Annotated in this window: 45 protein-coding genes (1 of these 45 cut by a window edge); 21 read left to right on the top strand and 24 right to left on the bottom strand. The window is 37.6% G+C overall.

The genetic code is table 11. From position 1 onward, the window contains the following. Window positions 1–593, bottom strand: partial view of a sensor histidine kinase gene (locus FRZ67_RS02040; RefSeq protein WP_147187943.1) — the 5' portion only. Its footprint begins 1,132 nt before the window's first position; only the first 593 of its 1,725 coding nucleotides appear in the window; it begins with the start codon at window positions 591–593; its stop codon lies beyond the left edge, outside the window. A gap of 380 nt (window positions 594–973) precedes the next feature. On the opposite strand from FRZ67_RS02040, the gene FRZ67_RS02035 reads away from it, so the two are divergent. From FRZ67_RS02035 to FRZ67_RS01990, 10 genes are all read left to right on the top strand, one after another. After that, on the top strand, window positions 974–3,007 hold the full coding sequence (locus tag FRZ67_RS02035; RefSeq protein WP_147187942.1) for a M13 family metallopeptidase: 2,034 nt from the start codon (window positions 974–976) through the stop codon (window positions 3,005–3,007). A 261-nt stretch (window positions 3,008–3,268) separates the two neighbouring features. Then, window positions 3,269–3,724 carry a hypothetical protein gene (locus tag FRZ67_RS02030; protein ID WP_147187941.1) on the top strand — a complete coding sequence of 152 codons (456 nt, stop codon included), beginning with the start codon at window positions 3,269–3,271 and terminating at the stop codon, window positions 3,722–3,724. Between the two features lie 185 nt (window positions 3,725–3,909). Next, a complete protein-coding gene (locus FRZ67_RS02025) occupies window positions 3,910–4,830 on the top strand; it encodes a GlxA family transcriptional regulator (protein WP_147187940.1) in 921 nt (306 codons plus the stop codon). 73 nt (window positions 4,831–4,903) lie between these two features. After that, window positions 4,904–5,809 carry a GlxA family transcriptional regulator gene (locus tag FRZ67_RS02020; protein WP_225975479.1) on the top strand — a complete coding sequence of 302 codons (906 nt, stop codon included), beginning with the start codon at window positions 4,904–4,906 and terminating at the stop codon, window positions 5,807–5,809. Window positions 5,810–6,099: 290 nt separating this feature from the next. Continuing rightward, window positions 6,100–7,287, top strand: a complete 1,188-nt coding sequence (locus FRZ67_RS02015; RefSeq protein ID WP_147187938.1) for a DJ-1/PfpI family protein — start codon at window positions 6,100–6,102, stop codon at window positions 7,285–7,287. 40 nt (window positions 7,288–7,327) lie between these two features. After that, the gene (locus FRZ67_RS02010) at window positions 7,328–7,684 is read left to right on the top strand and encodes a hypothetical protein (RefSeq protein WP_147187937.1); all 357 of its coding nucleotides are present in this window, start codon (window positions 7,328–7,330) and stop codon (window positions 7,682–7,684) included. A gap of 45 nt (window positions 7,685–7,729) precedes the next feature. Further along, window positions 7,730–8,140: a DUF6010 family protein gene (locus tag FRZ67_RS02005; RefSeq protein WP_147187936.1), complete on the top strand. Its 411-nt coding sequence runs from the start codon at window positions 7,730–7,732 to the stop codon at window positions 8,138–8,140. Window positions 8,141–8,353: 213 nt separating this feature from the next. After that, complete coding sequence (locus FRZ67_RS02000) at window positions 8,354–8,845, top strand: DUF3347 domain-containing protein (RefSeq protein WP_147187935.1); 492 nt, start codon at window positions 8,354–8,356, stop codon at window positions 8,843–8,845. A 154-nt stretch (window positions 8,846–8,999) separates the two neighbouring features. Further along, complete coding sequence (locus tag FRZ67_RS01995) at window positions 9,000–11,243, top strand: multicopper oxidase domain-containing protein (protein WP_225975478.1); 2,244 nt, start codon at window positions 9,000–9,002, stop codon at window positions 11,241–11,243. A 334-nt stretch (window positions 11,244–11,577) separates the two neighbouring features. Then, on the top strand, window positions 11,578–12,525 hold the full coding sequence (locus FRZ67_RS01990) for a sugar phosphate isomerase/epimerase family protein (RefSeq protein WP_147187934.1): 948 nt from the start codon (window positions 11,578–11,580) through the stop codon (window positions 12,523–12,525). 406 nt (window positions 12,526–12,931) lie between these two features. On the opposite strand, the gene FRZ67_RS01985 is transcribed toward FRZ67_RS01990, so the two are convergent. Beyond that, window positions 12,932–14,332 carry a Gfo/Idh/MocA family protein gene (locus FRZ67_RS01985; protein WP_147187933.1) on the bottom strand — a complete coding sequence of 467 codons (1,401 nt, stop codon included), beginning with the start codon at window positions 14,330–14,332 and terminating at the stop codon, window positions 12,932–12,934. 320 nt (window positions 14,333–14,652) lie between these two features. Between FRZ67_RS01985 and FRZ67_RS01980 the strand changes: the two genes are divergently transcribed. After that, entirely contained in the window at window positions 14,653–16,062 is a 1,410-nt protein-coding gene (locus FRZ67_RS01980; protein ID WP_147187932.1) for a hypothetical protein, read from the top strand. After that, window positions 16,046–16,714, top strand: a complete 669-nt coding sequence (locus FRZ67_RS01975; RefSeq protein WP_147187931.1) for a CPBP family glutamic-type intramembrane protease — start codon at window positions 16,046–16,048, stop codon at window positions 16,712–16,714. The genes FRZ67_RS01980 and FRZ67_RS01975 overlap by 17 nt, the downstream gene beginning before the upstream one ends. 334 nt (window positions 16,715–17,048) lie before the next feature. On the opposite strand, the gene FRZ67_RS23320 is transcribed toward FRZ67_RS01975, so the two are convergent. Beyond that, complete coding sequence (locus tag FRZ67_RS23320; RefSeq protein WP_158638283.1) at window positions 17,049–17,216, bottom strand: hypothetical protein; 168 nt, start codon at window positions 17,214–17,216, stop codon at window positions 17,049–17,051. A gap of 36 nt (window positions 17,217–17,252) precedes the next feature. Here FRZ67_RS23320 and FRZ67_RS01970 point away from each other — a divergent pair, with 36 nt between their 5' ends. The 5 genes from FRZ67_RS01970 to FRZ67_RS01950 all read left to right on the top strand — a co-directional run bounded on the left by FRZ67_RS01970 (window position 17,253) and on the right by FRZ67_RS01950 (window position 22,760). Then, window positions 17,253–18,287 (top strand): alpha/beta hydrolase, encoded by a 1,035-nt coding sequence (locus FRZ67_RS01970; protein WP_147187930.1) that lies wholly within the window; start codon window positions 17,253–17,255, stop codon window positions 18,285–18,287. Window positions 18,288–18,453: 166 nt separating this feature from the next. After that, complete coding sequence (locus FRZ67_RS01965) at window positions 18,454–19,749, top strand: CitMHS family transporter (protein WP_147187929.1); 1,296 nt, start codon at window positions 18,454–18,456, stop codon at window positions 19,747–19,749. 37 nt (window positions 19,750–19,786) lie between these two features. After that, window positions 19,787–20,791 (top strand): amidohydrolase family protein, encoded by a 1,005-nt coding sequence (locus FRZ67_RS01960; RefSeq protein ID WP_147187928.1) that lies wholly within the window; start codon window positions 19,787–19,789, stop codon window positions 20,789–20,791. 338 nt (window positions 20,792–21,129) lie between these two features. Then, on the top strand, window positions 21,130–22,464 hold the full coding sequence (locus FRZ67_RS01955) for an acyclic terpene utilization AtuA family protein (protein ID WP_147187927.1): 1,335 nt from the start codon (window positions 21,130–21,132) through the stop codon (window positions 22,462–22,464). Next, window positions 22,461–22,760 carry an AtuA-related protein gene (locus FRZ67_RS01950; RefSeq protein WP_147187926.1) on the top strand — a complete coding sequence of 100 codons (300 nt, stop codon included), beginning with the start codon at window positions 22,461–22,463 and terminating at the stop codon, window positions 22,758–22,760. Before FRZ67_RS01955 ends, FRZ67_RS01950 begins: the two co-directional genes overlap by 4 nt. 173 nt (window positions 22,761–22,933) lie before the next feature. Here FRZ67_RS01950 and FRZ67_RS23730 read toward each other — a convergent pair whose 3' ends face one another. The 4 genes from FRZ67_RS23730 to FRZ67_RS01935 form a co-directional block, all read right to left on the bottom strand. Then, complete coding sequence (locus FRZ67_RS23730; RefSeq protein WP_262713659.1) at window positions 22,934–23,059, bottom strand: hypothetical protein; 126 nt, start codon at window positions 23,057–23,059, stop codon at window positions 22,934–22,936. A gap of 20 nt (window positions 23,060–23,079) precedes the next feature. Beyond that, window positions 23,080–23,481 carry a GNAT family N-acetyltransferase gene (locus FRZ67_RS01945; protein ID WP_147187925.1) on the bottom strand — a complete coding sequence of 134 codons (402 nt, stop codon included), beginning with the start codon at window positions 23,479–23,481 and terminating at the stop codon, window positions 23,080–23,082. A 169-nt stretch (window positions 23,482–23,650) separates the two neighbouring features. Then, window positions 23,651–24,577 carry a tetratricopeptide repeat protein gene (locus tag FRZ67_RS01940; RefSeq protein WP_147187924.1) on the bottom strand — a complete coding sequence of 309 codons (927 nt, stop codon included), beginning with the start codon at window positions 24,575–24,577 and terminating at the stop codon, window positions 23,651–23,653. Window positions 24,578–24,732: 155 nt separating this feature from the next. Continuing rightward, window positions 24,733–25,671: a helix-turn-helix domain-containing protein gene (locus FRZ67_RS01935; protein ID WP_147187923.1), complete on the bottom strand. Its 939-nt coding sequence runs from the start codon at window positions 25,669–25,671 to the stop codon at window positions 24,733–24,735. Window positions 25,672–26,012: 341 nt separating this feature from the next. On the opposite strand from FRZ67_RS01935, the gene FRZ67_RS01930 reads away from it, so the two are divergent. Then, complete coding sequence (locus tag FRZ67_RS01930) at window positions 26,013–26,375, top strand: LytR/AlgR family response regulator transcription factor (protein WP_158638282.1); 363 nt, start codon at window positions 26,013–26,015, stop codon at window positions 26,373–26,375. Between the two features lie 244 nt (window positions 26,376–26,619). On the opposite strand, the gene FRZ67_RS01925 is transcribed toward FRZ67_RS01930, so the two are convergent. Continuing rightward, window positions 26,620–28,227: an OmpA family protein gene (locus FRZ67_RS01925; protein WP_147187921.1), complete on the bottom strand. Its 1,608-nt coding sequence runs from the start codon at window positions 28,225–28,227 to the stop codon at window positions 26,620–26,622. A 416-nt stretch (window positions 28,228–28,643) separates the two neighbouring features. Here FRZ67_RS01925 and FRZ67_RS01920 point away from each other — a divergent pair, with 416 nt between their 5' ends. After that, window positions 28,644–30,002: a Gfo/Idh/MocA family protein gene (locus tag FRZ67_RS01920; RefSeq protein ID WP_147187920.1), complete on the top strand. Its 1,359-nt coding sequence runs from the start codon at window positions 28,644–28,646 to the stop codon at window positions 30,000–30,002. A 252-nt stretch (window positions 30,003–30,254) separates the two neighbouring features. On the opposite strand, the gene FRZ67_RS01915 is transcribed toward FRZ67_RS01920, so the two are convergent. Both FRZ67_RS01915 and FRZ67_RS01910 read right to left on the bottom strand, forming a co-directional pair. After that, window positions 30,255–30,896 carry a Pr6Pr family membrane protein gene (locus FRZ67_RS01915; RefSeq protein WP_147187919.1) on the bottom strand — a complete coding sequence of 214 codons (642 nt, stop codon included), beginning with the start codon at window positions 30,894–30,896 and terminating at the stop codon, window positions 30,255–30,257. A 142-nt stretch (window positions 30,897–31,038) separates the two neighbouring features. Next, window positions 31,039–33,693 (bottom strand): glycoside hydrolase family 3 C-terminal domain-containing protein, encoded by a 2,655-nt coding sequence (locus tag FRZ67_RS01910; RefSeq protein WP_147187918.1) that lies wholly within the window; start codon window positions 33,691–33,693, stop codon window positions 31,039–31,041. A gap of 169 nt (window positions 33,694–33,862) precedes the next feature. Here FRZ67_RS01910 and FRZ67_RS01905 point away from each other — a divergent pair, with 169 nt between their 5' ends. Beyond that, a complete protein-coding gene (locus tag FRZ67_RS01905; protein ID WP_147187917.1) occupies window positions 33,863–35,014 on the top strand; it encodes an exo-alpha-sialidase in 1,152 nt (383 codons plus the stop codon). A 270-nt stretch (window positions 35,015–35,284) separates the two neighbouring features. After that, window positions 35,285–36,736 (top strand): alpha-L-fucosidase, encoded by a 1,452-nt coding sequence (locus tag FRZ67_RS01900; RefSeq protein WP_147187916.1) that lies wholly within the window; start codon window positions 35,285–35,287, stop codon window positions 36,734–36,736. Between the two features lie 198 nt (window positions 36,737–36,934). On the opposite strand, the gene FRZ67_RS01895 is transcribed toward FRZ67_RS01900, so the two are convergent. The 14 genes from FRZ67_RS01895 to FRZ67_RS01830 form a co-directional block, all read right to left on the bottom strand. Next, window positions 36,935–39,340 (bottom strand): hypothetical protein, encoded by a 2,406-nt coding sequence (locus FRZ67_RS01895; protein WP_147187915.1) that lies wholly within the window; start codon window positions 39,338–39,340, stop codon window positions 36,935–36,937. A 101-nt stretch (window positions 39,341–39,441) separates the two neighbouring features. Further along, on the bottom strand, window positions 39,442–40,608 hold the full coding sequence (locus FRZ67_RS01890) for a DUF4249 domain-containing protein (RefSeq protein WP_147187914.1): 1,167 nt from the start codon (window positions 40,606–40,608) through the stop codon (window positions 39,442–39,444). 51 nt (window positions 40,609–40,659) lie between these two features. After that, on the bottom strand, window positions 40,660–41,853 hold the full coding sequence (locus FRZ67_RS01885) for a DUF4249 domain-containing protein (protein ID WP_147187913.1): 1,194 nt from the start codon (window positions 41,851–41,853) through the stop codon (window positions 40,660–40,662). A 177-nt stretch (window positions 41,854–42,030) separates the two neighbouring features. Further along, on the bottom strand, window positions 42,031–44,805 hold the full coding sequence (locus FRZ67_RS01880; RefSeq protein ID WP_225975477.1) for a TonB-dependent receptor: 2,775 nt from the start codon (window positions 44,803–44,805) through the stop codon (window positions 42,031–42,033). An 11-nt stretch (window positions 44,806–44,816) separates the two neighbouring features. Then, complete coding sequence (locus FRZ67_RS01875; RefSeq protein WP_147187911.1) at window positions 44,817–45,572, bottom strand: hypothetical protein; 756 nt, start codon at window positions 45,570–45,572, stop codon at window positions 44,817–44,819. Between the two features lie 476 nt (window positions 45,573–46,048). Continuing rightward, window positions 46,049–47,629, bottom strand: coding sequence for an amidohydrolase (locus FRZ67_RS01870; protein ID WP_147187910.1), 1,581 nt, complete (start codon window positions 47,627–47,629; stop codon window positions 46,049–46,051). Beyond that, window positions 47,629–48,048 (bottom strand): GNAT family N-acetyltransferase, encoded by a 420-nt coding sequence (locus tag FRZ67_RS01865; protein WP_147187909.1) that lies wholly within the window; start codon window positions 48,046–48,048, stop codon window positions 47,629–47,631. Before FRZ67_RS01865 ends, FRZ67_RS01870 begins: the two co-directional genes overlap by 1 nt. 152 nt (window positions 48,049–48,200) lie before the next feature. Next, window positions 48,201–49,547 carry an aspartate aminotransferase family protein gene (locus FRZ67_RS01860; RefSeq protein WP_147187908.1) on the bottom strand — a complete coding sequence of 449 codons (1,347 nt, stop codon included), beginning with the start codon at window positions 49,545–49,547 and terminating at the stop codon, window positions 48,201–48,203. Window positions 49,548–49,679: 132 nt separating this feature from the next. Beyond that, the gene (locus FRZ67_RS01855) at window positions 49,680–50,282 is read right to left on the bottom strand and encodes a GNAT family N-acetyltransferase (protein ID WP_158638281.1); all 603 of its coding nucleotides are present in this window, start codon (window positions 50,280–50,282) and stop codon (window positions 49,680–49,682) included. A gap of 250 nt (window positions 50,283–50,532) precedes the next feature. Continuing rightward, complete coding sequence (locus tag FRZ67_RS01850) at window positions 50,533–51,900, bottom strand: Na+/H+ antiporter NhaC family protein (protein WP_147187906.1); 1,368 nt, start codon at window positions 51,898–51,900, stop codon at window positions 50,533–50,535. Window positions 51,901–51,985: 85 nt separating this feature from the next. After that, window positions 51,986–53,407, bottom strand: coding sequence for an NAD-dependent succinate-semialdehyde dehydrogenase (locus FRZ67_RS01845; protein ID WP_147187905.1), 1,422 nt, complete (start codon window positions 53,405–53,407; stop codon window positions 51,986–51,988). A gap of 151 nt (window positions 53,408–53,558) precedes the next feature. Beyond that, entirely contained in the window at window positions 53,559–54,878 is a 1,320-nt protein-coding gene (locus FRZ67_RS01840; protein WP_225975476.1) for an aspartate aminotransferase family protein, read from the bottom strand. A 14-nt stretch (window positions 54,879–54,892) separates the two neighbouring features. Continuing rightward, window positions 54,893–56,251 (bottom strand): NAD-dependent succinate-semialdehyde dehydrogenase, encoded by a 1,359-nt coding sequence (locus FRZ67_RS01835; RefSeq protein ID WP_147187904.1) that lies wholly within the window; start codon window positions 56,249–56,251, stop codon window positions 54,893–54,895. Window positions 56,252–56,272: 21 nt separating this feature from the next. Next, window positions 56,273–57,643 carry a RagB/SusD family nutrient uptake outer membrane protein gene (locus FRZ67_RS01830; RefSeq protein ID WP_147187903.1) on the bottom strand — a complete coding sequence of 457 codons (1,371 nt, stop codon included), beginning with the start codon at window positions 57,641–57,643 and terminating at the stop codon, window positions 56,273–56,275. Window positions 57,644–57,671 lie beyond the last annotated feature (28 nt).

Genomic DNA, 57,671 nt, shown 5'->3' with positions numbered 1-57,671 from the left:
TGCGACAGTGCTTCGATCTCAGCAGGTGTGGTAATCAGCATGCGCCATTTTACAAAGTAGCCCAAAATTTGTTTTCCATCAGTAACAGACACTATAATTGGGAAATACATCTCTGAACCTTCTTTGTATAATTTTCCTACTATAGCAAACCGCGGATCAGCAGTGCGTATTGGAAAAATGGAACTGGTTATTGTCGTGAACATTTTACTGCTGCCTGCTTCGAGTATCTTATGTCCCTGTACATCAAATAACTGTACTACGGGTATCAGAGTGTCTTGCTGTTCTTTAGCAAGCAGGGACTGCACACTTTTAAGAGAATCTTTTCCACCCGACGCCATATAAGCCTGAATGGGCGGCAGATTAGCTGTTTTTTGTGTTGAAGATAACAAGCGTTCTCCCATTTGTACAAACATCGAACTTATTTGATCTGTAAGCGTATGCAAACGTTCGCTGCCTGAGGAAAGAGATACCTTTTTTACTTCTTCGTAAGATGTATAAGTAAAAATAACAACGGTGCAAAGCAGCAGTATGCAGATGAGCAGCGGCAGCTTGTTTTGCAGGGATAATCCCGGGAAAACAAATGGTTTTGTCATGGCTGGCGATTTTATATAGTAGGTCTTAAAAGCGAATCAAAAAGAAATACCCATGAGTATTGGCTGTAGTTTTTCAACACCACTGTGCTAATGCAGACGTAAAAATTATAATAATCAGTTAGCTTTTTCAATCCCCGTAAAACCAATTTATAAACAGGTTTGTTTAAAAAAAGTTAAGTATGGGAGTAACTAAGTTAATCATTATAATGAAGTTTCAAATATATTTTGAATTAAAATCACTTTGATGATCTTCTGTACAGTGTATTAATAACTCTATAGAAACTGATGCTTTTGCATAAGCGGGTGTTTAAAAACGTACCACTAATCCAAAAGGAAATAGATGTTTTTTTTAAATCGCTATATTGCCAGAAAATTATTTTATGCGTTTAAAGATTGTTCCGGGTAGTATTCTTTTTTTGTTGCTTGCAGCGTGTAATTCAAATCCCGGGAAATCGACTAAGCCTGATGTGCTTGCATCAAATCTTGATACTACGATAAACCCTGCGGATGATTTTTTTGAATATGCTAATGGTGGGTGGATCAAAAGAAATCCAATTCCTTCTGATGAGAGTGGGTGGGGTTTATTCCAGGTCATTCCAAATGAAACATTAAACAGGCTGAAAACAATAAATGAAGAAGCTGCCAAAGCTAATGCTGCAAAGGGTTCTGCAGAACAAAAAATAAGCGACTTCTGGAAAGCAGCTATGGATTCTGCAAAGATCGAACAACAAGGCACACAGCCTTTGCAACCTTATCTTGATAAAATTGCCGGTATTAAAGATGCAGCTACACTGCAGAACACTATTGCAGAACTTGACAGGATGGGTGTAAGCACCGCATTTGGTTTATATGTTGGGCAAGATCCAAAGATCAGTTCACTTGAAGCATTGCAGATCTACCAGGCAGGAACTGGTTTGCCTGAGAGAGAGTTTTATTTTAAAACAGACAGTACATCTGTAAACATACGCAATGCTTATGTAAAGCATATGGCAACTATGCTAATGATGATCGGTGGTGATTCAACAAAAGCATTGGCATCAGCAAAAAATATTCTTGCTCTTGAAACACAATTTGCCAAAGCAAGCCGCAAACTTGAAGACCTGAGAGATCCTTACCTCAATTATCACAAGTATGCAACCAAAGATCTTGAGAAAGATTTTAGTGGTATTGACTGGACTAATTATATGACCGTCTTTGGTACATCAAATGTGGATTCTGTAATTATTGGTCAGCCCGATTATTACAAGGCATTGGGCACGTTACTTCACAGCACTTCAATTGATACATGGAAAGATTATTTGCGATACAGGCTTGTTGATGAGTTCTCTGAAACATTGCCCGATGCATTCAGTAAAGAAGCTTTTTCCTTTAATAAGCTTTTCTCAGGTGCGCAGGAAAGAAGAGCCAGATGGAAAAGAGCAATAAGAGCAGAACAAAATGTTATGGGCGAATTGCTTGGACAGATCTATGTAAAAAAATATTTTAATGATACTGCAAAACAACGTTACACAACTTTAGTAGAAAATATACGCACCGCTTTAAAGAACAGGATTGGCAGCCTGCCATGGATGAGTGATAGCACCAGGCAAAAGGCATTAACAAAACTTGCTGTGTTAAATAAAAAGATTGGCTATCCTGATAAATGGAAAGATTTTTCATCACTGGAAATAACAGGCGACAGTTACTTTCAGAACATGGTAAACGCAAATATTTTCTGGCATAATTATAACGTGCATAAATTAGGTAAGCCTGTTGACAAAACAGAGTGGACTATGTACCCGCAAACTTATAATGCATACTACGATCCATCTAATAACGAGATCGTTTTGCCTGCAGCTGCATTTATTGTTCCTGGTTATAATGATAATGAACTTGATGATGCTGTTGTGTATGGATACATGGCAGCATCTACTATTGGTCATGAAATAACACATGGCTTTGATGACGAAGGAAGACAATTTGATGCGCAGGGAAATCTTACACAGTGGTGGACGCCACAGGATTCTGCAAAATTTACACAGCGGGCAGATGTGTTGATTAAACAGTTCAGCAATTTTGTAGCAGTGGACACTTTTAAAATAAATGGCAGGGCTACATTAGGAGAAAACATTGCAGACCTAGGCGGTGTATTGCTTGGCCTGGATGCCTTTAAGCAAACAGAGCAATACAAAAAAGGAGAGAAGATTGCAGGGTTTACACCCGTGCAAAGATTTTTTCTTGGTTATGCATTAAGCTGGCAGGAAAATGAAAGGCCTGAAAATATTCGTACGCAGGTATTAACTGATGTACATTCACCTGAAAGGTTTCGTGTAAATGGCCCATTGCCAAATGTGGATGCATTTTATGAAGCATTCAATGTAAAGCCAGGAAACAAAATGTTTTTGCCGGATAGTGCAAGGGCAAGAATTTGGTAAAAATATAATTGCAGTAATGTTTATGAGCCCAACAGTATTAATGCTGTTGGGCTTTTCCTTCGTCGCACTCTTGTACGGTTTGTAATGCTATTCAACATTGAACAGCATAATACTACTTAATAATTATGCCATCCTTATGCTAATACCGGCGCATATTTATAATTTTAGCAACACCTCCGTGCAGACACAAGCAATATTCTTTGTCCTTTCTTGACATCTTCCTGTCTCTTGGCAGTTATATTACCGCCAGACATTTGTATCATGAATTTAAAACGATACAAATATAAAAAAGCAACCATCCTTATTGCAATAGCTGGTTTGATTTCAGTCTTATGTATACAGGCTAAAAGTTGGTCGGTAACTGAAAAGCCGGTTGTAAAAAAGTTCAACCTGGAAGTTTATAAATCCAATGATTATTTATCAGCCATATATAATGATGCTACTGCAAAGGTCAGTATCTCTATAACAAAAGTTAGCCGTCACTCCAGAACAACTATATGGAACAAAACATTTGATGCACTTCAGCTAAAACAATACCCATTGTCAGAAGACGCCTTATTTCAAAGGGTTGTCATCAATAATGTTTTTGATAGTAAGGAGCATCTTGAAATACACAGTACCGTTAGTTATTATGCAAATGGCGGAATTCTTGAAATAGAGGATGGTGTTTTAGTATCAAAGGGAGCAACAGATAGCACGCTCATTATTCCATTATAATAAGATGCCATACCACACACAACTAATTATTCAAAATAAACAAAAAAACAAAACATGAAACAATTCTTTTTAACAGCAAGTATTTTAAGGTATCTCGCTTATGTACAGCCCTCCATCTGCCTGATAGGGCATGTGTTCAAATGCTCCGCTTTATCAACAATATTTTAATATAAGATTCATTTGTGATGAAAAAAATTGCATTTATTATTCCACCAACTGTTGAGTTATTAGACCTTGCCGGCCCTGTACAGGTTTTTACTGAAGCTAAATTTTATGGCTTCGATATAGCAATTGAATTTTATGCTTATCAGCAGAAGCCTGTTAGTACTGCAGGTCTCGCATTTGGAGAACTTGCTAACTATAAAGATGCAAGATTGAACGAAGGTGATCTTTTATTTATACCTGGAATGGATTGTGAATATGTAAGAAGCAAGGAGTTTAAATATGAACATGCGTATTTTGCATGGATAAAAGAATGCTTCCAAAAGAATATAATTGTTTGTTCTGTTTGCAACGGTGCTTTTGCACTTGGCGAAGCAGGGTTATTAAACAATATTAAATGTACTACGCATTGGAGAAGGACAGAAGAATTACAGACGCGGTTTCCTGCAGCAAAAGTTTTAACTGATGCGCTTTTTGTAAAAGATGGGCGTATACGTACAAGTGCAGGTATCAGTGCAGGTATCGATCTTGCATTGTCTATCCTGGAAGATTTAAAAGGTCCAGTTTTTACGCATAAAGTTGCACGTGGATTAGTAGTGTACCACAGGCGAAGTAATAACTACCAGAAAGAAAGCATTTATATTAATTACAGGAAGCACATTAATCCTATGGTACATAAAATTCAGGACTACCTGATTGAAAACATTGCCAATAAAAACAACATTAAACTGCTTGCAAAACTCGTTGATACAAGCCCAAGAAATTTAAGCCGCGTTTTTAAAGAGAAAACAGGCGTTACCATACTTGAATATCTTACACAGTTACGATTAGAAAATGCAAATATTTTACTTACTAATACTGACTACACCCTGGATTACATAGCTGCTCAATGTGGCTTTAAAACTGCGAAACAATTAAAGAGAATTTTAAAAAATAAGTATTGAACCAAAAAACATAAGCACAACCAGATGTCTGCCCTAACTTTACTTCTACACTCATACCAGGCAGATGAAAAAAATGGCGTTTATAGTACCTCCTTCTGTAGAACTCTTAGATCTCGCCGGACCTGTACAGGTTTTTACAGAAGCCAGGTTTTATGGATATGATGTAAGTCTTGAGTTCTATTCTTACCACCAGGACATTATTTGCAGTTCGCATCTTCCTTTCGGTAAAATTGCAAACTACCGGGAAGCTGAATTAAATGAAGGTGACTTTATTTTTATACCGGGCACAGAACATGAATATTTAAACAGTTTTGATTTTAAGACCGAAAGAGCATTTTTTAAATGGCTAAATGAATGTGCCAACAAAAATGTAAGTGTCTGTTCGGTTTGCACCGGGGCTTTTGTTTTAGGGCAGGCTGGTTTACTTGATGGTATTGAATGTACCACGCACTGGAGAAGAATTCCGGAACTTAAACAACGTTTTCCAAAAGCTAAAGTGATAGAAGATGTTCTTTTTGTAAAAAGTAAAAATATTTATACAAGTGCAGGCATCAGCGCCGGTATTGACCTTGCATTATCCATTCTCGAAGATTTAAAAGGTCCGCTTTTTACACATAAGGTTGCACGCGGCTTGGTTGTGTATCACAGGCGAAGCCACAACCATAAACAGGAAAGTATTTATCTTGATTACCGCAATCATATCAACCCGCAGGTGCATGAAGTGCAGGATTATTTGATTGATCATCTTTCCGGCGAAAACAGCATTGAAATGCTGGCAGATCTGGTTGCTATGAGCCCAAGAAATCTAAGCCGCGTTTTCAAAGAAAAAACAGGACTTACCATACTCGAATACCTTACACAATTACGCATTGAAAATGCAAAAACATTACTTAATAACCCCAACTACACACTGGAATATATAGCTGCGCAATGTGGCTTTAAAACTGCAAGGCAACTACAGAGAATTCTGAAAAATTAAATCAGAAGAATTTTTTTTGTGCACGACAATTTATTTTCTATGAGACTTTTCTTGCGTCGCACTCTTGTGCCCTAAACCCCTGAAGGGGCTTTACCAGCTTTTGTTCTTTACCCCCTTTAGGGATGGGGGCTTCAACAGTACAAGTGTGCGACGCAACGATGCTAAATAGTAATGCTGCAGCCTGGCTCATAATTATTTTTTACTCCTTTCAAGTTGTCCGTTTCTGACATCTTGCTGTCTCTTAGCCACGCCTTCCTGCATTGCAACTTTGTGGTATCAAAAAAACAATCATGAAAAAATTTAAAAAAACATTTATTGTAATCTCTACCCTGTTGCTGCTCTGCATCATGCTTTTCAATGCCTGCCAGCCGGTAAGAGAGTTTAGAAGCGAAACAATTTACAAGGGAAGCAATAACTTTAACTGGCAACAGCCTGCAATAGATGCTGCTAAGAAAAATGTTTTCATCGTTGCAGATAATGATGGAACAGAACTGTTTGATATGATGGCGCCTTTTTATCTTTTCAACGAAACGGGCAAAGCAAACGTTTATATCGTTGCAAAAAATAAGTACCCGGTCAATGTAAAAAAAGGACTTTTCTTACTTCCGCAAATAACTTTTTCTGAAGCTGATTCATTAATGCTGAAGGCTGATGTGATCGTTATTCCTGCACAAATAGGAGCCATGCAAAAGAATCAACAGGATTCAATCGTGATTGACTGGATAAAAGATAATTACACAAGTACAACCAAAATTTTAGCTGTATGCGATGGGTCAATCACAGCCGCAGCCACCGGTATTTATGATGGAAAATTGCTTACCACGCATGCTTCCGATTATCCGATTGTAAAAGTTCCCTATACCAAACCTATATGGGTGCAAAATATTAGTGTAACACAAAGTGGAAATCTATTTAGCACAGCCGGTGTTTCCAACGCTACTGAAGGCAGCCTTGCTGTAATAAAAGAACTTTTTGGAAAAGAAACCATGCAACGCGTTGCAGCTAAAATTTATTATCCACATGCTGATATAAAAACAGCACACCAAAGCATAGCTGTAAGCGGAAGCACCAAAACCACGATACTTAAGAAAGTGATGTTTAGAAAAAATAAAAATGTTGGTGTATTGCTCCAGGATGGTATGAGTGAATTTGATCTGGCAGGTGTGCTCGATACTTATAATCGTAGTTTCCCATCATCATGTAATACATACAGTGCTTCAGGTAAAACTATTACAACAAAATTTGGGTTAACACTTATACCAACAGGCGATTCGCATAAAAATAATTTGGATGAACTGCATATATTAATGCCTGAAACATTTTCAAAAAATGATGAAGCCTCGTTTAAGAAAACGGAATACATCAAGTATGATCACCAGCAAAAGCAATACATCATTGATGTATGCCTGGAAAGAATTGCACAACAATACGGAAGCAGTTTTGCAAATGTTACGAAGCTGCTGCTGGACTATAATTAATCATTCGTAAAAAATAATCACAAACTTATAAATCAAGATTATGAAAAAAGTTATCATCCTTGCAATCGCTTTGCTTGTTTCCTTTCATTCGTTTTCTCAAACTGATACGACTAAGATTGAACAGTATTGCGAAGTAATAGCAACGCCCCGTTTACTTAGCAATAAGGTAACATTAGAAGTAAACTATGGCGAAGAGAAAAGTTACTGGAGAGACACCAGGCTAAAAAATGACGATGGTAAATTGAAAAAATTTAACACCATAATTGATGCATTGAATTATATGGGCAAACAAGGATGGGCATTTGTAAATGCATATCCTGTAAAGATTGGGGATATTCAAATTTATCATTACGGGTTTAGAAAATTGTTTTCAAGATCAGAAGTTAGCGACAATTAAATCACTTCAATATTACAGTTAATCATAAAACTAAAACAAACTACAATGACGCTTGCTTTAATAATAGGACTTTCTTTAGGATTCATATCCATACTGTTTTCCCGGTTGCTTAAACAGTTGGATGAAAAGGCCTTTTATGGCTTAATGCTTACAGCTATCGGGGCTTTATATGTCGGTTTTACCTGGACCGACACAACATCTTTTATTATCAATTGTATTCAATGTTTCTTCTTTGGCACATTAGCTTATTTAGGAATTAAAAAGAATGCATATCTTCTTGCAGCCGGTTTTATACTGCATGGAGCTTTTGACTTTGTATATGGTTTATTTCCTATCCCGGATTTAAGACCGCCGCACTACGACGTTTTTTGTTTGTCAATAGATTGGATTATTGGTGTTTACCTTTTTATCATAGTATACGGGCAGATGAATGTAAAAACAAAAAATTTCAATTAACTATAAACGCAACAGTAAAAAATATATACATCCATCCCATTATTGTATAACAAAACGGGGATGGTGATGTGATAGCTTTGTGTAAAATAAAAACAATGAATACATATTTACAATATCACTTTGCCGTCTCTTCAGCCAAAGGATGTATGTAATTTTTTACAACAAAAAAATTAATAACCAGGTACATGGCACTAACTTATAAAAATAAATAACATGAAATCTTTAATAACAACAGTAGTTATTACACTGACAACTGTATTTTCAGTTAATGCTCAGAAAGCGTCTTTAACATTGTCACCAATACTTAGTCTATATTATAATGTAAAAGATGCATTAATAAATTCAGATGCTAAAACAGCTTCTGTAAAAGCAGGTGACCTGGCGAAAACTATTAGCAGCATTAATTTTAATTCAATGCCTGCTTCCGGGCAAAGCATTTTTGGTTCTCTAAAGGATAAATTAGTTTCCGATGCAAATCGTATTTCAGAAAATAATGATATTGAAAAACAAAAGGCATACTTTTCTTCTTTGTCAACAAATATCTATTCGTTGGTAAAGATGGTAAAATTATCAGACCAGCCTGTTTACCAGGCATATTGTCCAATGAAAAAAGCTTATTGGCTAAGCAATGAAGCTGCTATTAGAAATCCCTATTATGGTAAACAGATGCTTACCTGTGGTAAGGTTAGCGATATAATTAAATAGCAAGTTAACATCTGCAGATAGTTACCCGCTTAACACAATTGATATTGTTGCGTAAGGTTATATAGTACAAGAGTGCGACGCAAGAATGTCTAATAGCAATGCTATGCCCGGTTCACAAAAAATCTCTTTTAATAGTATTCTAATAATTACCAAAATGAAACTTATATTTCTATCAACAATTTTACTTGCATGTTATTCATTGGGGTATTCGCAGCACAAGAATATGGAAATGCCAATGCCGATGCAGCAAGCTACCCAGATGGAAGAACATAACAAACTCAATACTGTTGTTTATCATTTATATATTGGTGATACAATAGTTAATTATACCGGTAAGCAAAGGCATGCACTTGCTATCAACGGCTCGATTCCCGCACCTACGCTATATTTTACAGAAGGAGATACTGCCCTGATATACGTGCATAATAATTTAAAAACTGAAACATCTTTACACTGGCACGGTCTTATTTTGCCTAATCAATATGATGGTGTGTCTTATTTAACTACAGCTCCTATTGGTGCAGGACAAACGCATGTATTTAAATTTCCGCTCAAACAAAGCGGCACTTATTGGTATCATTCTCACACAATGCTGCAGCAGCAAAGTGGTTTGTATGGTGCATTTATCATTCACAAAAAAAATGAAAAGCCTGTTAAAGAATTTACCATGCTGCTGAGTGACTGGACTGATGAACAGCCTTACCAGGTTGACAGAAGTTTACATAATGCTACGGATTGGTATGCGATCAAAAAAGGTAGCACACAGAATTATGCTGAAGCCATTAAAGAAGGATATTTTAAAACAAAATTTACCAATGAATGGAAGAGAATGATGGCAATGGATGTAAGTGATGTAGCTTATGACAAGTTCTTCATCAATGGTAAAGTAAATGCAGAAGCATCAGCATATAAAGCCGGAGATTCAATTCGGTTGCATATTATTAATGGTTCTTCTTCTACTTATTTCTGGTTGCAATATGCTGGCGGTAAAATGTCTGTGGTTGCAAATGATGGTATGGATGTAGAACCCGTTGAAGTGGACAGAATGATTATTGCTGTTGCTGAAACATATGATGTTGTTGTAGTGATCCCTGAAGATAAAAGTTTTGAATTAAGGGCTACTTCTGAAGACCGCACAAACGCTACCTCTTTATGGTTGGGTTCAGGAACAAAGGTCAATGCCGCTGTTTTGCCTAAGCTGAAATATTTTGAAGGTATGAAGATGATGAACTCAATGATGAAAATGGATGGCAGCATGGACGATATGGGAATGCAAATGAGCAATCAGGTAATGGATATGAATACAGTAATGTACCCGGAAATAACAGGCGATGCTAATGCAAATAGTGCTAACAAAGCAGCTGATACAACAGCTATGGATGTAAGTAACACTATTGTTACATTAAACTATTCAATGTTGCGCTCACCGGTTAAAACAACCTTACCGGATGCACCTATGAAAGTTCTTCACTTTAATTTAACGGGCAACATGAACCGTTATGTATGGAGCATAAACAATGAAACAGTTTCTGAATCTGATGAAATTAAGATCAAAAAAGGAGAGAATGTTCGTATCATTTTATATAATGGAACTATGATGCGCCACCCTATGCATTTTCATGGGCATTTCTTTAGGGTATTGAATGGGCAAGGTGATTACTCGCCATTTAAAAACACATTGGATATTATGCCCATGGAAACTGATACACTTGAGTTTGCACCTACTGAAACCGGTGATTGGTTTTTTCATTGCCATATTTTATATCATATGATGAGTGGAATGGGAAGAATTTTCACCTATGAAAACTCTTTTGTAAACCCGGAAGTGCCTGACCGTGAAATGGCGCTAAAAATGATTTATATGGATGACAGAAAATTACATCCTTTCGCAAAGATCGGTTTAGAAAGCAACGGAAGTGATGGTGAAATAGCAATATCAAACACAAGGTATCGCCTGCAAACTGAATGGCGCATAGGGTTAAATGATGAGTCTGGTTACGAAAGCGAAACCCATTTTGGAAAATATATCGGTAGTATGCAATTATGGATGCCATATGCCGGTTGGGATTTTCGTTATAGAAAAATTACAGAGCCTGAAAAAAATATCTTTGGACAATCAGACACAAAAGATACCCGGAAGGTATTTTGTGCAGGTGTTCAGTATACTTTGCCTATGCTGATAATTGCTGATACGAGAATTGATACGAAAGGTAAATTTCGTTTACAGTTAAGCAGAGAAGATATTCCTTTGACCAATCGCTTAAGGTTTAATTTTATGGTAAACACAGACAAAGAGTATATGGCGGGATTCAGATACATCGTTACAAAATATGTTTCCTTATCTACACATTATGATAGTGATATGGGTTATGGTGCAGGAATTACTTTCACGTACTAGAAATGTGTGTTCACTGCCATTTTAAGGCTTGTTATTTCTTTCGAACTGTTGTATTAAAGGATTTGTGAATCATCAGTAGGTTTCTTTATTTATGATTGATGAATGAAATTCAGAACGTACAAGTGAGTGACACAACAAATGATGAATAAAGTTTCAACAGTTTAGTTACAAAAAAATACAATTGATTTTACTGATTATCTGATAACAGTAATATCAGTATATTTAAGGCAACAACAGAAGGCAGTTGTATTACCGATCTTAATACGGTTACGATTGCTTCAAAATAAATAATTTTGAAGTCATTTCAATTAGTGTCATCATCAAAAACAACAGTATGAAAAGAAGGAAATTTCTACAGTCAGGAACGCTTGCTTTCTCAGGCCTGTTACTTGCACGCTCTGCCGGGTCAGCAATGTTTAACTATAAGAAAAATGTTCCGGTCGGTCTGCAGTTATACACGCTGGGGGACTTAATGACAAAAGACCCACAGGGTACTTTACAAAAACTTGCTGCAATTGGGTATAAAGAACTGGAAAGTGCAGGATCTCAAAAAGGAAATTTCTATGGATACAAACCGAAAGAATTAGCAGCTATGATAAAAGATGCGGGCATGACGTGGCGCTCAGCCCATGTAGGCGGTGCACCTTTTAATATGGCACAGATCATGAAGATGGCTAAAACGGCTGACGATTCTGCAAGGATTCAAAAATATATGGAACGTATGAAGGACATGCCAAAATCACTTAACCTTAAGGAGAATCACCAGGAGCTTGCAGATGCCGCAGCCGAAGGAGGTATAAGTTATCTGGTATGTTCAAGCATTCCTGTAAGTACATTAGATGAAATTAAAACAGCCGTAGAAGTATTCAACAAAGCCGGGGAAGCATGTAAAAAAGTGGGTGTGCAATTTGCTTATCATAACCATACCAGCGAGTTTGATGAGATAGAAGGGCATCGCCCGTTTGATTATATTCTTACCAACACTGACAAAGACATGGTGAAGATGGAATTAGATCTTGCATGGGCAACCAAAGCAAAGCAAGACCCTGTTGAGTTATTTAAATTGCATCCCGGTCGTTATCCTTTGTGGCATGTTAAAGATCTAGATAAGAACACGATGAGTCCTGCAGAAGTAGGCACCGGTGTTGTGGATTTTAAACACATTTTTGATAACGCAAAAGAATCTGGTATGAAGTATTTCTTTGTAGAGCAGGATGGGGCGCCGCAGCCATTACAGAATGTTACCCACAGTTATAACTACCTGCATAACATGCTTGGGTGATGTTTGCATCATAGCAAGTTCATGAGTAAGACACATCATTGAATAAATTATCTTAAAGTAAAGGCCGTTCTTTTTGAACAGCCTTTTTTTATTTGTGTAACCCAATTTCAATTATAACAAGACCTGCAGCAAATACTTACATTACGCTACATGTTATTGTACTTAGCCGTATTGCTGCTATATAGCTCCGGTTGCGTCGCACACTTGTACGTTCGGAAGAAAAGTCAACAAGACATTGGGCAAAGAGGCAATATCTTTTGATTTTTATTGTTTATTTTTTTCTGCTCATTAAATAACCAACTGTACAAGTGAGTGACACAACCAAAGCTTAATAACAGTACAATTGCCTGTACCCAAAAATAAAAAAAGCCTGCAGTACAGGCTTTAAATTTTATAGTGGTATAAATTAAACCAGTTTCATATTTACAGGATCCCACTTAATGATCTTCTTTTGAAAATAACTTTCATTACAGGATAGCGCAGGAGCAGCGGCCCTGAAGCCAAAGGTTGCGTCTTCCACAACAGGTTTACCTGTTCTTATGGCGTCAAAGAAATTGGTGAAGTGGTCTAAATGATCGCTGTAACCTTGTGGTGCTTTAAATGTTACGTCATCTTTTTTAGGTCTTTGCTTTTGCGCCGCAGTCCACCTGGCGTCGTAGTCTTTCTGCATTTCTTCCTGCATGCTTTTAGAGAAAGTGAACAGGGAATCATAACCGCCAAAACCCGGCGCTTCGGGCATAATGCTATGTTTTATGCTGAGATTATTTCCCTGCACTTCCATTACACCTTCAGAACCTACAAACCTTATCACTTCCTGCCCGCCGGTGCCACTGATAAAATTAACCTGCAGTGTTAACTGAAAAGCGGGATGCTCGGGTGTATCGCCATACTGCATTACGCCCGCCATAACATCAGGCATATTGCGTCCATCTTTCCAGTAACTGAACTGGCCGGTACCATAAATAGACTCAGGACCTTTGGAATTGGTGATGAAGTGTGTGCCGCTTAATAAATGTATGAAGAGATCACCTGCTACACCGGTGCCTACCTCTTTAAATGCACGCCACCAGAAAAACTTTTTAGAATCATACGCCATTTTTTCTGTTACTTCTATAAACTTATCCCAATCTGTTGTTTCAGCATTTGCATCTTTGGGTATGGTATATTCCCATGCGCCGATAGAGCTCTGCCTGTCGTACACAGCGTTTACCATATTCAGTTTTCCTATTTCACCTGCGGCTAATAATTCTTTTGCTTTTGCCAAACCAATACTGCTTACGCGCTGACTGCCTACCTGCAACACTTTGCCTGCCTTTTGTTGCGCTTCTATTACGCCCGGACCTTCGCTTATTTTATACACCATAGGTTTCTCGCAGTACACTGCTTTACCTTTGGCCAAAGCATCTTTTGTAATGCGGGAGTGCCAGCAATCTGTGGTGGCTATAATTACGGCATCTATATCACTTTTATCTAAAAGCTCTTTATAGTTTCTTGTTGTGAAAAGATCATTACCGAATTTCTCTTTTGCATTTACCAGCCTGCCTGTATAGAGGTCACAAATACCTGCAAGTTCTACACCTGGTACTTTTAATGCAGTGTCAAGGTCAAAGTGGCCCTGCACGCCATAACCGATAACGCCAAGCCTGATCTTATCGCCCGCTGATATTTTCTTTTCATAAAATAGTGTTCTTTCTTCTGCTTTTTCTTTTGCTGCAAGACTACTTAATGGCGCGGCTGCAGCCAACATACCTGTGGCGCCGATCTGTTGTAAGAATCTTCTGCGGGATGACTGACTTTGTTTTGACATATGGTGCATTTTATTTTATTTGACTGATATTGGTTTAAACAATATTCCGGTTGTAATATTTTCAAATATAGGTGATTGCTAAAAACATTATAACACGTATTTTATATGCCGGAGAAAAATAATTTAAACGGCTTTCCCCGGTAAAATAATCACCACATCTATTTAGCCGGATAACAAACCGATAATTCTTATCAGTTACAGCAATGATCTCCATCATGAATAATAATTTGTTGTTTCGATATTTTCATTAAGTGAAAAGTGCTTTACGGAAAAAGGCAGTTTTTTTGGATGGTTACTTAATGATTATCTAACAGCATCAAATGAAACATACTGTAAAAACACAACATAGGTCATTCAGCATTTTAAAATGGTTGCCTTTGTTTTTTGTTGTGGCAATGAGCATCGCTGTAGTTCTTTTTATCCTGGAGAACAGCGGTAATGAGAACAAGGCTACAGTTGTAAAGATTTCGGGAGATGTTTTGTCCTATAATATGTCTAAACTATATTTTTTAGGATCCGTTAAATCTGATAGCGTCAATACGGGGGCCCTGCTGGCAGAAAAAGGTGATCTTCTTTTACTTGGTGAAACGCCTTATTATTTTAATGATACGAAACAGGATTCATTGCATGTTGAAAGTAAGAATGGCGACTCCCTGATTTACATTAATGGCAATTTGAACACAATAGTAATCGATGAAGATAAAGATCTGTTACCATGGTTTAAACAAATGAAAGACACTGATATTGCAGCCTTACAAACACTTGTAATAAATTCAGCAATACCTGATGCGTATTTGCCTTATTTTGAAAAAATAGCAAGAGAGAAGCCACATATATCTCTTGCAGTAACTATGGATGATTCAACAGCTTTAAGTACCGCTTTTACAAAGCTTACAGTTCTTTTTTCTCCCAGGCTGCTGGTAACACAACTACACCAGGAGCAGCTTAAATGGCTTACTAAATGGAAAGAAATCGAGTGCATTTATTTCACCGTACAGGACTCTGCAGTTACCACAGCATTACCAGCAATACCTTCTTTGAGACAGGTAATCTTAATACCTGATGAAGAAACTATTATTAACGCGGATTTTTTTCAGAATAACCCGCAAATTGAAAAAATAACAACTTTTGGTTACCGGTTTCCTTATTTGCAAACGTTGCATCATTTGACCGGATTGAACCTGGGTAGTTTTGATTCCCTGGATGTTACAGCTATAACAAAGGAATATAAAGACCTTACCGTATTAAATCTCGGGGGAACTTTTTGTTTAAACATAGCTTCACTTGATTCTTTAAAACAGCTTACCTGGCTGGGATTACCACAGAAAATATCGCAGCAGGAATTTGATACCACGTTGCTACATCATCCCGGCCTTCAGGTGCTTCAAATGCATAGCACTAAAAACATAAAAAGCTTATACGCTTTAACACAGTTATCCAAATTAAATGGTCTTGTTATTGCAGATACTGTTATTGACAATAAAACATTGTATGCACTTAATCAACTCAGGTATCTTTCTTTGCCTGAAGAAAGTTTTAAAGACAGTGCTAATATTCTTTCTTTACAAAAAGCTTTACCAGGCTGTCTCATAGTCCCTAATTCCGGCGCCTGTCTTGGATCGGGGTGGTTGTTATTGGTAATTCCGCTTACATTATTTTTTGGAATTTTTTTGCGCGCAATTGCAAACAGGAGATTTTTATTTAATAAGCATAATGATAAAACTTCCTGATACGATGATCGTGGCACAACAAAGAAACACTACAGCTTTAGCCAGCAGTATATTATGCAGTGCAGCCTGTATCATATTTGCATGGTTCATTCATGCCCCTTTTCCTGTAAACATCATTGCCTACATATCATTAGGATTAGCCGCTTTTATTATGAGCCTGCAATTACTTCCGCTCACCACGATGTTGAGTCAGTTTTATCATCATCTTGTCTCTTCAAAAATGATCCTCTTTAATATGCTGGGCCTTCAAATGGGCATTGCTGCGGCATTATATTACAGGCACACTTATGGTATGTTTCTTTTTCCCGCCACCATCAACAGTTTTGCCATGGTAGCAATTTGTATTGCTGTTGTGGAGGAAGTAGTGTTTCGCGGTTTTATACAGGGAAAATTACAAAAAGTTAATGCAGGGTTTTCTGTTGTATTTGCATCCTTATCACACGCTGCTTATAAAGCCACTTTATTTCTTACTCCGTTTCTTGCGCAAAAAATCAATATCTCCTCGCTTTTTCTCACGTCATTACTTTTATTTCTTGTGCTCGGTTTATTAAAACAATATTCAAAAAGCATTGTCCCCTGCATTATTGCACATGTGGTTTTTGATGTTATAGTTTACGCAGAAATGACAACAGCCCCGTGGTGGGTATGGTAATACAAAATGCAGTAATTCTTCATCAATGTTAAATGCAGTGCAGTTTAGTGTATTTCCTGAGAAAGAAATTTATGTAACAGGCTTTTGTAGTACTATGCTTCCTGCGTTGTGTCACTCACTGCATCGTTCGGATCAGTATTGAACAAAGCGTATAAGTGTGCGACGCAACAAAAGAATTATAGCAGTAATAAAGCCCGGCTCAAAAAAATATATTACCTGCTTTCTTACTACTATTAAAATAGTTGTTTCTGTTGAGGATATTTAAAGATTTATGCGGGTGCTGCGGCGCTTTGGGCACTTCAACCCGATTTACTTTTATTGCGTTCTGCAAATACTAACCGATAAACAGCCATTGCCCTTCTTTTCCTTTTGGAATTGGCTGCGCCATCAATAAATGCGATTTGAAACGGTAATTAATTTGTGTTTTCCATATTACCTGAAATGTCCAGGTGCTCAACGAAAGTATTCCTGGCAAAAGATTCTGTTCTGTAAAATTCTTCAACTTTACTTATCTTACAAACCGTAATTAATACGCAATATGAAAAAAGTATTTGCCTTTTTGAATGCCATAATATTGGTAAACATTGCGATCTGTCAAAATATTTCAGGCACAGTTGTTACAAGAATCATTAATTCTGTTTACCTCCAAAACAAGGGCGGCGAAAATCCTGAGAGGAGAATTTCTGTGTACCTGCCACCGAATTATGATCAATCAAAACAACGCTATCCTGTTATTTATTACCTGCATGGCTTTATGGGCAACGATTCCATTTATCCGCTCATGAAAAATATTCTTGACCTGGGTATTGCAAAAAATAAGATCCGTCCATACATTCTTGTAATTGCAGATAACAACACATTATACTCCGGAAGTTTTTACAGTAACTCTTCGCTTACAGGCAACTGGAGTGACTTTGAAGCAAAAGAATTGGTGGAATACATGGATAAAAATTTCAGAACCATTGCAACCCGTAATGCACGTGGCATTGGCGGGCATTCAATGGGTGGTTATGGCGCGTTGAAAATTGCGATGCTGTATCCTGAAGTGTTTAGTTGCGTATACGCCATGAGCCCTGGCTTGCTTGCTTTTGTAAAGGAGTTTGGGCCAAACAGTGATTCATACAAACAACTTGCTGCTATAAAAACAAAAGATGAACTGGATAAGACATATTATCCAAGGGTTATCGCTGCTTGTGCAAGAGCTTGGTCACCTAACGCAAGCAAGCCGCCTTTCTATATCGATCTTCCATTTAATTACATAGGCGACAGTCTTGTTACAGATACTGCAGTATATGAAAAATGGCGAAGCAATATGCCTTTATACATGGTCGATAAATATGCATCCAATCTCAAAAAATTTAAAGCAATTAAACTTGATTGGGGAAGAAATGATGCACCACGTTTTGCTGTACAGTGTGGTATGTTTAGCCAGGAGTTGGAGAATCATGGAATACAACATTATGCGGAAGAATATATAGGCACACATACAAATAAAATATGGACAACTGATGGAAGGGTGCTCGATGAAATGCTTCCATTCTTTAATGACTATTTGCAGTTTGATGAGAAATAGTTTTTTGTTTGACGAGCTACAGTGCATGTGGCATCAACTGTTGCGTCGCATTACGTTCATCGTTCAGATCATCCATGAACAAAGCGTACAAGTGTGCGACGCAAGTAAAGATGTAGAATGTTATACAGCCGGGTTCATAAAATAAATTTTTAATTACATCATTTGTATGCTTGCATTTTATGGCTTCGCAACAATAATAGTTTTTTTGGTGCTTATCATGACAAAACGTTTGTCTGTGATAACTGCATTGGTATTGGTGCCCATTGTGTTTGCATTCATTGCAGGATTTGATTACAAAGAAGTAGGCGCAATGGCATTAACGGGAATAAAACAAGTTGCGCCAACCGGCATATTGTTGATGTTTGCCGTGTTGTATTTTTCTGTAATGCTCGATGCAGGTTTGTTCGATCCAGTGATTGCATTCATTGTGCGTTCCGTAAAAGGCGATCCGTTGAAAGTCATTGTAGGAACAGCTTTGCTTACAATGCTTGTGCATTTGGACGGTGACGGCACTGCAACATTTATGATCGTGCTTTCTACTTTTATTCCAATCTATAAAAAGCTTGGCATGAGCAGGGTGATACTTGCAGGCGTTGTTGCCTTGAGTGTTGGCCCAATGCATCTGGTGCCGTGGTCGGGAACATCTGTAAGAGCGATGTCAACCTTGAACACAGATGCAGTGCACATGTTTAATCCAAATATTCCTGCCATGCTTGGGGGTTTAATTTGGGTATTATTCGTTGCTTATATTTTTGGAAGAAGAGAAAGGAGGCGTATCGGCATTATTAAATTTGATTATGATTACAAAGAAAATTTTACCGATGAACAAAGATCATTACGAAGACCAAAATTAATTCTTGTAAATGCAATAATAACGATTGCATTGATCACAGCTTTGTTGATGGCCGTTATTCCTGCGCCGGCATTATTTGTAATTGCAGCTATCATTGCACTCATGATCAATTACAGCAAATTACCAGATCAGCAAAAAATATTGAAATCCCACGGTGCAAATATTTTTTTAGTATCGAGTATGATATTTGCAGCGGGTGTGTATTCCGGTATCCTTACAGAATCGAAAATGATAGAAGCAATGTCAACGGAACTGGTAAATCTCATTCCTAAAGAACATGCATCTTTTATTCCGGCAATAACTGCTGTAATTAGTATGCCTGCAAGTATTTTATTTACGCCGGATGCATATTATTATGGTGTTGTTCCTGTGCTTAGTCATACCTGTACACAATTAGGTGTTGACCCTCTTGAAATTGGCAGGGCATCTTTGTTAGGACAAATGACAGTTGGGTTTCCATTAAGCCCGCTTACTGCTTCTACATTTTTATTAATAGGTTTGGCGGAAGTGGAGTTAGGAGCGCATCAAAAATTTATTTTTAAGTGGGCCTGGGGTACAACCATTGTAATGACGATGATTGCACTCTTAACCGGCTCTATACATATCTGACAAAAATTCTATTATAACAATAATTAATAACCATCTCATGAGGAAAAAAAGTCTGTATTTAATCATCTGCAGTATTACCGCATTATTGGTAACCATACATATTTATGCACAGGATAGCGCAAAAAGGAGGCACCTGCCAATTATTGATGTACATGTGCACGCCATGAAAATGAATCCAGCTTTCGCAGCGGATATGTGTCCATGGTTCTTAAGCGATATGCCTGGTGGCGATCCCAATCAACCACCACCTGCATTTATCAACACAGATTGTGCAATGCCTCTCAAAGCAGCAAAATCAGATAAAGAATTCCAGGATTCTTTGATGGCAACAATGAAACGCCTGAACATGACCATAATCGCAAGTGGTGATGCATCAATTCTTCACAATTGGCAACAGGCAGCAGAACCGGGAAGAGTAATTCCCAGCATTGGCATCAGTTCTTCAAAAGATATGACAGTTGTTGCGTTTACAGATTCGCTTTCATCAGGCTTTTATAAAGTAATGGGCGAAACAGCGCCACAGTACCAGGGCATGTCGCCAAGTGATACTTCACTGGATGCTTACTTCGCAGCTGCTGAGAAACTAAATATACCGGTGGGCATTCACATGGGCACAGGCGGAAATGGTACAATTAATATCACCAATCCAAAATATCGCGCATCAATGGGTAATCCATTGTTGTTAGAAGACTTGCTTGCACGTCACCCTAAACTAAAAGTATGGGTAATGCATGCAGGTTACCCGATGGCTGATGAAATGATTGCATTAATGGGTGCCAATGCTTATGTATATGTAGATGTAGCAGGCATGATATGGAGCTATCCATTAGCTGAAGTAAATGATTATATTAAAAGGCTTGTGCAGGCTGGTTTTGAAAAAAGGATCATGTATGGCACTGACCTGATGATTTGGCCAAAGCTTTTGGAAACTTCTATCGGCGTAATTGAAAATGCAAACTATTTGTCTTTCGATCAAAAGCGGGATATATTATTTAATAATGCTGTTCGCTTTTTCAGGTTAGATGCATCTAAGTATCAATAGATTTTTTTTTTGGTGACCGGCTTTCGAATTATTACGAAGCTTCGTTGTGTCACTCACTTGTACGTTCTGTTCATTATTGAGCATGCAAATAAAAAAGGAAGTTGATTCAAGAGATGGCATCAGAGAAAAAGCGTTAAGAAATTTATTGAGTGTAGCGTTAAGCAGCGAAGATGTTGAGCTATGTTTATAGCAATTCAAAAGTCTTTGCTGAAAGAAAAGTATAGTCGCATAGTAAGCTTCTTCGCTGTAGCGAAACGAAATAAATTTTAGCTTTTTCTCTGTAGCCTTGGCTTTTTTTGTTACTTTTTTGTGTCAAGACAAAAAAGTAAATCGCCATTATGAAAAAACAAAACGTTCTAAGAATTGGCTGTGGTGCAGGCTTTTCCGGCGACAGAATTGAACCTGCTGTAATACTTGCAGAAAAAGGCGAGCTTGATTATTTAGTATTGGAATGCCTGGCAGAACGCACCATCGGTTTGGCTCAAAAAAGAAAAATGCTCGATGCAAGAAAAGGTTATGATCCTTTGCTGGAGAAGAGAATAATAACATTATTACCGCATCTTATAAAAAATAACACGAGGCTTATCACCAATATGGGGGCAGCCAATCCAATAGAAGCAGCCAAAAAAATTATTGAGATCGCTCAATCTCAAAATGTAAAAATAAAAGTAGCCGCAGTTACAGGTGATAATGTTTTAGAAACTGTTCTTAACAATGCCTCTTCTATTCATGATCTTGAAAACAATAAACCATTAAGTAATTACAATATTGTTTCTGCCAATGCATACATGGGTGCGGAGCCTGTTATAGAAGCATTGCAAACAGACGCACTCATAATAATTACCGGCAGGGTTGCGGATCCATCTTTGTTTCTTGCACCGATGATACATGAATTTGGCTGGAAGATCGATGATTATGATCTTATGGGGAAAGGTACTGTGGTCGGTCATTTGCTGGAATGCGCCGGACAAGTTACAGGTGGTTATTTTGCGGATGGTGTAAAGAAAAAAGTTGAAGGTCTTGATAAACTCGGTCATCCATTCGCGGATGTGTTTACAGATGGTTCTGCTATCATTAGTAAAGTGGAAGGCACCGGCGGTGTAGTGAATCTGCGCACAGCTAAAGAACAATTATTATATGAAGTAATGAACCCTCACGAATATTTAACACCTGATGTTATTGCTGATTTCACTACTGTAAAATTGAAAGAAGCAGGCAAAGACCAGATACATATTTCAGGTGGTAATGGTAAGTCAAAACCTTCAACCTATAAAGCAAGTATTGGTTACAAAGCTTTTTATTTGGGTGAAGGAGAAATTTCTTATGCAGGCGCTGCTGCTTATGAAAGAGCAAAGTTAGCTGCTGATATTATTCAGAAAAGATTACAGCATATTTTCAATGATATAAGAGTTGATTTTATCGGTGTTCAATCTATGCACAAAACAACGTTTGATCATTCAGGTACACCTTATGAAGTAAGACTTCGTATAGCTGCAAGAGCGGGGAGTGCAGAAGAAGCGGCATTGGTCGGTGACGAAGTGGAAGCCTTATATACCAATGGCCCTGCCGGTGGTGGTGGTGCAAGAAAATATGTAAATGAAGTTATTGGTATTGTATCAACACTAATAGAACGAAATACCATTTTGCCACAAGTAAACATATTTGAATCATGAAGTTGTTTGACATTGCACATAGCCGCGCAGGCGACAAAGGCAACACGTTAATGCTATCTTTAATTCCGTACAATGAAGCTGATTATGAAATACTTTGTTCTAGTGTAACTGCTGAAAAAGTAAGAATGCATTTGAAAGAAGTTGTGCGGGGAGAAATCATTCGGTATGAGTTGCCGAATATTTCCTCACTGTTATTTGTTTGCCACAATGCTTTATCAGGTGGCGTTACTACTTCGCTGGCAATGGATACACACGGCAAATCGCTTAGTTATGCATTGCTGGAAATGGATATATAACTAGTGATTAATACAGATTTTAGAGTATGAATAAAAGTAACGGCCGATATACGCACTTCCCGATGAAGTAGTAAATGCACATAATTTAAATGAAAAAATGCTGAGAAAAAATACTCTTGCCTGCTAACTGAAGCAACATCTTATAATATTCCGTAATTATATGCTTGCTGCGTTTATCCCTGCCATATTAAACGATATCGCTCTCTCGTTAACCGCCATAGGTTAACTTCCTGTTCAAAGTTTAGCCAGCCCGGAACTGTTCTGTATTGCATCAGGAATTCAAATCCTGTCTTTTGCATTGTTTTATTTGGCGCAGGGTTTAAAGCATAAGGTTCGCAATACAATATTTTAGCTGATAGTTCTCAAAATAGTAGGGTAGGGTCATTTTTACAAAAGCGGTTCCATTACCTTTTGCACGAATATCTTTTTTCCAGAGATGAAGATGCATATAGGCTTCTTTTGCAAATTGTATTTTGTTGATATTTGAATGCCCGACGGCTGCACCATTTATTTCCCAGATTATACAATAGGATTTCTTTTCGTGAACAGGGTGGCTGAGTTGTTCCATAAGCATTGCAGCCCATTCTTCCCTCGCAGGTATTTTAGCAATATCTACACCCATCGCTTCCATATATTTATTATCTGCGCTAAGCCAGTAATTGGTTATAGCTTCAATATCATCTTGTTTCATTTCTCTTACAGTCAGCAGATCATTACTCATTATGCATACTTATTGAAGTAAAAACAGGTAAATTGATCAGATGAATTTATTTGCTGAATGCGAATATGATTTTAAAATGAGAGTTGTTGATATAACATAAAAGCGCTGAAGTGTGCGACGCAACGGAAGCCTAATTATATAAGCCAAAGCCTGGTGCATAAAAATGTTTTTAGTTTCTTCTTTTGTACGTTAAGTCATAATTAGTTGTCCAGGTTTTGCCATTATCAGCCGAGCTTTCACTAAACTGTCTTACCTGGTTGGGCCCCTGGTTATAAAAAATAAAACGTCCCATAGTTTTATTTCCCTGTGCATTTTTTCTTTCAAAATCAAAATGCATCGCACTGTCTCTGTATTCACCATTTATAAATTCCTGCACGCCATTTGCGTAAGAACCTGCCCAGCTTTGTTTCCATTTATTTGTGTTGGGGTCAATAAAATTTATACTCTTACCTGTGCTTGACGGACTATCCCAGTTTTCCAGGATTGCACAACCACCAGAAATTACCTGCACCAAACTATGTCCTGCATAATTCGTAGTGCCCGTTACATATACATCCCATTCACCCACCCAAAAATCAAATTCACGTGCATGTGTATCAGACATGCAGGGGAAAGCAATAGCATAAATTTTTTGACGAAGAGAAACAAATCCGGGCTCATTTCTTATGTTGTTGAAATCTGTTAAAGAATCCATTTCTGATAAATTAAGGTAGCCCGCTTTAAAAGCACTGTCTATATCTGTCAATGCTTTTTGCTTTTCGTTTTTTAAAGCATGTATCCGCGCCATTCTTGAAAAAACAGATGCTTTAACAGGTAGTATGGGTTTAAATGTAAGCGCCTTTGCATAACAGTACAATGCCTTATCATAGTTGCCAATATTATAATCTGAAAACCCAAGCCTGTTCCATGCAATACTGTTTTGCGATGTATCGCCTAATAGTCTTTCATATATGTTTCGTGCATCATTCCAGTTTTGTGCATAATACAATGAATCTGCAACCAACATTGATTGTGAAGACTGAGACATGATGTTCCCTGAAAGGAAAACAGTAAAAAAAAGTAAAAGACTTTTAAAGTGTACAGGTCTTATTTTCATACAAAGAATTTTTTGTAACCGGTTACAGAATATGCATGAAGCTTTTCTTGCGTCGCACACTTTTGCTGTATTGCTAATTGCAGCAACGGGCAGCGCAATAAGTTTTATGCAATACTAATAAGTGCAACAGGAATATGCATGGTGAAAATTGACTTTTATATATGTTGTCCCCTGAATTTTTCAGGACTAATACCATGCTGTTTTTTAAAAAGTTTGGTAAAAGACGAGACATCTTCATAGCCTACGGATGTACATATATCTGCAATTGGTAAACGCGTATGCTGCATCATATTTCCTGCAACCTGCATTCTCTTAGTCATAAGATATTTATACGGCGTGGTATGAAAATACTTTTTGAATTGTCTTAAGAAATAAGCGGTATTCATCAACGTTATTTGAGATAATTCGTGCAATGTTATTTCCGATGCGTAACATGAATCAATGAAATCTTTCGCATAATGAAGCCGTTTGTATAATTCTTTTTGGGTAGATGGTTTACTAGCTTTTACATTGTTTATTTCTTTGTGAACTTCTGTATTAAATAATAATAATTTTTCCAATAAAACAAAGTACAGCTCAGTAATTGCTGCCCTGTTTGCATAGAAGTTTTTTGCCAGTTGTTTTATTTTAAATAGAACGGGGCTTACAGTGTTGTCATGCTTATACAGGCGTTCTACAAATTCAGTGTTTATTTTGCTTTCGGCTAAGGGATAGTCTAAAATCTGTTCATCAGAATTTACAAAACCTGCACACACTTCCTGCATGAATGCCTTGGTAAAATTGAGTGTAAATGATTCCACCGGCTTTTTTGAAAATATGTAACTGGAATAATATTGCCCTTCATTCAGTAACAGAAAATTTTGCTCATGCACTGCATAAACCCTGTTTTGAGACCGGTATATTTCTTCTCCCCCAAATGCACATTTTATAGAAAAACAGCCCCAATGTTCCGGATAAGCAATATCAGATGCTTTTGCATTAATGATGCTGTTAGAAGTTTTGAAAAAATTATTATACGTATCAATATCAAACCCTTTTACGTTAAAATCGGGGAAATTATTTATAAGCGAAACAAACTGATACGCATTATCCATAATCTGTAAGTATGTTATTGAAAAGATACCAACTGTATTTATAAAATAAAATCAATAAATGTATTATCGGTAATCTATTTATATAACAGGTGTACTTTGCGGAAATTTATTCATCTATACACTAAGGAACACCTTACTACTTAATTTTTTTGACTTATTACCAATTTCAAAAAGTCAATTTTCACCATATATCTTTCCTGTAAAGCGAATAGATTGCTGTTTTAAATTAAAAATATTATTACATTTTATTGAATGAATAATTGCTATTCGGGAAAAATATAAACCTGTAAAAGATGTACCAATACTTAATAGAAAATCCAGTCAAATTCAAAAACAACTTTGTGGCAAGCAGGAACCATGCAACCTGCAGGATCCTCATAAAAAGAGGATCCGAGCATATAGTACTTAAAGTGGAAGATATAGTGCTCTTTTATACTGAAAATAAAGTGGTGTATTTATTAGATAGATCACTGTGCAAATATATGTGCGAAAGAAATTTAAGTGAACTGGAAGGAACACTAAGCCCTGAGATGTTTTTCCGTGCAAACAGGAAATATATCCTCAATATTAATTTCGTAAAATCTTATAAGGCCTTTGAAAAAGTAAAGCTTGTAATTGAATTCCTACTGCCCGGGATAGAGCACCAGGTTATTATAAGCCAGGAAACTGCACCTTATTTTAAAAAGTGGATATCGGATTTTTAGTTGCGTAGAGATCAACTTTTATTACGTATTTCTTTGAGAAAACATCAGAGCTTATAATGTTATTGAATATTTATGTGACGCGTATCATTCAGCAATCATAGTACTGCTGCGTTGTACTCCCGCAGCCGTGTAATTCCTGCTGCATAAAGAACAGAATGTACAAGAGTGCGATGCAACAAAGAAGCTATGAAAAAAAGTTGCCCGGCTCCAAATTTTTGCAAGATTTTTTATTCGAAGCCAATATCTAGTCTTTCACAATCTTAAATTCAACTCTTCTGTTCAATTGCCTTCCCTCATCTGTTTCATTAGTAGCCACAGGTCTTGTTTCTCCATAACCTTGTGAAGTGATCCTTGATGCGGCTATGCCTTTTGAAATAATATAATCGGTAACAGATTTAGCCCTGTTGGTACTTAAAGTTATATTGTAATCATCAGACCCTTTGCTATCAGTGTGGGCACTTAATTCAATTTCAATAGCAGGGTTTTCTGTAAGCAGTTTTACAACCCTGTCAAGCTCTGTATAAGATTCAGGCCGCAGGTTGTATTTATCGAAATCAAAGAATACATTATTCAGGCGCACAACCTGACCTATCTCAATTGGTGCAAGGTATATGTCTTTATTAATTTCTTTATATCCTGTTTGTGATAAAGAATCTAAATTTAAATTTTCAGAGATCGCAAAAAAATGATCTGCTGTCGCCCTGATGCTGTAACTCTTATCAGATGGCAGCACAATTTTATAACTGCCGTCCTCATCACTTGTTATCACTTTAGTATTTGTACCTGTACTATCCAATGTTTCGTATACCAATGAAGCCATGATAGGTTGTTTGGTTTTTGCATTGTAAAAACGTCCGGTTACTAATGCTACCGGTTTGGGTCTTTCTTTCTCCATTAATTTTACACGCACAATATCACTTTCGCCATAGGCTCCTAAAGTAGTAGTTAGGTATGCGTATTCTCCACCTGCATCCAATGTAAAAAATGCATCCCAGTCTTCTGTATTGATAGGGCTGCCGAGATTTACCGGTTCGCTCCATTTTGTCCAGCTTTTATCAAGCCTTTTGGTCATCCATATATCATTGTCGCCAAGTCCGCCGGGCCTGTCGCTGCTGAAATAAAGAGTTACGCCATCTGCAGCGAGGTAAGGTGCCAGTTCATTATAATTGGGAAGATTTATTTGTTTGCCCAGGCTTTTTGGTTCTGTCCATGTGCCATCTGCATTTAAGAAGCAAACAAAAATATCATTCAAAGCGCTTCCCGGTTGCGTTGACATATACAGCAATAAAGTTTGCCCGTCATGTGCCATGGTAGCACCTGCCTGGCGTCCACGATCATATTTTTCATAGTTCCTGATCATGAGCATATTGGGTGGACTCCAATATCCGTCTTTTTGCAGGTGCGTCATACTTACACCACGACCAAGATAAGCGCCATCTCTAAAGGCATTGCGCAACAGCAGACGGTTATTGTCGGGAGATACCCAATACACAGCATTATACGCCGTTGTATTTAATGGATAGCCTAGGTGCACAGCCTTGCTCCAAATACCAAAACTATCTCTTTCAGAAAACCAGATATCCTGTGAGTTGGGAACTTCATTATAGCTATTGTTGGCAGGATTATTTTCACGAATGAAAAATAACAGGTTGCCATCGGCAGAAACAGTTGGTCTTAATTCAGGATATTCTGAATTGATCTTCATACCAATATTTTCAATTTTCAGCACTGTGGAGGAGGTTATCACATTGTCTTTCTGTTGTATCAAGCCTTCCGAAGTATCAGTGGAGAGTTGCGCTTTAAGAGATTGAATGCATAGAAGAAGTATCGAAATGACGTAAAGCTTTTTCAAAATATTGGATTTTTGTGTAATTATAACGCAAGATAGGGGCTGAATTATATACGATTGTAGCCTTTTATATTAATATGTTTTAAGGTATCGTCCCGGCAGTAAATTTGATGGCTTCTTCGTTGCGTCGCACTCTTGTACTGAAGAATATAAGTCAAAAGTGAAAAGGCAAAAGTCAAAATATGTATGACTAGCTTTTTTACTTTTTAATTTTGACTTTTTACTTGTTCAATAAAGTTCCGAACGTACAAGTGAGTGACACAACAAAAGCTCAATAAAGATCCTGCTGCCCGCTAAAAAAATGTATTGTTTCTTTAGCATTGAAAGAAGATATTAAAACCATGCAACCGTTTGACTGTTTTATGTACCGCTTCTTTTTATACTTTCACCTAAACTTGCCAAACTGTAAAATATAAATTATGAATCGCAGGAACTTTGTAAGAAATGCAGGATTAACCACGGCTTCTTTAGCCTTCTTTGCCAACAATAAATTATTTGCCGCAGACAAAGCGGATGAAAAAGTAAAAATAGCTGTTATAGGTGTGGGTGCACGTGGCAGCGGCCATGTGGAACTTTTATTGGGTAGAGAAGATGTAGATTTAGTAGCCATATGCGATGTAGAGAACCGTGCATTAACCAGCACCAAAGACATTATTACGAAAAGTGGTAAAAAAATGCCACAGGTTTTTACAGGTGATAATTATGCATGGAAAACAATGCTGGAGAAAGTTCCTGTGGATGGTGTTGTAATTGCAACACCATGGGAATGGCATAAACCCATGATCATTGGCGCATTGGAAGCAGGTGTAAAATATGTAGGTTCAGAAGTTGTAATAGGCATAACGTTACAGGATCACTGGGATGTTGTAAAAGCTGCAGAGCAGCACAATGCGCATGTGATGATGATGGAAAATGTTTGTTACCGCAGAGATGTGATGGCAGTATTAAACATGGTGCGCCAGGGCTTGTTTGGAGAGCTTATACATTTACAGGGCGGTTACCAGCATGACCTGCGTGAAGTAAAATTCAATGATGGTGTTCACATATATGGGCACGGCGTTGAGTTTGGTGAAAAAGCATTTTCAGAAGCGCATTGGAGAACAGAACATTCCGTTCATCGCAACGGTGATCTTTACCCAACACATGGTATAGGGCCAATTGCGAATTATATTAATATAAATCGTGGCAACAGGTTTCTTACATTATGCTCTTTTGCTACAAAATCAAGAGGGTTGCATAACCATATTGTAAAGAATGGCGGAGAAAATCATCCGAATGCAAAAGTGAATTTTAAATTGGGTGATGTGGTTACAACCAATATCAGTTGTGCTAATGGCGAAACAATTTTGCTACAACATGATACTAATTCACCAAGACCTTATTCATTAGGCTTTCGTGTGCAGGGCACAGAAGGTTTGTGGATGGATGTAAATAACAGTATTTATATTCAGGATAAATCTGCAAAGAATGATCAATGGGATAATGCACAAACCTGGCTTGACAAATATGATCATCCTTTATGGGCAAGATGGAGCAAAGAAACGGCAGGCGCAGGTCATGGTGGCATGGACTTTTTTGTGATACATGCATTGGTAGAATCTATCAAACGCAAAGTGCCTACACCAATGGATGTTTATGATGCTGCAGCATGGAGTGCCATTACGCCTTTGAGTGAACAATCTATTGAACTGGGCAATCAAACTGTTGAGTTTCCTGATTTCACCGGTGGACAGTGGATGTATCGTAAACCTGTGTTTTCACTTACCAATGAATTTTAGGAACAGTTACTAACAAGAGTATTTGCACATGGAAAAAGGATGCCCCCGAAAATCGGGGGCTTATTTTTTTACAGCAGACGTTCTGAGGGATTAATTTAAAATATCTCAAAAGCCATTCAAAGAAAATCAAATTCATTCCTCTTTATAAATTTTGTGAAAGTCTTTTGTTGCCGGCTTTTACATTACATGGCATCTTCGTTGTGTCACTCACTTCAGTGTTTGGTTCATTATTGACCAGTTGTAATGGAATAATTATATTTTTTTGCGGTAAACCCTGTCGTATAGAACTATCAATAAGGAGACGGCTATATAACCTATAAAAAGAACGGTAATAATAGTAAAGACCCTGCTGGCGTCATGTTTGCTGAAATCAAGAAAAGGGTATGGGTAATCATTGGTAATCAGACCTCTTGTTATGGCATATACCAAATACATAAAAGGATAAAGCAGCCATTTATAAATATTGTTATAGGCAAGTGTACCTTTCTTTACAAAAAGAAGATAAAATAAAAGGTATATAGCTGGAACAGCATAATGCAAAGATTTATCAACCCAGTATTGCAAGCCTTGCGGGTTCCATATTTTAGCCAGTAAGAAGTGATAACCAAGAGAAACAATACTAATATAAACCAATATTGCAGATTGTGTATCAGGCTTTGCAAAAAACTTTCCGGTTTTTGATGATGGAGATGATAATGGCAATATATAAGCAAGTGCAACAAGTATGTTTGTAAGAATAGTCATAAAGCTGAAAAATCTTACAACCCTTGTAATAATTTCAGTGCCTTCAGCGCCTTTCATCATTATAACAAACTGTGCGGCCAATGTAGTTAACCCAAAAAGAAATGCTATGATACGGAATGTCTTTTCTTTCATACTTTGGTTGGTATGCATGCAGAAAGTTTGATTGTTTTACACCTTATCAAATATACAATCAAAACGATCTTACCATTTGTTTGTTGAATTTTCTTGTTGCGGTACAAGAGTGCGACGCAAGAAAAGCCTCATAATAGTAATGCAGCTTAGTACATAAAAATTATTCTTTTACTGTTAATGTTTGTTTCAATCTCAGATCTCTTGATGAAGCACCGATCATTATTCTGAAATCCCCCGGTTCAACAACAGTGTGCAGATCTTTATCAAGCATACTCAACATTGCCGGAGTAATAGTAAAAGAAATTTCTTTTGATTCACCTGCATTAAGATGGATGCGTTGAAAACCTTTTAACTCCATAACAGGTCTGGATACAGATGCCAGCAGATCATGAATGTATAACTGCACCACTTCATCACCATCTTTGCTGCCGGTATTTTTGATAGTGCATGTAACAATTGCAGAATCTTTTTGATTGATATTATTTTTGCGCAACTGCATATTGCTATACTCAAAAGTTGTATAGCTAAGACCAAAACCAAAAGGGAAAAGTGGTAAGCCCGTTAAGTTATAATAATCATCACCACGACCTGTTGGCTTGTGATTATATACCAACGGTAATTGCGATTCATCTATTGGAAACGTAATGGGCAAACGGCCTGCGGGGTTATAATCACCAAACAAAATGTCTGCAACTGCATGCCCGCCTTCTTCACCGGGATACCAAACATCAACAACGCTGTTTACTTTATCAAGCCAGTTGTTCATAGTAATTGCGCTGCCGCCAATAAGCAACACAACAACAGGTTTGCCTGTAGCAGCAACTGCTTTAATGAGTTCTTCCTGGTGTCCAGGCAATGATAACATGGCTCTGTCCTGGAACTCACCTTCATGTATGCCAACCGTAACAATTGCGACATCTGCTTTTTGTGCAGTGGTAACAGCCTCCTGGATTTTTTGTTTCCAGTTATTGTTTACATCCACATTCCAGATCAACTTAAGATGTGCATTGCCATTGGGTTCAAAGAATTCAATACGAATATCATATTGCTTTGCTTTTTCAAAATAATAGTCTGTTAGCAGCGTACTATATGTCTGTTTTTTCCAGTTATCAATTATAAGTTTATTGTTGATGTACAAACGAAAACCGTCGTTACCATCCAAACCAATTTTAAAATTTCCCGTTTTAGGTGAAGTGATCTTACCAGCCCATCTTGCTGAATAAAAATCAAGATCAAGTTTTGGATCGGGCGAAAATAATGTCCAGCCAAAATTGATCTGCTTGTCTGTTCTTGTAACAGTTGGTGTTCCTGCTAATGTGATGTTACTGAAATATTCTGCATGCAATCCTTCTTCTTTATTATAATGCAAATTTTCAGCAGGCACAACAACCCAGTCATCACTTCTTATACCTGCTCCGGGTGCATACAATACTTTCGTATTGGCAGCTTTCTCTTTAATTCCATTAAGCATATTGATTTTGCCGTTACCTGTGCCACTATAGCCTCCAAGTCTGGCTGCTGTTGCTTCTTCCCCAATAACAGCAATGGTTTTGATGTTTTTATTTAAAGGCAAAGTATTTTTTTCGTTCTTCAATAAAACGATTGATTCAAGTGCGGATTGCTTTGCAATTACCTTGTGCGTTTTATCCTTCATCAATTCTCTTACCGCTTCTTCCGAAACATAAGGCTGTTCAAATAAACCTAATTCAAATTTTGCTTTTAAAACTCTCGATACGGCATCATCAATTCTTTGCTGATCAACTTCACCATTTAAAAATGGCGGAATAAAAAGTTGATGATGTTTATATTCCGTTTGAAAGATTACATCAAGCCCACCATTAACTGCATTCTTTCCTGCTTCTGCATAATCTTTAGCAGTATAATGCAGCACTACATCTCCGCCGACTGCATTAGCGTCAGAAATAACAAAGCCACCAAAACCCCATTCCTTTTTTAGTTTATCAGTCAGCAACCATTTATTAGAAGATGCAGATGTTCCATCTACTGTATTGTATGCACTCATCACAGAACGGGAACCACCTCTTTCTATACATGCTTTAAACGGCGCTAAATAAATTTCATCAAGCAGTCTTTCATTCCAGTGAATGGGATAACTGTCCCTGCCGCCATCGCCAACATTGGCAACAAAATGTTTGGGTGTTGTAACAATGCCCATCTTTTCAAAAGCACTTACAAATGCCACGCCCATTTCGCTTGTAAGAAATGGGTCTTCACCGTAGGTTTCTTCTGTTCTTCCCCAGCGTACATCACTTGCAATGTTTACAACAGGTGTTAAAATATCTCTTATGCCTCTTGCTTTTGTTTCCTCTGCAATTGCTCTAGCAACGGTGCGCATTAAAATTGTATCCCAGGTTGCAGATAATGCAATGGCTTGTGGGAAAGCAGTTGCGCCGTCTCTAACCAATCCATGCAATGCTTCATCAAATGCTATGATAGGAATACCTAATCGTGTATGCTCTACAAAATATTTTTGTATGCTGTTTATTTTCCTGGCAAGCACTAAACCATTTTCATTCGTGTTGTAATTCAGCATTTGCCCACCCGCATCTCCTTTGGATGCGGCGCTTACCTGGAAACCAAATATCCCGTTTTTGTATTGTGTTGAATCAGCGTTGTCAAGATCGCCGGGAATCATAAAGAGTTGCCAGAATTTTTCTTCAGGTGTCATGCGGGATAACAGGTCTTTTACCCTTTCATCAACAGGCAGTTTTGGATTTTTGTAAAGCGGTTGTTGAGCTGTTGATGAGATACAAACTATCAATAACAAAATACTAACTGGCAGAGTTTTCTTCATAAAATTTATTGACTGCTTATAAAGGTAAATATGCAATATTACTCGGTCACAATCTTATTTTTAATAAGAGAAAGTCATTTGCAAAGATTGTAGCAACAATGGTATAAATCGGAATATCCACGCAGTATAATACAAAGTACATTGCATCTTCTGAAATTAGCATCAAATTATGTACAGCATACACAAAGCTTTTATTATCATTTTTTGCACTAATGTATGCATCAGTCATAACGTCTTCGCTCAATCAGCAGTCAGCAATAATTATGTTTCCGGAAAAGGGCTACCTAAGTTAAAGATAGAACGCAGTATGATCTATGTTCCGGATACTGCGTGGCTTTACAATCATCATGCATCAATCACACATTTCAAAGATAAATTAATTGCTATATGGAGTGATGGCTTAAAAGACGAGGACAAGCCTGGTCAACGTGTTGTGTTTTCCACTTCAAAAGATTTTCAACACTGGTCTGAAATTAAGATACTGGCAACTCCATCCGTCTATAACAATGATACATTGAATGTGTTGACTGCAGCGGGTTTTCACCAATTCAATGATACACTGGTTACCTACTTCGGGGAATATTCTCCTTACAGAACCAATACACATTTATGGGCTAAGTTTACAACTGATGGTGAACAATGGAGTAATGCAATAGATATGCATTTGCCTGTAAATCCAAACCATGGCCCTCAACAAACAGCAAGCGGCAGACTGATCATCAGTGGTAATTTTACTTTTCCTTATACAGATGATTACAGAGGGTTAAGTGGCTGGAGGATGAATAGTTTTTATCCGGCTTCATTATACAAAGAAGATAATCCCGAAACATTTTATAAACCTGCAGAGCTAAGTGGATTTCCTCCTTTGTGCGAAGGCTCTTTCTTTCAAACTGACGATAAAGTCATTCACATGCTGATGCGTGTAACAGGCGAAGGATGGAAAGGGAAACTCTGGCTCACAGAAAGTAATGATGATGGAACAACATGGTCAAAACCCGCTGAAACTACATTCACTGATAACGATAGCAAATTTCATTTCGGCAGATTGCCTGATGGCAGATTTTATTATGTGGGTATTCCTGATACATTGCATCACTACGCACGAAACCCTTTGGTGTTGTCGCTTTCAGAAGATGGAAAGCAATTTAACCAGCATTACATTATTGCCAATGAAGAATATACTTTAAAGAAAGAAGGGTTATGGAAAGGTGGTCAATATGGTTACCCGCATACAATTATTTATGATGGGTATATGTATGTGATTATTTCAAGACAAAAAGAGGCAATAGAAATTATTAGGTTTACATTAGATCAATTATGATTTTTTGATCCGGGCTTTTGTATCTTATAGCATCGCCTGTTGCGTCGCACACCTGTACTGGTGAAATTAAATGAGCAATTAACAACATGAAAAAAATATTATTTACATTTTTCTTTTGTCACCCGCATTGCTTGCAGAAAAATTCTCTGTGAGGTTGGTTTGTATCAACTTGCTGAATAGAATTTGTTACAGTACAAGTGTGCGACGCAAGAAAAGTTTTATAGTAGCTATAAAGTTTGGTTCATAAATTCTTTCAATTTATAATACATCATGGCAAAGAAAAATTTACTGACTTCTTTTTTGTTGAGTGCAGCAATTGCATCGAATGCGCAGCAACATAATTTCAACAACAGTTATGTAAAACCAACGGATACACTGGTGCAGCAAAAGATAGAGCAGTGGCAGGATCTTAAGTTTGGTTTGTTTATGCATTGGGGCACTTACAGTCAATGGGGTGTGGTGGAGAGTTGGAGTATTTGCCCGGAAGATGAAGGCTGGACGCAGCGACGCGGACCATACGCAGCAAGTTATAACGGTTATGTAAAAGCCTATGAAAATTTACAAACTACATTTAATCCTGTAAACTTTAATCCTGATAAATGGGCTGCGGCTGCAAAAGATGCGGGTATGAAATATGTTGTGTTCACTACAAAACATCATGATGGTTTTTGCATGTTCGATACAAAGCAAACCGATTATAAAATCACATCTTCGAAAACACCTTTTTCTTCGAATACAAAAAGTAATGTGACCAAAGAAATATTTAATGCATTTCGTAAAGATGGGTTTTTAACCGGTGCTTATTTTTCAAAACCAGATTGGCATAGTCCTGACTATTGGTGGCCGTATTTTCCGCCAAAAGACAGGAACGTAAATTATGATCCGGCAAAATATCCTGAACGCTGGAATGCCTTTAAAGACTATACTTACAACCAGATAAAAGAATTGATGACGGACTATGGAAAGGTTGATGTATTGTGGCTTGATGGTGGTTGGGTGAGGCCTTTGTCAAGCGTTGATACAACTGTTGAATGGCAGCGCGGAATAAAATTTAACCAGGATATAGATATGGCACGCATTGCAAAAATGGCACGCACATATCAGCCAGGTTTGATGGTTGTTGACAGAACGGTGAGTGGTGAATTTGAAAACTATGTAACGCCTGAACAAACCATTCCAAATAAGCCGCTGGATTATCCCTGGGAGAGTTGCATAACAATGGGAAATTCGTGGAGCTATGTGCCGAATGATGAATATAAATCTGCTAATACAATTGTTCATTTATTGCTACGCATTGTTTCACGGGGTGGAAATCTTTTATTGAATATCGGGCCTTCGCCGCTGGGAGATTTTAGCGATACTGCTTATGATCGTTTAAGAGATATTGGTACGTGGATGAAAGTGCATGGAGAAGCTGTGTATGGCACAAAACCTTTGGCGCCGTATGAAGATGGCAACGTATTATATCTACAATCAAAAGATAGCAAAACTGTTTTTGTGTATGTGTTGAGTAATGATAAAAATGATGATGTTGTTTTGCCTGCAGCAATTAGTTTAAAAAATATTTCTTTAACTAAGAAAAGTAAAATTCTCTGTCTGGATGCGCCGAAAGAAAAAATAAAATTCACTTCAACCGGAGATGCAAGTGTAATAAGCGTTCCGGCGGCATTGCAAAATCAAGTTGCCGGAAAATATGCAGTAGCATTTAAGATTACGCTGTAGGTTTTGGTGACAAACTTTTGTAGTGCTATTAAACTTTCGTTGTGTCACTCACTTGTACATTCTGAATACTGTTCAGCTAAGACATGAACGTTGAAGAGTGCGACGCAACAGTTGACTCCATGAAAAACGAAAGCCAGTAACATAAAAATATTAACCAGCCGCCTGTAAAGCCAGTTCAATAAAATGAAGCGGGATTTTTTATTTTGTTACATCGAACGTGATGATCTTGCTGCCGCACAAACCGTTTGCAGACAGGCCTTGCACAACAACAGCATATTTGCCGGGAAGGTCTGAAGTATAAAATTCAATTATACTTTTTTTATTACGGCTGAGTTTTATATCAGGCTTCCATTGAAGCACGTTCCTGAAATCTGGTAAATGACTTGATACAGCTTCAGTTGTATTATATGTAGGCGAATAAAATTCTCTTTCAATTTGTAAACCTTCATAGTCGAGCACAGTTACATTGGGAGCGAATTCATAATTGGCAAGAGTTGGGCTGTATGTTTTCCAATTCAATATGCCTTCAAAAACAGAACTGCCCAATACATATCTGCGTGTTACAACTTCAAGGCTTCTAATTTTCAACGGATCGAAGTTTAGCAACTTGTTGAAGTTAAAAACGGGAACGCCATCCAATAACACAAGCGGGTCTGTTTGAAAGTAGGTATTTTCTGCTGTATTTATTACCGGCAGATAAACTCTTCCACCTCTTCTGGTTACATTAACAAACGCAACATATTCTCTTAAAACTTCTTCCATTGAAGTAAAACGTGTATAATCATCTAATGAATATTTAAAATCCGGAGTTACATAAAATGCGGTAGTGTCAACATCTGGCGGAAAATAAAATTGTTTTAGTTTTTCTGTTGTATAAATGTTTTGTACCTGCATACCAATGTTGTGATCAAGTATAGTATTTGGATAGTTCACAGGCTTATTAAATACAGGAATTTTTGTTGTTGCATACTGCTTACAGAACGGGTCATCTATTTCAACTTTACTTATACTGTCAGTAAAGGTGTTGGGCTCTGCAATCAAGGATGTGCCGCCATAAAAATCAGGCATCTCATATTTTACGTGACCAAAAGAATCACTGATCGAAGTTCTGAATTGTGTAAGCGAACCTGGCACAGAAAGAAAAGTTTCAGTAACCTTTAAGGGCTCGCCTGTTTTTGGATTGAAAATTCTTCCTGTTAATATATGCCCGTTGAGTTCGGGCGCAAATTCAAAAGAAGGTTTTTCATTTAATAAAATATCATTCCATTTAAACCTGCGCCAGCCTTGTGTAAGCATCAGATTATCGATTGCCGGCATAACTTCTTTTTCAGATGCTGTAAAATAATAGAATGGGTCCTCAATATATCCTTTCAGATCAGAAGTTAGCAGGAGATAGGTCTCTATTGTATTATTATCAATTGACTGAAGGGAATCCAGCATATACACAGCCATAGAAAGGATTGCTGTATCAGCATTTGCGGAAGCAATGTCGATGGATACTTTCTTTCTCGTTTCGTAAGATGGTCTGTCAGTATTTAATGAAAGTGATAAGCTTTGGTCAGGCTTTTTGAAATATAATCTTTCGCTTACAGGTTTTCGCTGATCATTGAATACAGTAAGTTGTGAAATTCCATCGCCTAATACAGATCTGTTAAAACTAAAAGTTGCTTTGCCATTTTGTAAGGAAGCAGTAGCCGTAAATTTTAATGATCCTCTTGTATGCGCAAGCAGGTAAACTTCTTTGATGGCTGCGATATTACATTGCACCATTACATTTATTTTTCCACTACCATCGCCTGTAACCTGCATGGTATAACCGTTTGCATAAATAATTGGCAGCTCTTTGGTAAATATTTTTCCATTAACAGGTATAATAACGGCTTTGTAATTATGGTCGGCTGCAGGTGTAAAAATAAAATTACCCATGCCTGCATGGTAAGGTGAAAAGCGCAGTAATGTATCGTTGTTGTCGAGCAAATATCCTGCAAAATCAAAACCATTGCCATCTCTTGTAGTAGCTTTAAAAGCAACCTTGCTTTGTAACCCATTTATAAGATCACCACCTTCTGCAAAAAAATTTATATCGTATTTTTCGGATGAGTCTTTCACTGCTGCTGTAGACATTTTTTGCAGATTGACTATCGTAATATTCTTTTCAAAAAAATAAGCAGCATCAAAATTTTTCATCCAATTGGTGTACGCTCTTAATTTGTAATTACCTGATGCTATACCCGGCGACAAATAAAAGGAACCATTGCCTTCGCCATTTTTCAAACCAATCTTGGCTTGTTGCACCGGTTTATTCAATGTGTCTAATATCTCTACATATGCAACTGAACTTATATCAAGTGGTTTGTGAAAAGAAGCATCCGTATTATAGAGTTTAAACCATATTATCTCACCTGTTAAATAGAAATTTTTATCCGTGTGTACATAAATCTTTTCCTGTATGGTGCCTGCTTTATAATCATTAAACGCAGCAGTGATAATGTTTAAATTTTTTTGTGCAGATAGCCGCAGTGCAATAAAAAAGGTGAGCATAATCAATAAAACATTACGCTTTACTGATTCGCGGAAATATTGATATCTTATTTTATAAAACATTACTATCTTATTTTATTTTTTATTAGCCAGGCTATATCGCTTTATTCAGCATCGTTGCGTCGCACTCTTGTACTTTATTTTTTTCTATGAGCATAATAATTTTATGGCCAGAAAGAAGGCCGCTTATTAGAGCCGCGCAAAGTACAATCAACACATTCGGGTTCCGCTACATAAAAATTAATTATAACCCCAAATGGCCCTAATTTATTTGGAATTGTTGGGAAAAGACCTGTAGCATGTGCTCTGATACTATCAATATTATTATCAACAACAACCAACTTAGAGCAGCCTTGCGAATATCCCCAACTATCAAGCTGGTTACTATTAATAAATAACCTTTTTGTTTGTTCCTGGCTTACATCAATATAACCAACTACAATTTCTGCAGGGTCAGTTGTACACTGAATGTTCCCTTTGAGCTCTGAAGGTTGAGCATCAAATATAGAGCCCAGCGACTCTGTATTTTTTTTGAGCTGCTCATAAAAACTATAAGCCCCTTTGCTTAATGCATACTGCTTTAATTCAACGCTGTATAAAACACTTAATTTAATTGACTGCGGTTCGATATGTGTAAGCGGTAGATAAATTTTATCTGAACTAAGTTTTTCGGTTGTACCCAGGATAATATTTTTTGCTGTATAAGATTGCCAGCAGTTTAATATGGTGGTATCTTCTCTGTTACTATTGTCAGGATACCTGTATTCAACACCTGTTGGCAAACCAGTTATATCATCAAATAAATAGCGTATTGTAGAATAATAAGCGGAACGTATTTGCCAGGTTTCTGCGTAAGTCCACCGGTAATATTTTGTATTGTTCGCGTCATCATGAGTATTGATATAGGTTGTAACGCCATCCTCTCCACGTAGCCAGCTTATACTGTCAATAACAGGTGTTCCTTTTACTGATGCATATTCAGACAGGTACTCTTTTCCATCTGTAGTACGTATTCTTACCCTATATTTTTCTGCAGCATTAAGTGTGATGGCTGCAGAAGTGTAAGTGCCATTGACTCCTTCCGGCATTGGATAAACTTCATTGCCCTCACCTTCTATTTGCACTTGTGCGTTATGTTCGTAAAGAATAAAAACTGAATCTGAAAGTTTTGTTGTCCTTGTTAGAGTAATAGTAGAAGTGCCACCATTACTATTGATAAAACCATCTACCACAAGATAACCTGTAGCTGGTGAACTCAATGGTGGGTTATATACTTCTTTGCAGGAAACAGCGAAAATAAAAAGTGATATAAAAACAAATATTTTTTTCATGGTCTTTTATTCAGGAAATATTTTTTGTCATTGTTATACAGATCTGTTTATTCACGGCCAGAATGATGGTTTTATATTTGTTCCACGCAAAGTACAATCTACACATGACGGTGGCGCTGCATCAAATTTTACGATTGCAAGCCCTCTGAACAAAACACCATGCAACGGTATATAACTGTCCTGGTATGGCCTTATACTATCAGGGTCATTATATATTATGATCCGGTTACAATCGGGCGGAGTTCCCCATGGTGTAACCTGCTGGTTGCTTATGAAAATATCTTTCTGCTGCAGTTCCGATACTTCAATAAAACCTATTGCCTGTTCCTCCGGATTACTTACGCAATGAATATTTCCACTAAGTTCTGAGGGTTGTGCATCGAATATCGAACCTAATTGTTCTGTATTCTTTTTTAGCTTTTGATAGAAATTATACGCATCATGGCTCAGTGTATATTGATTTAACTTGATATAATATCGCACACTTAATTCTTCTGCATTTGGTTCAATATATCTAATTGGTAAATAAATCCTGTCTGTATTTAATTTCTCCGACGTACCAAGAATTATATGTGATGAATTTTGGGTTTTCCAGCAATAATATAAACTGTTTGTACTTTCAATAGACCTGCCAATAAGCGATGTCACATTGTGCGTAAAAGGATCACGTAGATAATCCAGATAGCTGATATAAGCCGCATGAAATTCCCAGGTTTCAGAATATGACCATCTGTAGTATTTTGTGTTATTCTGGTCACCGTGGGTGTTTACATAAATATTTACGCCTCCATATTCTCTTTGCCAGCTTATGCTGTCAATGACTGGTGTATGCTTTACCGAAACAAAATCAGAAACATATTCTTTACCATTTTGTGTATTTATTTTTATCCGGTATTTTGAAAGTGGGTTAAGATTTAAAGAATCAGAAGTATAGATGCCGTTAAAGCCTTCTTCTAAAGAAAAACTTTCGTTATTATCACTTTCAATATTTACCTGTGCGTTGTGTTCGTATGCTATACTTACACTATCAACAAGCTCTGTTGTGCCTGTAAGCGTTATGGTTGTTGGCCCCCCGCCACTATTAATAAAGCCTTCCACGACAAGATAACCAGTAGTTGGAGATACAATATTTGGCTGATAAACTTCTTTACAACTTACGGTTATTACAATTGCAACAAAAAAGATGAGCGGTTTTTTAAAACCAACCATCTTTAGTTTTTTATATGTTGCTATTGTTGTTTTCATTGCTGCATAATGTTATGCTGTATAAGTGTGCGACGCAAGGAACGATGCTATGTGCACAAAAGCCCGCTCCATCATTTTTTATTTATTTACCCATCTGTATTGTTGCTATTTAGCTTTCGTTGCGTCGCACTCTTCACCGTTCATATCTTTAATCAATATTTTGAATTTCTTTATTATTTAAAACCTGATATTGAAATTTATAAATGGAATGGCGCTGCCAAATATGGAAAGCTTGTAACCATTTACCAGTCCATTCTCCGAAATATAATATACTGAATAAGGATTTTTTCTGCCGGTAATATTATACACGCCAATCGTCCATGAATTGTGTGTTTTTTGATGCACCTTATGATTGCCATCTATGTTCATAGAAATATCTGTGCGGAAATAATCGGGTATCCTGTTAGCATTCCTGTCTGCATACAAAGTTCTTTCCCCGTTTGCGTAATAGAATCTTCCGATAGGTAACGTAATTGGTCTGCCGGTGCTATACGTGGCATTCAACGAAACACTAAAGCGATGTGTGAACCTGTAATTGCCAATGAATGTAACATCATGAGGTTTATCATAATTAGCGGGATAATATTTGCCACCGTTTATAAATTCGCCCGTTTCAAAATTATCTGCCTGCAATAAAACACGGCTGTAGGTATAACTTACCCATCCATTCATTTTGCCGGTAAGTTTTTTGATAAGCAACTCAGCGCCGTAAGCTTTACCATGTGTTGCAAGCACGTCTGTTTCTATATGACTATTTAATACAAGCACAGCGCCACTTTTATAATCGAGATAATCTTTGATGCGCTTATAATAAACTTCTGCAGAAATTTCTACAGTATTGTTTTTTAGATTTTTGTAAACACCAACAGAGAGCTGATCTCCATATTGCGGTTTAACATTTGGATCGCTGAGTTTCCAGATATCTGTTGGCGCCATAGCAGCTGTATTGGAAAGCATATGTATATATTGCCGCTGACTATTATACCCTGCTTTTACAGACAAGGTTTGCGACAGAAGATACCTTGCAGATAACCTTACTTTCGGTCCATGATAAGTTTTGATAAATTTTCCTTTATCATAAATAGTGGTGCCTATAATATTTTCTTCTGTTTTGGCAACGCCATCGGGGTAATTATTGACCGTATATGGGCCAAGGAAATTGTACATTGAATAACGCAGCCCCGCTTCAACTGATAAGTTTTTATTGATGTTGTATTTATCACTTACATATAAAGCAGATTCCAATGCTTGTTCAGACTGCATGTTAATGGGAACGACCAATGATTCTTTACCTGCCGGCCCATACGTGCCGGGATGGAGTTTGTAAAAGATACTGTTGAGGCCAAATTCAACAGTATGTTTTGAGTTGATAAAATAATTTATGTGTGTTTTGAAATATGCCTGGTTAACATCAAAGCCAAGTGAGTACGCATTTACAGGGTTATGTTCACTGGAGATCTGATAATTATAGTTGTCATAACCGGTGGTTACCAAAGAATAGACCTTGTTATTAAAAATATGTTTCCATTTTAAGGATACGTTTTTATTTCCATAGTTATATACCGTATCGCTATTGAGGTTAAACCTGTCTTTGCTTAAATAGGCAGTGAGGTAAAGAAAATTCTTTTTGTCTATTTCGTGCGTAATGTTGAGGTTAAGATCATAGAACCCTGCCTTGCTGTCTTTATATTGATCTGGCAATAATTTCAAGAGCCAGTCTGCATAAGTAGTTCTTGCACCAAAAATAAAAGATGATTTATCTTTTACAAGTGGCCCTTCAATATTAATCCGACTGGTAAGTAAACCAATACCTGCAGAACCACTGATGTTTTTTTTGTTGCCTTCCCTGCTCGTGATGTTTAGAACAGAAGATAGACGACCACCATATTTAGCCGGAATACTGCTTTTAAATAATTCCACATCCTTTACTACTTCCGGGTTGAATGCAGAAAACATTCCAAAGAAATGGGCAGGATTATAAATGGTTGCGTCATTAAATAAAATCAGGTTCTGATCTGCTGAACCGCCGCGTACATTTAAACCGGTGCTTGCTTCACCAACAGATTTTACACCGGGCATGGTTAAAGCAACTCTTAAAACATCAGCTTCTCCAAAAACAACGGGCACCTGTTTAATTGTTTTGATATCAAGTTTTTGAGCACCCATTTGCAGACTTTTTATATTACTTGCTTTTTCAGTTGAAACAATTACTCTCTTCAGCGTCATTACCTGGCCCTGCATATCAATATTTATTTTACCATCTCCCTGAACAAGCAATTGACGTTTCGTGTCAGTCATGCCAATACTTTGTATATATAAAGTTTGCTTACCTTTTGGCAGCAAAATGGTGAAATACCCATACTGGTCTGTATATACACCAATACTTGGATTTTGAATGTACACAGAAGCACCAATAACTGGTTCACTTGTTTTAGCATCACGTACATAACCCGTAATAGTTACTCTCTGAGAAACATTATCAGCAGATTTCTGACCTATTACATAGACTTTGTTTTCCTGTTTGGCTATCTGTATTTTTTCAACTGTTTCACCTATATCTACAGTAGTTTCAAAAGATGTATCTTTTTTAGTATTTATGGCAGTTTCAAAAAACGAAGCGGGCAATTCTGTTTGCACAGAAAGACCTTCTGTTATAAAAACATTCTTTTGATGATCAATCGTAAAAAGCAGCCCTATATCTTTAAAAGCAAGCTCCAGCAAAGCTGGTAGTTGCATGTCTTTTACAGAAAGCGTAATCTTTGATGAATCTAATTGGGCTGTGTCATAATAAAAACGATAACCTGTTTTGTTCTCAAGTGTATTCAGAAAACTTTCAATGGTTACATTGCTGAATTCCTCCGTTACCAAAGGATATTTCTTTTCCTGTGCTGCTGCGCCATGATAAGAGCCAATGAGCAAAGTAATGAGTATAATGAATAGAAAATATTTCACAGGTAGAATGTTTAAGGATTTTTGATTGTTGAGAGGCTATCATAAAAAGCAGCAATTTTCGGCAACGCATTATCTTTATCGTTACGAATGTCCAGTTTATTTTTTTTAATGAATTCCTGTACTTCTTTTTTCCTGTCTTTTAAAATTGTCAGCAAAGATTTTTTATTGCTTACCGTATAAAACGTATTTGTTTTTTTTATGTAAAACGTATTTGATTCAACAATAAAATTTCTGAGCTTAGCTTGTGAAAGATCTTCTCCCACAGTTTTTGTTTGCTTCTTGTATACAGTAGTTTGTCCATCATGCAGTACTTCATAAAAACCAGTCTTTATTGTTTTATCGCCGCTGTCTTTTATAAGTCTTGTAAACTTGTGATTCAGTATTTCAAAGTTGCTTACTTTATCTGCATTCAGACATATAAGATAGTTTGAAGAAGGAATAAGGGTTATAAGCTGCCCTTTTAAAATATCATACAGCAAAGGCACATTTTCGTATAGTACTCCGGTATAAACAACATTTCCTTTGGAGGGTTCGGGTGTTTCAAAAAAAGGAATGCCTTCCTGAATCGTTTGTGCATACACTACATACTGACTACCATTATACAGACCACTTTCATCTTTTACATACGTATGATAAAATGCTATAGCCTGTTGTTTTGCTTTTAGATAAGAAAGGCTGTCAGTTGTGTTGTATTGTGCATGAGCCGGGGAAATGCAAAACAAAAGACTATTTGCAAGAAGAGCTCTAATAAGTGGCTGCAACCGCATAGGCAGTATAATTATTTGGTTATTAAGGCCAAAAATCTAATGTAAACTTTTTTATCAACACGGCTGGTAAAAATAGATAATGGGTAAAAAAGATGCGACATACAAGCTTTTCTTATATACATACTGACGTAAACTATTTGTTCTACTATTTGGGTACAGACAGTAGTACAACTATTTATCTTCTGTTGTGTCACTCACTTGTACGTTCATATCGCTATTCATCATTACTACAATTTATTTCCACGGCTTATGATCTGTGATATCAAAATTATCTAACCGTTGCCTACGCCTGTTAAATAGCCAACAAAACGCTGAAGAGTGCGACGCAACAGAAGTAAAATAATATTTGTGCTGCCGGGTACATAATCTTCATGAGCCAGAGTTCAAGTTTTTTATTCCATTTTGAGCCAGAGTTTAGTACATAAATTAAACTTCCGTTGCGTCGCACTCATGTACGTTCTGAAATATTATGAGCGTTAATTAATGCGTTTATAAACTTCTTCACCATTTATATAAGTTGAGGTAACATATATATCTTCTTCTTGTGTGATCAAGCTCCCTAATTTTTTGTTCAGTAAAATAAAATCTGCTTTCTTGCCAACTTCAATGCTTCCATTGAAAGCTTCACTGCCATTGGCTTTAGCACTACCCATTGTGTAAGCACAGATAGCTTCCTGTAAAGAAATTTTTTCATCAGCGCCAAGTGTATTGCCATCATTATCCTTTCTAAATATGGCAGCTTTTATACCTGTAAAAGGATTAAAATCTTTGACTACTGGTGCATCACTTGACAAAGCAAGATTGATACCTGCATCCAATACACTTCTATAAGGATATGTGCGGTGCAATCTTTCGTCTTCCAGGTACATCGCAAAATTCTTTCCCAGCTCTTTCAAAAAAATACTCTGCGATACGCAATGGATATTGAGTGCTTTCATTTTTTGTAAATGAATTGAGGAGGGTAAGCCAAGATGTTCTATCCTTAAAATAATATCGTTGTATTGTGCTCTTATTTTTTCATATACATTCAAAACAACGTCTATTGCTTTGTCACCGATTGCATGCGTAGCAATACCAAAACCTCTTGAAGCAGCTTCCAGTGCAAGGGGGTAGAAGAAAGGCTCTGTCAATCGCAGTACACCCATTGATGTGGAATCTTTATAAGGCTTATTCATGGCGGCAGTCATGCCACTCAATCCACCATCAGCAAAAAATTTTACAATATTCACATCCAGCTTATCTGAATGTAATATTGAAGGAACCGGTAAAATATATTCACTGCCATCTGGAACTCTTATAGGTAAAGCATTTACACGTATACGCAATTTATTTTCTCTTTCCAATTGATGATAACATTCTAACAGGTCAGGCATTACTGCGGGGTCAGTTGCTGCTGTTATTCCATAACTTAATAATTCTTCTTCTGCTGCCTTTATCATTAAAGCATAATCATCACTTGAATAAGGGGGAATATTATTGGTAATAACACCTAAAGCTGTTTCAGTAAAAATACCATTGGGCTTACCGTCATTATCCAAACGCATTTCGCCACCCGGCGGAATATGTGTTTGGGCATGTACATGACTTAATTCAATTGCTTTGCTGTTGGCAATGCCAATGTGTGCACAGGTACGAATAATGTATAATGGTCTTTCAGTAGTTACCTTATCCAGGTCTTTTTTGGTAGGTAAACGTTGCTCTTTCATATTAGCTTCATTAAAGCCACGGGCTTGTATCCATCCATTACCAGGATTGCGTTTGATAAAATCAGAAAGCTTATCCTGCATTTCTGTTATGCTGCTTACGCCACGCAAATCAAGTAAAAATGTTTTTAGGTTGCCAACTTTCCAGATATGGATATGTGCATCTATAAATCCAGGTAAAACGGTTTTGCCTTTTGCATCAATGATTTTTGTATTGGACTGTTGCAATGCCAATATTTTTTCGTTGCTTCCAACTGCAACTATTTTCCCATTAGTAATAGCAAATGAATCTGCAGTTGGCTGCTGGGGATTTTGAGTTAAAATATTTGCATTATGTATTAAAAGATCAGCCATTATAAAGTCTTCATAAAATGATGGGCAACTATGGAATAACCTTTATTCAAATACAGTCTGTGTGCAGTATGCCGCTGGTGCCCGGAATCTAATGTTACGTATTTATATCCTTTCTCTTTTGCAAGATCATGTACATAATCTAATAGCATGCCTGCATATCCTTTACCTCTTGTTTCAGGCAATGATACCAGATCGTCTATATAAAAATGTTTGCCATTGTATAAATACTGCTGGTATCTGAAACCTATAGCGGATGCAGCTTTGCCGTTTTCTTCAATATATGCAAGCTGATAACCTTCAGTAAACATTTCTTTTACTGTTGAAACAAATTCTTCTTTAATTAGATGTGGTCTCAATACAAACAGTACATCCCAGCATTTGAATATATCTTCTTCGTTAGTGGCAATTTTTACTTCCATGTTTTTTATTTGTTGAATAAAGAACTATCAGTACAAGTGTGCGACGCAAGGAACGATGCTATGAAAAACTAATGACTGGCTTATAAAAAATTAATAAAAGACAATCAACAAGCATCTTTCAAAGTCTCCCTTTAGGGAGATTTAGAGGGCACTTATTTCCCTCTCTTCTCATGCGCTCTTGCAATTGCATCTTCCAGCACCTGTAAACCTTCGTGTAGTTGATCATCAGTCATTACAATTGGTGGCAGCAAGCGAATACAGTTGCTGTACAAACCGGCACGAATCAAAATGATTCCATGCGCAACTGCATCTTTCAATACTTCCAGCGGAAGTTCAAGATCAGGCTCTTTGGTGTTTTTATCTTTTACAAATTCAACAATACACATAGCGCCAATGGCCCGAACATCGCCTACCAATGCATATTTTGATTTCCATGCATCGAGCGTTGATTTGATAAGATTGCCCACATGATTTGCTCTCTGCAAAAATTCCTGCGAACTCAAGATCTTTAACGCTTCAATAGCCGCAACAGCAGCAACAGGGCTACCACCATACGTGCCACCTACGCCGCCAAGATGTGTGCAGTCCATGATCTCTGCTTTACCAACCACAGCGCTCACAGGCATTCCGGCGCCCAATGATTTTGCAATAGTCATTACATCAGGTACAACACCGGTATGTTCGATAGCAAATAATCTTCCGGTACGTCCGCTTCCACTTTGTATTTCATCAGCGATCATAACGATCCCATGTTTATTGCACAACTCACGAATTTTTTGCATGAATGCTGCAGGCATTTGTATAAAACCTCCTTCGCCCAACACAGGTTCAATAATAAAAGCTGCAACAGATTCAGGATCTACCTGCGCAATAAATGCATGCTCCAAATTTTTGATGCTCCAGTCAAGGTATTCATCTTCGCTCATGCCACTTGGTGTGCGGTAAAAATTTGGCACAGGCAAACGATAAATATCACTTGCAAAAGAACCAAAACCTTTCTTGAACAAACTGTATTTACTCGTTAATGAAAGCGTTAATAAACTTCTTCCATGATAAGCGCCTTCAAAACAAATGATGCCCGGACGTTTGGTATAATAACGTGCCAGCATTACTGCATTCTCAACAGCTTCTGTACCTGTATTGCATAACAATGTTTTCTTAGTAAAGTCTCCGGGTGTAAGCCTGTTCAGCATTTCAGCCAGTTCAATGTATGGTTCAAACGTCGTGACCAAAGAGCATGTATGAATATATTTATCCAGCTGTGCTTTAATGGCATTTACAATTTGTTCGGGTCTGTGACCAACATTGATCATACCAATACCACCTGCAAAATCGAGCAGCGTATTTCCATCTGCATCCCACACCACACCACCTTCTGCTTTTTCTACTACTACTTCAGTTGATTTTGCAAGCCCGGCAGGCAATGCATTTTTTCTTCTCTCCAGCATGGCCAAACTTTTTGGGCCGGGGATACTTGTAACAAGATTGATCGTTGACATTTCGAATCGTTTATATTTTTTGTGTATGTTTTTTTGATATCAGCTTTTGTACAGGTAGCATCTTCGTTGTGTCACTCACTTGTACATTCAGCATATGATTGAGCATTTTCAAATTCTCCAACCATCAAATTTTCAAATTGCCTTTCCTGCGTCTAAAACTATTACTGCACCTGCATTTCCACAGGTTGGATCATTTAAATAATCTTTCATTAATCCAACTATTTCAAAGCCTACTTTTTCCTGTACAGAAACAGTGGGGTCAAAAAGTTCATGATTCTTTACCTTCTTATAATATTCATCGATATTCATCTGATCACTAACAGCAGCATAACCGTTGAGCATACCGACAGTCATCTGACCTTTTAATCCAAGTTGTTTACAGGTGTATTGTCTTGCCCTGTATAATGCTCTTGCAATTCCTTTACTTCTATAGTCAGGATGTACGCTTACATCCATTCCATACAACCATTCACCGTTGGGTTCGTGTGTGGTGAACCAGCCACCACCCATGATCTCAAAAAAAGTATGATGCTCATTATCATTTAAATTAAAATGATAACGGATAGAACTGGTTGCGGCAATTACTTTATCACCATCCAATGCAACAAACTGTCCTTCCGGAAATAATTCAACGTGCTTCTTATATTGATCTGCATGCAATAATTCTTCTTCTGCAAGATTGGGAAATACAATTCTTTGCAATGCTTCTAATTGCTCTGCGTGTTCCTGTTGCATGGGAACAATTATAATTCCTGATGATAATGTTTCTTTATACATGATGCCCGAAACCCCTAAAGGGGCTTTTAAAATTTGATTATAGAGCTTATTTGCTACTAATCTGTCTAAATAGATATTTTTCGTTTGTTGGTTAAAGAACTAACTGTACAAGAGTGCGACGCAACAATGATGCTATGAAAAACTGCAGCCCGGTCCATAAAAATATTCAACTTCAATTTCTTCACTCCCCTTTAGGGGGCTGGGGGCTTTACATCAAATATCCTAATCCAACATACGACAATGCTGTTAATACAAAAGCAAGCAATGCATAAGGCAACTGGGACAATGAATGATCAAGATTATTCAGCTCTGTACTTTGTGAAGTAAGAATGGTTGCATCGCTGTACAGGCAAGCATTTGCCCCAAATACACCTGCACTTATCACTGCGCCAATGCTCATCAAAACATTCGATCCTATTGATTGCGCCAATGGTATAACAATCGGTATCACCACTGCATATACACCCCACGACGAGCCTGTTGTATAAGTGATCAATGAAATAGATACGAAAATTAGAAAAGGAAGTAATTCTTTACTAACCATGGGTTTTACACCATTGATAACATATTGCGTAAGTCCCATTTTATCACCCACTTCTTTTAAAATATAACTGATCACAACAAGTGCCAGTGCATATACCATACTGTTGAATCCTGTAAAAACCGTTTCACTTATCTGCTGAAAGGTGCCAAGTTTTATAAAGAGGTAATAAATAAATGTAAAAGCTACGCCTATCATCACCCCTTTTAGTGCATCATAGTTTAGTGCAAATGTTGCAATAAGTGTAACTGCCAATGGAAGGATAAAAAAAAGAGCACTTGGTTTTTTCTCTGTTTCAAAATGTTCCATTTTTAAAGAGGTCATTTTGCTTTTACCAGGAATTGTTTCACCTGTAAGTTCAGCGCGAACCTGTGCTTTTTTCATTCTTCCGAAAACAGGAATAACACCAAGTATTACAAGCGGAATAAGTAACACAGAAATCCAGCCATACATTACAAATGGAACAACAGAAAGATATACATGATTTCCCTGGCCTGTTGTTGCGAAATTGCATTTTTCCAAAACCGAACCGATAAACAAAGTCCATGTAGACAGCGGAACAATAACACACCATGGAGGAGCTGTTGTGTTTACAATGTAAGCAAGATATTCGCGTGGTATTTTAAAATGATCTGTAATTTTTTTCATGGTAATACCAACTGTTAAGGCACTCAGGTAATCATCCAGGAAAATAAAGAGTCCCAAAAACCATGTGCCAAAAAGCGCAGCACGTTTTGACTTTATTAACCGCAGCATATCTTCACCAAACTTCATAGCACCGCCACTGCGCACCATTAAACCAATCAGTGATCCATACAAACCACAGACAAGTATTACCCATACGGTACTTTCATCCTCCATCACCTTGTAAAATGTTGCAATAAAATCTGTAAAAAAATTACTGTTGTCATGTACAGAAATAATGATGAAACCGGTAATGCAACCAATCAATAATGCTTCAAATGAAGCACGCAATAAAATTGCAAGTACAATTACAACAAGCGGAGGTATAAGTGCAAGTGCGCCGTAATCCATTTATTCGTTTATAGTTTTGTTACCGACTATTGTACTGCTATGATGCATCGTTGTGTCACTCACTTGTACGCTTTCCTATCACTCATCATAACCCACCCCAACTGATCAATTTCTTTTCCATGTATTCAAACAACCCTTCGCTGCCGCTTTCATGACCAATACCACTTTGTTTCCATCCACCGAAAGGCGCTTCTGTTGCATGCGGCGCCCATTCATTAATACCCACCATTCCAAACTCTAAGGATTCGGAAAATAAAAATGCATCGTTGATATTGTTCGTCCATACATAAGAAGCTAAACCGTAAGGTGTGTTGTTGGCCCATTCAATTACATCATTTTTATGTTCCCATTTTATGATGGGCATTACAGGGCCAAATATTTCTTTATTTACGGCCTCTGTTGTTTCATCAACATTTGTAAGCAGGGTAGGAGGAACGAACCAACCTTTATCTGAAGGGGCATTTGCTGCTGCAGCTTTTGCACCGGCATGTTTAGCGTGGTTAATGATTTCAAGCACCTGCTGTTGCTGGCGTTGATTGATCAAAGGCCCCATATTGGTATCTTTTTCCCAACCATAACCAACTTTAATATTTTTAATAGCATCTGATGCAATGGCAACAAACTGATCATACACAAATGCATGAACAAAGAAGCGTTGTGGTGCAACGCATACCTGGCCTGCATTACGCAGTTTTGCTGTAACAGATGATACAGCCAATGCTTCTACATTCACATCATGATTAATAATAACAGGTGCGTTGCCACCAAGCTCTAATGAAAGCTTCGTGTTTGTTTTGGATGCCCCATCCATTAATATTTTTCCAACTCTTGTGCTGCCGGTAAAACTTATTTTCTTAACGACAGGATTACTTAAAAATTCATCACCTATTATGGCCGCATCACCATTAATATTATTCAATACTCCGGCAGGTAAACCCGCTTCTGCCAATGCCTTTACAAGGCAATTAGTGGATGATGCAGTAAATTCAGATCCTTTTGTAACGAGTGTGCAGCCTGCCGCTAACGCTGCAGCCCATGCACGTGCAGGATTGTATGCAGGAAAGTTCCAGGCAGTAATCACACCTACCACGCCCATCGGTTGCCAGATGGTCATCATGCGCTTATCGTTGCGTATCGCAGGTATGGTGCGGCCGTATGCACGTTTCGCCTCTTCCGCAAACCACTCAAATAAATTTGCCGCTACCATCCATTCACCTTTTGCTTCGGCCATGGGTTTACCGCTTTCCATCACGGTGTCTTTTGCGTAGTCATTTACGTTTGTACGAATGATGTCTGCCGCTTTTTTCAATATTGTGCTGCGCTGATAAACATTGGTCTTACTCCATGTTTTGAATGCAGTGTTTGCTGCATCTATAGCAACTTTGCAGTCATTAATGTTTCCCCATGTGATCTCATCAATCACTTCTTCTGTTGCCGGATTGACAAGCTTTTCCGTTTTACCGGATTGTGCTTGTATGAATTCGCCGTTGATATAATTGAGTATCATTTTTATTTTTTTATGAAGCCAGCTGCATTGCTGCTGTTATACATTTGTTGTGTCACTCACTTGTACGTTCCGTCCAGGATTGAGCTAACCGTTGAAGAGTGCGACGCAACGAAAGTTTAATTTTTATTCTAGTGCCTGGTAAAAAAACTTCCTAAACATTTTCACTTATAACCTGTTCCAAAATATCCAATCCTTTATTCAATAGTTCTTCTTCAATTACCAAAGGGCTAAGAATGCGAATTACATTTCCATACACACCGGCAGTAATAATTACAAGGCCACGCTCTGCGCATGTTTCCATTATTTTTTTAGTAAGCTCTGCATTTGGTTTGGTATCATCGCCATCTTTGATAACGTCAAATGCAAGCATAGCGCCAAGCCCACGCACTTCACCGATGATGTTTGGATATGTAGTTTGAAAATGCTCAAATCTTTTGCGCACAATGTTTCCAACCTGCTCGCCAAGTTTATTGATGTTGATCTCTTCCATATATTTGATAGTAGCCAATGATGCAGCGCAACAAATTGGATTGCCTGCATAAGTACCACCAATCGTGCCCGGACTTGCCGCATCCATGATATGCGCCTTGCCAATTACCGCAGCAATAGGAACACCACTACCCATACTTTTTGCCCAGGTAGAAAGATCTGGCGTTACATTGTAATGTTCATACGCCGCCCATTTTCCTGTACGACCAAAACCACTCTGTACTTCGTCGAATATGAGCATGATGCCAAGTTCATCACAAAGTTTTCTTAGTTTTTGAACGTAGGGTTTAGGTGCCACATAGAAACCACCTTCACCCTGCACCAGTTCAATAATGATAGCAGCAACATCTTCGCTGCGCACATTTGATTTGAAGAATAATTTCAGCTTTTGGATTTCCTGTTCTGCAAATACTTCTTCAGAAATTTGTTGTCTCTTTTTGTTGTAAGCCGGATAGTCTATGCGATATACTTCCGGTGCAAAAGGGCCGCAACCGCTTTTATAGGCAACCTTGGAAGTTAGTGACATGGCCATCATTGTTCGTCCATGAAAGCCGCCGCCATAGGCAATTACAGCAGGACGTTTGGTTGCCTGCTTCGCGATCTTAATTACATTCTCTACCGCTTCTGCACCACTGTTTAGCAACATTACTTTTGTAGCATCACCATGCGGTAATATCTCTATCAACTTTTCAGCAAGTTCCAGATACTCTTCATAAACAGCTACGTTAAAGCTGCTATGGATAAGCCTTTCAGCCTGCTCCTGTATAGCTTTTACAACTGTTGGCGGACAATGGCCTGCATTTAACACACCAATACCACCTGCAAAATCTATCAACTCTCTTCCATCAGCATCGATCATAACAGATCCATGTGCATATTGCACAGAAGATGGATTGAAGATGCCTAAGGCATTAGGTACCAAATTTTTTCTTCGTTGATAGAGTTCATCTTTTTTTGAGATCATTTCTGCAACACTTTCCATATAACAAGTTTTTATTAGCCTACATAAATCGTTTTAATATTCATAAACTCATGGATACCGAAATAAGATAATTCTCTTCCATATCCTGATTTTTTGATGCCACCAAAAGGATAGCGCGGATCACTTTTTACCAATGCATTAATAAACACAGCACCTGCTTCAATTTGTTTAGCGAGTGATTGTGCTTTGTCTGTGTCTTTGCTCCAGATTGCAGCACCTAAGCCATAACGATGATCGTTTGCAAAACGAATTGCTGCTGCTTCATCCTTAGCTTCTATAATGCTTGCCATTGGACCAAATACTTCTTCATCAAATGCGGGCATGCCTTCATGCACATGCACCAGCAGGGCAGGAGTGAAGTTGCAATTATTGCGGTCACCACCTGTTACTAATTGAGCACCTTTGCTTAATGATGCCTTGAATTGTTCTTCTATTTTTTCAGCAAGATCAATTCTTGCCATAGGGCCAGTAGTAATGCTTTCATCAAATGGATTGCCCTGCTTCAGTTTGGCGATTTCATTTTGTACAGCTTGTGTAAAAGTATTTTTAGCACTACCTACTGTTATAAAACGTTTGGCTGCAATGCAACTCTGGCCTGCATTCTGCATACGGGACAAAGTTGCAACCTGCGCTGCTTTTTGCATGTCTGCATCTTCCAATACAATTACTACATCACTGCCACCCAATTCTAAAACAGATTTCTTGATTGCTTTGCCAGCCAATGCGCCAACCTTCGAACCTGCTAATTCACTGCCGGTAAGCGTTATGCCCTGTACAATGTCGTGATCAATAATTTTTTCAACAACATCTACATCAACAATCAATGTTTGAAAAACTCCTTCGGCAAAGCCTGCTTCCACAAATAATTTTTCAATCGCCAGTGCTACACCACAAACATTTGGTGCATGTTTTAATAATGCCACATTTCCCGCCATTAAATAAGGCGCTGCAAAACGGAACACCTGCCAGAAAGGGAAGTTCCAGGGCATAATGGCAAGTACAGCTCCAATTGGTTCAAAGCTTACATAGCTTTTTGAAGCATCGGATGGCTGATCAATATCTTTTAAAAAACTTTCTGCATGTGCTGCATAGTGCCTGCAACATGCAGCACACTTTTCAACTTCCGCTTTAGCTTCTCTCAGTACTTTACCCATTTCATTGGTGATGAGTGTTGCATATTCATCCCTATGTTCTGTTAATAGATCTGCAACACGCAGCATCAGTTTGCTTCTTTCAGCAAAAGATGTTTTGCGCCAGTATTTGAAAGCGATCGCAGATTGTGCTAAACATGCTTCCACTTTTGCTACACTCATCACTTCGTATTCAGCAATCGTTTCGAGGGTGTATGGAAATATAGATTTAAATATGTTCATTCTTTCTCACTTTTCACTTAATTAATATCCCGGGTTTTGAACCACCACATCATTTGTTGCACTGGTTTCTCTTGCAGGTATTGGCATAATTGGATTTACACCTTCCCCTAAATATTCTTCTACTTTGCCCAAACGTGCAAGATCTGATAAACGCTGACCTTCAAAATTTAATTCAGCGCGACGTTCATCAAGAATGGCAGTTATATAATCGCCTTCTGTTTCAAAATCCGACGAGGATAATTCTTCCATTCCTCTTGCTGTACGTACTGCATTTAAATCTGCAAGGCCTTCTTCCATACCTGATGCTTCTGCTCTTATTAAATACATTTCGGCAAGACGAATAATGTAAGCAGAATTTTCTTTTGTAGTTTCTCCACGATATTTTTGAGTACGCCCATCTGGTTCAATACTCACATCGTTGTTTACGAAATCAACCAACTGGCTACGTTTATCATCCGGCCTGCTTTCAAAAAATGTATTAAGATCAGCATTGGCAATAAAGATCACATCACTGCGTAATGCATCATCTCTTAAATAAGTGGCTGCATTGTATGCACTGATGTTTTGCGGATCAAACACTAATTCAAATACACTTTCCTCCGTAAGTTTCTGCGTATATATTTTGGTGAAATCATCGGGGCCAAGCAAACCAAAATTTGCATCATCAATTACGGCTGTAGCCATATCTGCTGCTTCAGTCATATCTCCATGATACAGGTAAACCCTTGCCAGCAATGCTTTTGCAGCAGACAAGGAACTGTATTGATTACCCTGGTAATTATTGAATAATCCATCTGCCTGTTGCAGGTCTGCAATGATCTGCTGATACGATTCTTCTACTGTACTTCTTGCAACTGGTTGCTGCGGCGCATCATTTGTAGTAACGATGCTAATACCATATTGAGAATTTTTATCCCAATGTTCACCCCACGTTCTTAACAAATCAAATTCTGCCAATGCTCTTACAAACAAAGCTTCTGCTAATGTATTATCATGTTCATCCGGATCAAGATTTGGAACAGCATCAATATTGTTGATGATCTTATTCGCTGTATATATGGTGTTGTAAATAGCATTGTAAGATTGCTCTACATAAATATTTGAAGTGCCTACTGTTCTTGCAGCAATATCATTCAGGTCAATTACATCATAACCGCCTGTTGTACCATTGTCTGTATAACATTCTGTAAACAATGGAAAGTAGCCACCATAATAATTTCTGTCCTGCAATGTATTGTACATACCAATTCTTGCATTGCGTAATCCATCAACAGAAGTAAAGATCGTGTTATCACCTACTTCGTTTGGAGAAGTAATATCAAGAATTTTTTTACAGGATGTTGCAGTGATATTGATCATCGCAAACAGTAAAATATATTTTATTCCTTTCATAGTATTTTGTTTCTGATGTATGATTTTA

Origin of the sequence: Panacibacter ginsenosidivorans, from assembly GCF_007971225.1 — a bacterium.
GTDB classification, from domain to species: domain Bacteria; phylum Bacteroidota; class Bacteroidia; order Chitinophagales; family Chitinophagaceae; genus Panacibacter; species Panacibacter ginsenosidivorans.
The sequence above is the reverse complement of the archived record's forward strand: the minus strand, read 5'-3'. Positions and strand labels throughout refer to the sequence as shown.

What these genes read in the sequence shown, in the direction of transcription:
- FRZ67_RS02000 (WP_147187935.1), top strand. Translation starts at nt 8,354, where the DNA reads ATGAAATCTTTAATAACAACAGTAGTTATTACACTGACAACTGTATTT.
- FRZ67_RS01840 (WP_225975476.1), bottom strand. Translation starts at nt 54,878, where the DNA reads ATGGAAAGTGTTGCAGAAATGATCTCAAAAAAAGATGAACTCTATCAA.
- FRZ67_RS01895 (WP_147187915.1), bottom strand. Translation starts at nt 39,340, where the DNA reads ATGTTTTATAAAATAAGATATCAATATTTCCGCGAATCAGTAAAGCGT.
- FRZ67_RS01945 (WP_147187925.1), bottom strand. Translation starts at nt 23,481, where the DNA reads ATGAGTAATGATCTGCTGACTGTAAGAGAAATGAAACAAGATGATATT.
- FRZ67_RS01940 (WP_147187924.1), bottom strand. Translation starts at nt 24,577, where the DNA reads ATGAAAATAAGACCTGTACACTTTAAAAGTCTTTTACTTTTTTTTACT.
- FRZ67_RS01900 (WP_147187916.1), top strand. Translation starts at nt 35,285, where the DNA reads ATGGCAAAGAAAAATTTACTGACTTCTTTTTTGTTGAGTGCAGCAATT.
- FRZ67_RS02020 (WP_225975479.1), top strand. Translation starts at nt 4,904, where the DNA reads ATGGCGTTTATAGTACCTCCTTCTGTAGAACTCTTAGATCTCGCCGGA.
- FRZ67_RS01855 (WP_158638281.1), bottom strand. Translation starts at nt 50,282, where the DNA reads ATGCAACAGGAACACGCAGAGCAATTAGAAGCATTGCAAAGAATTGTA.
- FRZ67_RS01990 (WP_147187934.1), top strand. Translation starts at nt 11,578, where the DNA reads ATGAAAAGAAGGAAATTTCTACAGTCAGGAACGCTTGCTTTCTCAGGC.
- FRZ67_RS02015 (WP_147187938.1), top strand. Translation starts at nt 6,100, where the DNA reads ATGAAAAAATTTAAAAAAACATTTATTGTAATCTCTACCCTGTTGCTG.
- FRZ67_RS01935 (WP_147187923.1), bottom strand. Translation starts at nt 25,671, where the DNA reads ATGGATAATGCGTATCAGTTTGTTTCGCTTATAAATAATTTCCCCGAT.
- FRZ67_RS01970 (WP_147187930.1), top strand. Translation starts at nt 17,253, where the DNA reads ATGAAAAAAGTATTTGCCTTTTTGAATGCCATAATATTGGTAAACATT.
- FRZ67_RS01915 (WP_147187919.1), bottom strand. Translation starts at nt 30,896, where the DNA reads ATGCATACCAACCAAAGTATGAAAGAAAAGACATTCCGTATCATAGCA.
- FRZ67_RS01995 (WP_225975478.1), top strand. Translation starts at nt 9,000, where the DNA reads ATGAAACTTATATTTCTATCAACAATTTTACTTGCATGTTATTCATTG.
- FRZ67_RS23730 (WP_262713659.1), bottom strand. Translation starts at nt 23,059, where the DNA reads ATGCAAAAGACAGGATTTGAATTCCTGATGCAATACAGAACAGTTCCG.
- FRZ67_RS02035 (WP_147187942.1), top strand. Translation starts at nt 974, where the DNA reads ATGCGTTTAAAGATTGTTCCGGGTAGTATTCTTTTTTTGTTGCTTGCA.
- FRZ67_RS02005 (WP_147187936.1), top strand. Translation starts at nt 7,730, where the DNA reads ATGACGCTTGCTTTAATAATAGGACTTTCTTTAGGATTCATATCCATA.
- FRZ67_RS02025 (WP_147187940.1), top strand. Translation starts at nt 3,910, where the DNA reads ATGAAAAAAATTGCATTTATTATTCCACCAACTGTTGAGTTATTAGAC.
- FRZ67_RS01870 (WP_147187910.1), bottom strand. Translation starts at nt 47,629, where the DNA reads ATGGCTGATCTTTTAATACATAATGCAAATATTTTAACTCAAAATCCC.
- FRZ67_RS01885 (WP_147187913.1), bottom strand. Translation starts at nt 41,853, where the DNA reads ATGAAAACAACAATAGCAACATATAAAAAACTAAAGATGGTTGGTTTT.
- FRZ67_RS01975 (WP_147187931.1), top strand. Translation starts at nt 16,046, where the DNA reads ATGATAAAACTTCCTGATACGATGATCGTGGCACAACAAAGAAACACT.
- FRZ67_RS01960 (WP_147187928.1), top strand. Translation starts at nt 19,787, where the DNA reads ATGAGGAAAAAAAGTCTGTATTTAATCATCTGCAGTATTACCGCATTA.
- FRZ67_RS02010 (WP_147187937.1), top strand. Translation starts at nt 7,328, where the DNA reads ATGAAAAAAGTTATCATCCTTGCAATCGCTTTGCTTGTTTCCTTTCAT.
- FRZ67_RS01865 (WP_147187909.1), bottom strand. Translation starts at nt 48,048, where the DNA reads ATGGAAGTAAAAATTGCCACTAACGAAGAAGATATATTCAAATGCTGG.
- FRZ67_RS01955 (WP_147187927.1), top strand. Translation starts at nt 21,130, where the DNA reads ATGAAAAAACAAAACGTTCTAAGAATTGGCTGTGGTGCAGGCTTTTCC.
- FRZ67_RS02030 (WP_147187941.1), top strand. Translation starts at nt 3,269, where the DNA reads ATGAATTTAAAACGATACAAATATAAAAAAGCAACCATCCTTATTGCA.
- FRZ67_RS01980 (WP_147187932.1), top strand. Translation starts at nt 14,653, where the DNA reads ATGAAACATACTGTAAAAACACAACATAGGTCATTCAGCATTTTAAAA.
- FRZ67_RS01860 (WP_147187908.1), bottom strand. Translation starts at nt 49,547, where the DNA reads ATGTCAACGATCAATCTTGTTACAAGTATCCCCGGCCCAAAAAGTTTG.
- FRZ67_RS01830 (WP_147187903.1), bottom strand. Translation starts at nt 57,643, where the DNA reads ATGAAAGGAATAAAATATATTTTACTGTTTGCGATGATCAATATCACT.
- FRZ67_RS01850 (WP_147187906.1), bottom strand. Translation starts at nt 51,900, where the DNA reads ATGGATTACGGCGCACTTGCACTTATACCTCCGCTTGTTGTAATTGTA.
- FRZ67_RS01910 (WP_147187918.1), bottom strand. Translation starts at nt 33,693, where the DNA reads ATGAAGAAAACTCTGCCAGTTAGTATTTTGTTATTGATAGTTTGTATC.
- FRZ67_RS01950 (WP_147187926.1), top strand. Translation starts at nt 22,461, where the DNA reads ATGAAGTTGTTTGACATTGCACATAGCCGCGCAGGCGACAAAGGCAAC.
- FRZ67_RS01985 (WP_147187933.1), bottom strand. Translation starts at nt 14,332, where the DNA reads ATGTCAAAACAAAGTCAGTCATCCCGCAGAAGATTCTTACAACAGATC.
- FRZ67_RS01890 (WP_147187914.1), bottom strand. Translation starts at nt 40,608, where the DNA reads ATGAAAAAAATATTTGTTTTTATATCACTTTTTATTTTCGCTGTTTCC.
- FRZ67_RS01965 (WP_147187929.1), top strand. Translation starts at nt 18,454, where the DNA reads ATGCTTGCATTTTATGGCTTCGCAACAATAATAGTTTTTTTGGTGCTT.
- FRZ67_RS01920 (WP_147187920.1), top strand. Translation starts at nt 28,644, where the DNA reads ATGAATCGCAGGAACTTTGTAAGAAATGCAGGATTAACCACGGCTTCT.
- FRZ67_RS01875 (WP_147187911.1), bottom strand. Translation starts at nt 45,572, where the DNA reads ATGCGGTTGCAGCCACTTATTAGAGCTCTTCTTGCAAATAGTCTTTTG.
- FRZ67_RS01905 (WP_147187917.1), top strand. Translation starts at nt 33,863, where the DNA reads ATGTACAGCATACACAAAGCTTTTATTATCATTTTTTGCACTAATGTA.
- FRZ67_RS01845 (WP_147187905.1), bottom strand. Translation starts at nt 53,407, where the DNA reads ATGATACTCAATTATATCAACGGCGAATTCATACAAGCACAATCCGGT.
- FRZ67_RS01835 (WP_147187904.1), bottom strand. Translation starts at nt 56,251, where the DNA reads ATGAACATATTTAAATCTATATTTCCATACACCCTCGAAACGATTGCT.